The organism is Mesorhizobium sp. M0598, from assembly GCF_040320865.1.
Lineage (GTDB): Bacteria > Pseudomonadota > Alphaproteobacteria > Rhizobiales > Rhizobiaceae > Mesorhizobium.
This window is the reverse complement of the sequence record NZ_JAMYQL010000005.1, coordinates 165,738-218,618: the sequence shown is the minus strand read 5'-3', so window position 1 is coordinate 218,618 and position 52,881 is coordinate 165,738. Positions and strand designations below refer to the sequence as shown.

General features: G+C 62.7%; 66 protein-coding genes and 1 tRNA gene (1 of these 67 cut by a window edge). 33 read left to right on the top strand and 34 right to left on the bottom strand.

Going from position 1 to position 52,881, the window contains the following annotated elements; genetic code table 11:
• The 3 genes in view from NKI59_RS09805 to NKI59_RS09795 are tightly spaced (at most 26 nt apart) and all read right to left on the bottom strand, a layout consistent with a single transcriptional unit that may run on beyond the window.
• On the bottom strand, positions 1-349 hold the 5' portion of the coding sequence (locus tag NKI59_RS09805) for a cupin domain-containing protein (RefSeq protein ID WP_352452498.1). The gene continues 113 nt to the left of window position 1, outside the view; the window shows 349 of its 462 coding nt (coding positions 1-349); it begins with the start codon at positions 347-349; the stop codon falls past the left edge of the window.
• Positions 350-360: 11 nt separating this feature from the next.
• The gene (locus NKI59_RS09800) at positions 361-669 is read right to left on the bottom strand and encodes a DUF1244 domain-containing protein (protein WP_352703814.1); all 309 of its coding nucleotides are present in this window, start codon (positions 667-669) and stop codon (positions 361-363) included.
• Between the two features lie 26 nt (positions 670-695).
• Positions 696-1,493 carry an N-formylglutamate amidohydrolase gene (locus tag NKI59_RS09795; RefSeq protein WP_352703812.1) on the bottom strand — a complete coding sequence of 266 codons (798 nt, stop codon included), beginning with the start codon at positions 1,491-1,493 and terminating at the stop codon, positions 696-698.
• Between the two features lie 285 nt (positions 1,494-1,778).
• On the opposite strand from NKI59_RS09795, the gene NKI59_RS09790 reads away from it, so the two are divergent.
• The 3 genes from NKI59_RS09790 to NKI59_RS09780 all read left to right on the top strand — a co-directional run bounded on the left by NKI59_RS09790 (position 1,779) and on the right by NKI59_RS09780 (position 4,950).
• Positions 1,779-2,225: a DUF1036 domain-containing protein gene (locus tag NKI59_RS09790; RefSeq protein WP_352703963.1), complete on the top strand. Its 447-nt coding sequence runs from the start codon at positions 1,779-1,781 to the stop codon at positions 2,223-2,225.
• Positions 2,222-3,652 carry a pyruvate kinase gene (pyk, locus tag NKI59_RS09785; protein ID WP_352452495.1) on the top strand — a complete coding sequence of 477 codons (1,431 nt, stop codon included), beginning with the start codon at positions 2,222-2,224 and terminating at the stop codon, positions 3,650-3,652. The genes NKI59_RS09790 and pyk overlap by 4 nt, the downstream gene beginning before the upstream one ends.
• A 215-nt stretch (positions 3,653-3,867) precedes the next feature.
• A complete protein-coding gene (locus NKI59_RS09780; RefSeq protein ID WP_352703810.1) occupies positions 3,868-4,950 on the top strand; it encodes an NAD(P)H-dependent flavin oxidoreductase in 1,083 nt (360 codons plus the stop codon).
• Positions 4,951-5,060: 110 nt separating this feature from the next.
• Here NKI59_RS09780 and NKI59_RS09775 read toward each other — a convergent pair whose 3' ends face one another.
• A complete protein-coding gene (locus tag NKI59_RS09775; protein WP_352574772.1) occupies positions 5,061-5,660 on the bottom strand; it encodes a tetratricopeptide repeat protein in 600 nt (199 codons plus the stop codon).
• A gap of 94 nt (positions 5,661-5,754) precedes the next feature.
• Positions 5,755-5,880 (bottom strand): type B 50S ribosomal protein L36, encoded by a 126-nt coding sequence (gene ykgO / locus NKI59_RS09770; protein ID WP_006203764.1) that lies wholly within the window; start codon positions 5,878-5,880, stop codon positions 5,755-5,757.
• A 235-nt stretch (positions 5,881-6,115) separates the two neighbouring features.
• On the opposite strand from ykgO, the gene NKI59_RS09765 reads away from it, so the two are divergent.
• Positions 6,116-6,538: a lysozyme inhibitor LprI family protein gene (locus tag NKI59_RS09765; protein ID WP_352703807.1), complete on the top strand. Its 423-nt coding sequence runs from the start codon at positions 6,116-6,118 to the stop codon at positions 6,536-6,538.
• A gap of 92 nt (positions 6,539-6,630) precedes the next feature.
• Here NKI59_RS09765 and NKI59_RS09760 read toward each other — a convergent pair whose 3' ends face one another.
• The 12 genes from NKI59_RS09760 to NKI59_RS09705 all read right to left on the bottom strand — a co-directional run bounded on the left by NKI59_RS09760 (position 6,631) and on the right by NKI59_RS09705 (position 16,018).
• The gene (locus tag NKI59_RS09760) at positions 6,631-7,707 is read right to left on the bottom strand and encodes a 5-(carboxyamino)imidazole ribonucleotide synthase (protein WP_352703805.1); all 1,077 of its coding nucleotides are present in this window, start codon (positions 7,705-7,707) and stop codon (positions 6,631-6,633) included.
• The gene (gene purE / locus NKI59_RS09755; protein ID WP_023678468.1) at positions 7,704-8,201 is read right to left on the bottom strand and encodes a 5-(carboxyamino)imidazole ribonucleotide mutase; all 498 of its coding nucleotides are present in this window, start codon (positions 8,199-8,201) and stop codon (positions 7,704-7,706) included. Before purE ends, NKI59_RS09760 begins: the two co-directional genes overlap by 4 nt.
• 124 nt (positions 8,202-8,325) lie before the next feature.
• Positions 8,326-9,174: an anti-sigma factor family protein gene (locus NKI59_RS09750; protein ID WP_352703803.1), complete on the bottom strand. Its 849-nt coding sequence runs from the start codon at positions 9,172-9,174 to the stop codon at positions 8,326-8,328.
• Complete coding sequence (locus NKI59_RS09745; RefSeq protein ID WP_352817726.1) at positions 9,171-9,731, bottom strand: sigma-70 family RNA polymerase sigma factor; 561 nt, start codon at positions 9,729-9,731, stop codon at positions 9,171-9,173. Before NKI59_RS09745 ends, NKI59_RS09750 begins: the two co-directional genes overlap by 4 nt.
• A gap of 25 nt (positions 9,732-9,756) precedes the next feature.
• On the bottom strand, positions 9,757-9,999 hold the full coding sequence (locus NKI59_RS09740) for a cupredoxin domain-containing protein (protein ID WP_502901039.1): 243 nt from the start codon (positions 9,997-9,999) through the stop codon (positions 9,757-9,759).
• A 116-nt stretch (positions 10,000-10,115) separates the two neighbouring features.
• Positions 10,116-11,063: a metallophosphoesterase family protein gene (locus NKI59_RS09735; protein ID WP_352703801.1), complete on the bottom strand. Its 948-nt coding sequence runs from the start codon at positions 11,061-11,063 to the stop codon at positions 10,116-10,118.
• A gap of 165 nt (positions 11,064-11,228) precedes the next feature.
• Entirely contained in the window at positions 11,229-12,434 is a 1,206-nt protein-coding gene (locus tag NKI59_RS09730; RefSeq protein ID WP_352677892.1) for an aminotransferase class V-fold PLP-dependent enzyme, read from the bottom strand.
• Positions 12,435-12,457: 23 nt separating this feature from the next.
• Entirely contained in the window at positions 12,458-12,919 is a 462-nt protein-coding gene (locus NKI59_RS09725; RefSeq protein WP_023678474.1) for a RidA family protein, read from the bottom strand.
• A 34-nt stretch (positions 12,920-12,953) separates the two neighbouring features.
• Positions 12,954-13,748, bottom strand: coding sequence for an amino acid ABC transporter ATP-binding protein (locus NKI59_RS09720; RefSeq protein ID WP_352703798.1), 795 nt, complete (start codon positions 13,746-13,748; stop codon positions 12,954-12,956).
• A gap of 4 nt (positions 13,749-13,752) precedes the next feature.
• Entirely contained in the window at positions 13,753-14,403 is a 651-nt protein-coding gene (locus tag NKI59_RS09715) for an amino acid ABC transporter permease (RefSeq protein WP_352677890.1), read from the bottom strand.
• 1 nt (position 14,404) lies between these two features.
• Entirely contained in the window at positions 14,405-15,070 is a 666-nt protein-coding gene (locus tag NKI59_RS09710; RefSeq protein ID WP_023678477.1) for an amino acid ABC transporter permease, read from the bottom strand.
• Positions 15,071-15,136: 66 nt separating this feature from the next.
• On the bottom strand, positions 15,137-16,018 hold the full coding sequence (locus tag NKI59_RS09705; protein WP_031212143.1) for a transporter substrate-binding protein: 882 nt from the start codon (positions 16,016-16,018) through the stop codon (positions 15,137-15,139).
• 128 nt (positions 16,019-16,146) lie between these two features.
• On the opposite strand from NKI59_RS09705, the gene NKI59_RS09700 reads away from it, so the two are divergent.
• Entirely contained in the window at positions 16,147-16,950 is an 804-nt protein-coding gene (locus tag NKI59_RS09700) for an IclR family transcriptional regulator (RefSeq protein WP_352703796.1), read from the top strand.
• Positions 16,951-16,984: 34 nt separating this feature from the next.
• Here the strand turns inward: NKI59_RS09700 and NKI59_RS09695 are convergent, their stop codons facing one another.
• Positions 16,985-17,188, bottom strand: a complete 204-nt coding sequence (locus tag NKI59_RS09695; RefSeq protein ID WP_023678480.1) for a YdcH family protein — start codon at positions 17,186-17,188, stop codon at positions 16,985-16,987.
• Between the two features lie 239 nt (positions 17,189-17,427).
• Between NKI59_RS09695 and NKI59_RS09690 the strand changes: the two genes are divergently transcribed.
• From NKI59_RS09690 to NKI59_RS09660, 7 genes are all read left to right on the top strand, one after another.
• Complete coding sequence (locus tag NKI59_RS09690) at positions 17,428-17,607, top strand: YdcH family protein (RefSeq protein WP_023678481.1); 180 nt, start codon at positions 17,428-17,430, stop codon at positions 17,605-17,607.
• A gap of 200 nt (positions 17,608-17,807) precedes the next feature.
• Complete coding sequence (gene ispG / locus NKI59_RS09685; protein WP_352703794.1) at positions 17,808-19,061, top strand: flavodoxin-dependent (E)-4-hydroxy-3-methylbut-2-enyl-diphosphate synthase; 1,254 nt, start codon at positions 17,808-17,810, stop codon at positions 19,059-19,061.
• A gap of 4 nt (positions 19,062-19,065) precedes the next feature.
• Entirely contained in the window at positions 19,066-19,920 is an 855-nt protein-coding gene (locus NKI59_RS09680; protein ID WP_352703792.1) for a transglycosylase SLT domain-containing protein, read from the top strand.
• 162 nt (positions 19,921-20,082) lie between these two features.
• Positions 20,083-21,279: a phosphoglycerate kinase gene (locus NKI59_RS09675; protein ID WP_352703790.1), complete on the top strand. Its 1,197-nt coding sequence runs from the start codon at positions 20,083-20,085 to the stop codon at positions 21,277-21,279.
• A gap of 140 nt (positions 21,280-21,419) precedes the next feature.
• Positions 21,420-22,445, top strand: coding sequence for a class I fructose-bisphosphate aldolase (locus tag NKI59_RS09670; RefSeq protein WP_352703788.1), 1,026 nt, complete (start codon positions 21,420-21,422; stop codon positions 22,443-22,445).
• 151 nt (positions 22,446-22,596) lie between these two features.
• Positions 22,597-23,337: a DUF899 domain-containing protein gene (locus tag NKI59_RS09665; protein WP_352703785.1), complete on the top strand. Its 741-nt coding sequence runs from the start codon at positions 22,597-22,599 to the stop codon at positions 23,335-23,337.
• An 82-nt stretch (positions 23,338-23,419) separates the two neighbouring features.
• Positions 23,420-24,151: an SGNH/GDSL hydrolase family protein gene (locus NKI59_RS09660; RefSeq protein ID WP_023678487.1), complete on the top strand. Its 732-nt coding sequence runs from the start codon at positions 23,420-23,422 to the stop codon at positions 24,149-24,151.
• A gap of 117 nt (positions 24,152-24,268) precedes the next feature.
• On the opposite strand, the gene NKI59_RS09655 is transcribed toward NKI59_RS09660, so the two are convergent.
• Positions 24,269-24,430, bottom strand: coding sequence for a hypothetical protein (locus NKI59_RS09655; RefSeq protein ID WP_352540257.1), 162 nt, complete (start codon positions 24,428-24,430; stop codon positions 24,269-24,271).
• 202 nt (positions 24,431-24,632) lie between these two features.
• Between NKI59_RS09655 and NKI59_RS09650 the strand changes: the two genes are divergently transcribed.
• From NKI59_RS09650 to NKI59_RS09640, 3 genes are all read left to right on the top strand, one after another.
• Positions 24,633-24,800 carry a hypothetical protein gene (locus tag NKI59_RS09650; RefSeq protein ID WP_352703783.1) on the top strand — a complete coding sequence of 56 codons (168 nt, stop codon included), beginning with the start codon at positions 24,633-24,635 and terminating at the stop codon, positions 24,798-24,800.
• A gap of 139 nt (positions 24,801-24,939) precedes the next feature.
• A complete protein-coding gene (locus NKI59_RS09645) occupies positions 24,940-25,347 on the top strand; it encodes a hypothetical protein (protein WP_352703780.1) in 408 nt (135 codons plus the stop codon).
• Between the two features lie 18 nt (positions 25,348-25,365).
• A complete protein-coding gene (locus tag NKI59_RS09640; RefSeq protein WP_352703778.1) occupies positions 25,366-26,085 on the top strand; it encodes a helix-turn-helix transcriptional regulator in 720 nt (239 codons plus the stop codon).
• A gap of 58 nt (positions 26,086-26,143) precedes the next feature.
• Here NKI59_RS09640 and NKI59_RS09635 read toward each other — a convergent pair whose 3' ends face one another.
• Complete coding sequence (locus NKI59_RS09635) at positions 26,144-26,839, bottom strand: DUF1013 domain-containing protein (RefSeq protein ID WP_023678492.1); 696 nt, start codon at positions 26,837-26,839, stop codon at positions 26,144-26,146.
• Here NKI59_RS09635 and NKI59_RS09630 point away from each other — a divergent pair.
• Complete coding sequence (locus NKI59_RS09630) at positions 26,832-27,197, top strand: hypothetical protein (RefSeq protein WP_352452477.1); 366 nt, start codon at positions 26,832-26,834, stop codon at positions 27,195-27,197. The two genes, NKI59_RS09635 and NKI59_RS09630, sit on opposite strands and share 8 nt — an antisense overlap.
• Here the strand turns inward: NKI59_RS09630 and NKI59_RS09625 are convergent.
• Both NKI59_RS09625 and NKI59_RS09620 read right to left on the bottom strand, forming a co-directional pair.
• Entirely contained in the window at positions 27,194-27,334 is a 141-nt protein-coding gene (locus NKI59_RS09625) for a DUF1127 domain-containing protein (RefSeq protein WP_023678493.1), read from the bottom strand. The two genes, NKI59_RS09630 and NKI59_RS09625, sit on opposite strands and share 4 nt — an antisense overlap.
• Before the next feature lie 132 nt (positions 27,335-27,466).
• Positions 27,467-28,477, bottom strand: coding sequence for an NAD(P)H-quinone oxidoreductase (locus NKI59_RS09620; RefSeq protein WP_352452476.1), 1,011 nt, complete (start codon positions 28,475-28,477; stop codon positions 27,467-27,469).
• Between the two features lie 124 nt (positions 28,478-28,601).
• Between NKI59_RS09620 and NKI59_RS09615 the strand changes: the two genes are divergently transcribed.
• From NKI59_RS09615 to NKI59_RS09605, 3 genes are all read left to right on the top strand, one after another.
• Entirely contained in the window at positions 28,602-28,796 is a 195-nt protein-coding gene (locus NKI59_RS09615; protein WP_023678495.1) for a DUF1192 domain-containing protein, read from the top strand.
• Positions 28,797-28,892: 96 nt separating this feature from the next.
• A complete protein-coding gene (locus NKI59_RS09610) occupies positions 28,893-30,140 on the top strand; it encodes an MFS transporter (protein WP_352677879.1) in 1,248 nt (415 codons plus the stop codon).
• A gap of 31 nt (positions 30,141-30,171) precedes the next feature.
• A complete protein-coding gene (locus NKI59_RS09605; RefSeq protein WP_023678497.1) occupies positions 30,172-30,459 on the top strand; it encodes an ArsR/SmtB family transcription factor in 288 nt (95 codons plus the stop codon).
• Between the two features lie 142 nt (positions 30,460-30,601).
• Here NKI59_RS09605 and NKI59_RS09600 read toward each other — a convergent pair whose 3' ends face one another.
• Together NKI59_RS09600 and NKI59_RS09595 are read right to left on the bottom strand one after the other, a co-directional pair.
• The gene (locus NKI59_RS09600) at positions 30,602-31,258 is read right to left on the bottom strand and encodes a glutathione S-transferase family protein (protein ID WP_352677877.1); all 657 of its coding nucleotides are present in this window, start codon (positions 31,256-31,258) and stop codon (positions 30,602-30,604) included.
• Between the two features lie 61 nt (positions 31,259-31,319).
• Entirely contained in the window at positions 31,320-32,171 is an 852-nt protein-coding gene (locus NKI59_RS09595; RefSeq protein WP_352703775.1) for an alpha/beta fold hydrolase, read from the bottom strand.
• 97 nt (positions 32,172-32,268) lie between these two features.
• Between NKI59_RS09595 and NKI59_RS09590 the strand changes: the two genes are divergently transcribed.
• The 3 genes from NKI59_RS09590 to NKI59_RS09580 all read left to right on the top strand — a co-directional run bounded on the left by NKI59_RS09590 (position 32,269) and on the right by NKI59_RS09580 (position 33,627).
• Positions 32,269-32,793, top strand: coding sequence for a winged helix-turn-helix transcriptional regulator (locus NKI59_RS09590; RefSeq protein ID WP_352703773.1), 525 nt, complete (start codon positions 32,269-32,271; stop codon positions 32,791-32,793).
• A 75-nt stretch (positions 32,794-32,868) separates the two neighbouring features.
• On the top strand, positions 32,869-33,099 hold the full coding sequence (locus NKI59_RS09585; protein ID WP_023678501.1) for a hypothetical protein: 231 nt from the start codon (positions 32,869-32,871) through the stop codon (positions 33,097-33,099).
• A gap of 96 nt (positions 33,100-33,195) precedes the next feature.
• Complete coding sequence (locus NKI59_RS09580; RefSeq protein WP_352703770.1) at positions 33,196-33,627, top strand: GlcG/HbpS family heme-binding protein; 432 nt, start codon at positions 33,196-33,198, stop codon at positions 33,625-33,627.
• A 10-nt stretch (positions 33,628-33,637) separates the two neighbouring features.
• On the opposite strand, the gene NKI59_RS09575 is transcribed toward NKI59_RS09580, so the two are convergent.
• From NKI59_RS09575 to NKI59_RS09565, 3 genes are all read right to left on the bottom strand, one after another.
• Complete coding sequence (locus NKI59_RS09575) at positions 33,638-34,039, bottom strand: hypothetical protein (RefSeq protein WP_023678503.1); 402 nt, start codon at positions 34,037-34,039, stop codon at positions 33,638-33,640.
• A gap of 199 nt (positions 34,040-34,238) precedes the next feature.
• Positions 34,239-34,421 carry a 50S ribosomal protein L32 gene (gene rpmF / locus NKI59_RS09570; RefSeq protein ID WP_006203806.1) on the bottom strand — a complete coding sequence of 61 codons (183 nt, stop codon included), beginning with the start codon at positions 34,419-34,421 and terminating at the stop codon, positions 34,239-34,241.
• A 139-nt stretch (positions 34,422-34,560) separates the two neighbouring features.
• Entirely contained in the window at positions 34,561-35,319 is a 759-nt protein-coding gene (locus NKI59_RS09565; RefSeq protein ID WP_031212144.1) for a biosynthetic peptidoglycan transglycosylase, read from the bottom strand.
• A gap of 79 nt (positions 35,320-35,398) precedes the next feature.
• Between NKI59_RS09565 and NKI59_RS09560 the strand changes: the two genes are divergently transcribed.
• Complete coding sequence (locus NKI59_RS09560) at positions 35,399-36,316, top strand: polyprenyl synthetase family protein (protein WP_352457948.1); 918 nt, start codon at positions 35,399-35,401, stop codon at positions 36,314-36,316.
• 169 nt (positions 36,317-36,485) lie between these two features.
• Here the strand turns inward: NKI59_RS09560 and NKI59_RS09555 are convergent, their stop codons facing one another.
• The 3 genes from NKI59_RS09555 to tkt all read right to left on the bottom strand — a co-directional run bounded on the left by NKI59_RS09555 (position 36,486) and on the right by tkt (position 41,755).
• A complete protein-coding gene (locus tag NKI59_RS09555; protein WP_352613491.1) occupies positions 36,486-38,375 on the bottom strand; it encodes a potassium/proton antiporter in 1,890 nt (629 codons plus the stop codon).
• Between the two features lie 219 nt (positions 38,376-38,594).
• Positions 38,595-39,605: a type I glyceraldehyde-3-phosphate dehydrogenase gene (gap, locus tag NKI59_RS09550; protein WP_352703768.1), complete on the bottom strand. Its 1,011-nt coding sequence runs from the start codon at positions 39,603-39,605 to the stop codon at positions 38,595-38,597.
• 158 nt (positions 39,606-39,763) lie between these two features.
• Positions 39,764-41,755 (bottom strand): transketolase, encoded by a 1,992-nt coding sequence (gene tkt / locus NKI59_RS09545; protein WP_352703766.1) that lies wholly within the window; start codon positions 41,753-41,755, stop codon positions 39,764-39,766.
• A gap of 260 nt (positions 41,756-42,015) precedes the next feature.
• On the opposite strand from tkt, the gene NKI59_RS09540 reads away from it, so the two are divergent.
• The 4 genes from NKI59_RS09540 to NKI59_RS09525 all read left to right on the top strand — a co-directional run bounded on the left by NKI59_RS09540 (position 42,016) and on the right by NKI59_RS09525 (position 44,516).
• Positions 42,016-42,288: a DUF4164 domain-containing protein gene (locus NKI59_RS09540; protein WP_006200774.1), complete on the top strand. Its 273-nt coding sequence runs from the start codon at positions 42,016-42,018 to the stop codon at positions 42,286-42,288.
• A gap of 4 nt (positions 42,289-42,292) precedes the next feature.
• Entirely contained in the window at positions 42,293-42,658 is a 366-nt protein-coding gene (locus tag NKI59_RS09535; RefSeq protein WP_254816554.1) for a cell division protein ZapA, read from the top strand.
• A 175-nt stretch (positions 42,659-42,833) separates the two neighbouring features.
• On the top strand, positions 42,834-43,493 hold the full coding sequence (locus NKI59_RS09530; RefSeq protein ID WP_023678511.1) for a peroxiredoxin: 660 nt from the start codon (positions 42,834-42,836) through the stop codon (positions 43,491-43,493).
• A gap of 150 nt (positions 43,494-43,643) precedes the next feature.
• A complete protein-coding gene (locus NKI59_RS09525) occupies positions 43,644-44,516 on the top strand; it encodes an MBL fold metallo-hydrolase (RefSeq protein WP_352471144.1) in 873 nt (290 codons plus the stop codon).
• 182 nt (positions 44,517-44,698) lie between these two features.
• On the opposite strand, the gene NKI59_RS09520 is transcribed toward NKI59_RS09525, so the two are convergent.
• The 3 genes from NKI59_RS09520 to NKI59_RS09510 form a co-directional block, all read right to left on the bottom strand.
• Complete coding sequence (locus NKI59_RS09520) at positions 44,699-45,211, bottom strand: hypothetical protein (protein WP_352703764.1); 513 nt, start codon at positions 45,209-45,211, stop codon at positions 44,699-44,701.
• A gap of 434 nt (positions 45,212-45,645) precedes the next feature.
• Positions 45,646-46,557, bottom strand: coding sequence for an RNA polymerase sigma factor RpoH (gene rpoH, locus NKI59_RS09515; RefSeq protein WP_023678514.1), 912 nt, complete (start codon positions 46,555-46,557; stop codon positions 45,646-45,648).
• 188 nt (positions 46,558-46,745) lie between these two features.
• Positions 46,746-47,786, bottom strand: coding sequence for an RluA family pseudouridine synthase (locus tag NKI59_RS09510; protein WP_352613500.1), 1,041 nt, complete (start codon positions 47,784-47,786; stop codon positions 46,746-46,748).
• Between the two features lie 26 nt (positions 47,787-47,812).
• On the opposite strand from NKI59_RS09510, the gene NKI59_RS09505 reads away from it, so the two are divergent.
• The 3 genes from NKI59_RS09505 to NKI59_RS09495 all read left to right on the top strand — a co-directional run bounded on the left by NKI59_RS09505 (position 47,813) and on the right by NKI59_RS09495 (position 48,765).
• Entirely contained in the window at positions 47,813-48,196 is a 384-nt protein-coding gene (locus tag NKI59_RS09505; RefSeq protein ID WP_352540246.1) for a fimbrial protein, read from the top strand.
• The gene (locus NKI59_RS09500) at positions 48,193-48,600 is read left to right on the top strand and encodes a VOC family protein (protein ID WP_352703761.1); all 408 of its coding nucleotides are present in this window, start codon (positions 48,193-48,195) and stop codon (positions 48,598-48,600) included. Before NKI59_RS09505 ends, NKI59_RS09500 begins: the two co-directional genes overlap by 4 nt.
• 90 nt (positions 48,601-48,690) lie before the next feature.
• Positions 48,691-48,765 (top strand) — tRNA-Glu (locus tag NKI59_RS09495).
• A 512-nt stretch (positions 48,766-49,277) separates the two neighbouring features.
• Here the strand turns inward: NKI59_RS09495 and NKI59_RS09490 are convergent.
• The gene (locus NKI59_RS09490) at positions 49,278-50,345 is read right to left on the bottom strand and encodes an adenylate/guanylate cyclase domain-containing protein (RefSeq protein ID WP_352703759.1); all 1,068 of its coding nucleotides are present in this window, start codon (positions 50,343-50,345) and stop codon (positions 49,278-49,280) included.
• 115 nt (positions 50,346-50,460) lie between these two features.
• Here NKI59_RS09490 and NKI59_RS09485 point away from each other — a divergent pair, with 115 nt between their 5' ends.
• The 3 genes from NKI59_RS09485 to NKI59_RS09475 all read left to right on the top strand — a co-directional run bounded on the left by NKI59_RS09485 (position 50,461) and on the right by NKI59_RS09475 (position 52,783).
• The gene (locus NKI59_RS09485) at positions 50,461-50,901 is read left to right on the top strand and encodes an SRPBCC family protein (protein ID WP_008873905.1); all 441 of its coding nucleotides are present in this window, start codon (positions 50,461-50,463) and stop codon (positions 50,899-50,901) included.
• A gap of 406 nt (positions 50,902-51,307) precedes the next feature.
• Positions 51,308-51,889, top strand: coding sequence for a VOC family protein (locus NKI59_RS09480; RefSeq protein ID WP_352540244.1), 582 nt, complete (start codon positions 51,308-51,310; stop codon positions 51,887-51,889).
• Between the two features lie 27 nt (positions 51,890-51,916).
• Positions 51,917-52,783 (top strand): glutathione S-transferase family protein, encoded by an 867-nt coding sequence (locus tag NKI59_RS09475; RefSeq protein WP_352471137.1) that lies wholly within the window; start codon positions 51,917-51,919, stop codon positions 52,781-52,783.
• Positions 52,784-52,881: the final 98 nt, after the last annotated feature.

The window sequence follows — 52,881 nt, the reverse complement described above, 5'->3', positions numbered from 1 at the left end:
CTTCGAGATAGATCGCCATCGCGCCCGATTTATTGATCATGTGATGGCCGTTGCCTGATCCTTTCGGAAAGGCCGCGCAATCACCGGCGCGCAGCACCGTCTCGCCGGCATCTTCGACGAGCGTCAGCTCGCCTTCAAGCACGTAGACGAATTCGTCTTCGTGCGAATGCCAGTGGCGCTGGCTCGACCAGTTGCCCGGCGGCAGGCGCATGAGATTGATGCCGAAGTCGGTGAGCCCGCCTGCGTTGCCTAGCCGCTGCCGCACGCGTTCGGCACAGGGTGCATCGAACGGCGGTGGATAGGATGAGCCCTTGCGTCCGGGCACGTCGGCAACGTCAATCTTAGGCACGGCGTCCTCCCCTAGTGATCCCTAGGGCGTCTTGCCTCGAACTCGGCCTTCTTGGCGTCGGAGGCTTCGACCTGGTTCAGTGCCTGCCACTCGGCATAGGGCATGCCGTAGATGATCTCGCGCGACCGGTCCTTGCTGAGTTCGACACCTTCGGCTTGCGCCGCATCGCGGTACCAGTTGGACAGGCAGTTGCGGCAGAAGCCGGCGAGGTTCATCAAGTCGATGTTCTGTACGTCGGAACGCTCGCGCAGATGCGCGACCACCCGGCGGAAGGCAGCGGCTTCGAAATCGCGCTTTTGTTCTTCGCTGAGTTCGGTCATGTCATGTTGGCCTCCCTTGGGCCTCATCATACCGGCCCGGTGCGCGAGCCGAATATTTTCACCGCATGTATATCGGCACGTCGATCTACCGCGTCAACGATCGGCGCCAGCCGTTCGGCCCAGGCAAGGGCACCCTTGCGGTCGGCGATCAGGTCCTGGCGGACCTCGAGCAGCGCATGGGCAAAGCCGTTGACGATGGCGTGCCTGAACATGGTATCGCCGCGCAGTGCGCCGTCATAGGGTTCGTTGTCGCCGACGATGAGGCTCTTGTCCTCGGCGAGCATGTCGATCAGCGGCCGCGCAACGCGGTCGTCCAGGTCCCACAATATGCCGACGTGCCACGGCCGCACGAATCCCTGCATGGTCGGTGTGAAGGAATGCACCGAAAAGATGAAGGGTGCCTGCGCGGATGCTCGCGCCACAGAGGCGATCATGGCGCCGACGGCATCATGATAGGGGCGGTAAAAGCGGTCCAGCCGCCTTTCGCGCTCCTCCGGCGCGATGGGGTAATTTCCCGGGATGACGGTGCCGTCATAGAGCTGGCGAATCAGCGTTGGATCGTCCTCGCCGCGATTGGGGTCGATCAGCAGTCGCGAAAAATTGGCAAGCACCGCCGGAACGCCGAGCAGACTTGCGAGTTCGCGGGTTACAGTCTCGACGCCGATGTCGTAGGCGATGTGGCGGTCGAACTCCGCCGCCGGCAGGCCGAGACTGCCATACTCCTCCGGCAGGTCGCGGCGGGCGTGATCGGCCAGAAGCACCATGCCGCGCTTGCGATCGCCTTCGACGATATCGAAAGGCGCGAAAACTGTGGATCGGGTCATTGGCGGGAAAGGTCTGTTCGCTGGCTTTCGGGGAGGTGGTATCGTCATTCCACGAAGAGAACGCTTGCGCAATGCCGTTGTTTGGCCACGGTTTCTGCCAAAAAACTGAGCAGGGGCGACCGCAAGCGCGCCAGAGCCTTCTAAATCGATTGGAATTGGACAGATCGGCGCGTTGACATGCGTACGGACTTTTCCGAAAAGGGGCGTTGAGAGATGCAAATGTGGTTCTTGAGGGGTTTCAGGATGGGTTTCGCCGGCAGGCTGCGTGTGCGCCATGCCTTGGCCATGCCGCTCCTGATACCGGCAATGGGCCTTTTCGCGGTGATCACGGCCTCGCCGGCACGGGCCGATTTCCGGGTCTGCAACGCCACGCAGAACCTGGTCGGCGTCGGCATCGGCTATCGCGCCAAGGCCGGCTGGATCACCGAAGGCTGGTGGCACATCGAAGGATCGAGCTGCAAGACGCTGATCGAGGGACCGTTGTCATCAAGGTTTTACTATCTTTATGCAGAAGACGCCGAGCGCGGCGGTCGCTGGGATGGCCCGATCAACATGTGCGTGGCCGAAAAAGAGTTCAAGATCGCCGGCGTTACCGATTGCGTCGCCCGGGGCTTTCAGCGCGCCGGATTCCAGGAATATGACACGGGCGAGCAGGCAAGCTGGATGGTCCAGCTGACTGACGAGCCCGCAACGGATGGCGCTCCAGCCGCCCCGGGAACAAACAGTCAATGAGACGCAGCCGCAAGGTCAAGATCCTCGCCACCATCGGTCCGGCCTCCTCGTCCGAGGAGATGCTGAAGAAGCTGTTCGAAGCCGGCGCCGACGTGTTCCGCATTAATATGAGCCACACCGACCATGAATTGATGCGTACGCTTGTCGGCCGCATTCGTGCCGTCGAGGAGGCGGTCGGCCGGCCGATCGGCGTTCTCGCCGACCTGCAAGGGCCAAAGCTGCGCGTCGGCAAGTTCGCCAACGGCAAAGAGGTGCTGACCGTCGGTCAGACCTTCACGCTCGACGACAATCCCGAGCCCGGCAATTCGACGAGGGTCTACCTGCCGCATCCCGAAATCCTGCGTTCGGTCGAGGCTGGTCATCGCCTGCTGATCGACGACGGCAAGCTCGAGCTCAAGGCGGTCAGCAGCAACGGCAAGGCGATCGTCTGCACCGTCGTCGCCGGCACCACCATTTCCGACAAGAAGGGCGTCAGCCTGCCCGACACCGACCTGCCGGTCGGCGCGCTGACGGAAAAGGACCGCCGGGATCTCGACGCGGTTCTGGCGACCGGCGTCGACTGGGTGGCGCTGTCCTTCGTGCAGCGGCCCGAGGACCTGGCCGAAGCGCGCAAGATCGCACGCGGCCGGGCGCTGATCATGGCCAAGATCGAAAAGCCGCAGGCCGTCGCCCGGCTGGCCGAGATCATCGAGCTTTCGGATGCGCTGATGGTCGCCCGTGGCGATCTCGGCGTCGAGATGCCTCTCGAAGCCGTGCCTGGCATTCAGAAGCAGATCACCCGCGCCGCGCGCCGTGCCGGCAAGCCGGTGGTGGTCGCCACGCAGATGCTGGAATCGATGATCACCGCGCCGGTGCCGACGCGGGCCGAGGTGTCGGACGTGTCGATCGCCGTGTTTGAAGGCGCCGACGCGATCATGCTTTCGGCGGAGTCCGCCGCCGGCGCCTATCCGGTCGAGGCGGTGGCGATGATGAACCGGATCGCCACCAAGGTCGAAACCGACCCGACCTATGCCGGCATCATCAACGCGCAGCGCTCGGAACCGGAAGCGACCGGCGCCGACGCCATTTCGCTTGCTGCCCGCGAGATCGCAGAGACGCTGAAGCTGTCGGCCATCATCACCTACACGGCCTCGGGTACAACCGGCCTGCGCGCCGCGCGTGAGCGGCCGCAAGTGCCGATCGTCGCACTGTCGCCGATCCTCAACACGGCGCGGCGGCTGTCGCTGTTGTGGGGCACGCATTGCGTCGTTTCTCCCGATGCCATCGACCTCGACGACATGGTCGATCGCGCCTGCCGCATCGCCTTCGATGAAGGTTTCGGCAAGCCGGGCGACCGCGTCATCATCACGGCCGGCGTGCCGCTGAGGACGCCGGGCTCGACCAACATGTTGCGCATCGCCTATGTCGGATCGGAAGTCGGCCGCTAATATCGGCCGCGGCTGCCGGATAGGCCGGCTGCATGGCGCGTCGTAAACACGGCGCCAGCCGGGCGCATCGACGGCAGTCGGGTTAGGATAGACGCCGAACTCCGCCAGCTTGCATCAGCCTGTGACCGGCCGTGAAGCGGTTCGAAGGCCCTATCCGACTTGAGCTGGAAGTCAGTTAAGGTAATCTATCCAGGGAGAAAGAGGAGGGTGATCCAATGTGGATGCGCACTGATCTTCTGGAACTCCTCGGCATTGAGCACCCGATAATCCAGGCGCCGATGAGCGGCATCACCACGCCGGAACTGGCGGCAGCAGTCAGCAATGCCGGGGCGCTTGGCTCGCTCGCATGCGGCATTCTGCCTGCGGCGGCTATCCGCGAGCAGCTCACGGCGACACAGCACGCCACCAATCGTCCGATCAACGTCAACTTCTTTGCGCACCCGGCGCCGATACACGATGATGCGGCAGCCCAAAGTATGCGAGACCGCCTTTGCGGCTGCTATGAGGAGGTCGGCCTCGGACCGGTGCCCGAGCCGGGCGAGCCCTTCCCCACCTTCGATCGTGAGCGTCTCGAAATTGTGCTCGAGCTGCGCCCCAAGGTGGTCAGCTTCCACTTCGGTCTACCCGACACCGCAATTGTGCAGCAGTTGAAGGCGGCCGGCTGTACTGTCTTGTGTTCGGCCACCACCGTCTCGGAAGCGCGCCAGCTTGAGGCAGGAGGGGTGGACGCCATTATCGCCCAGGGATACGAGGCGGGTGGGCATCGCGGCACATTCACTGGCGACCCTGCTATCGGCACAGCCGGCACTATGGCACTCGTACCGCAGATTGTTGATGCCGTGCGGGTGCCTGTAATTGCCGCTGGCGGTATCTTCGACGGTCGCGGCATTGCTGCCAGCTTTGCACTTGGTGCATCTGGTGTGCAGATCGGCACGGCTTTCCTGGCCTGTCCTGAAGCCAATGTGCAGCCAGTCTATCGCGCAGCATTGCGCTCGGCCAACGACGAGAGCACGTCGGTGACTCGCTGCTTCACTGGCCGCCCAGCGCGCGTGGTGCGCAACCGGTTTGTGATGGAAATGGCTGGTGAGGAAGATGCAGCGTTGGCGTTTCCGCTGCAGGCGAGTCTGGTCATGCCGCTTTCGATGGCAAAGGATGAAAGCAAGCGGGCTGACTTCTTGCCCACTTGGGCCGGGCAGGGCGTTGCGAAGCTGCGGGAGATGCCGGCCGCCGCCCTTGTGGAGAAACTCGTCACGGAAGCAAACGGCATAGATCGGGCCTATAGGGGAGTAGGGGAGTAGGGGAGTAGGGGAGTAGGGGAGTAGGGGAGTAGGGCGCATGTGTTCCGCAGTGCAATCTGCACCTCTCACATACTACCTTACTCCCCTATTCCCCTACTCCCTTACTGGTCTCAAATGCCTTCGCCGGCAAGCTCCTCGGAAAGTGCGGCGACCTGGTCCTGGGCGCTGCGCATCATTGGGTAGATGCCGAGCACGCGCTGCCAAGCCTCAAGTGCCGACTGCTTGTGGCCGGTTTCGGCCATGATCTGAGCCAGGCCCGAAAGCGCGCCGAAATGGCGTGGTTCGAGCTGCAGGGTGCGGTCGATGTCCGCCATCGACTTCCCGTAGTTCTTCATCACGAAATGAACAGTGGCGCGCCGGTTCCAGCCTTCCGCATAGGTCGGCTGCAAAGTCACCACCTGATCGAGGAAATCGAGTGCAACATCGAATTTCTGGTTTTCGATCGCCTTCTGCGACCATTGCATCATCAGGTCGATAGAGGCGCTGCCCGACTGGGACCACTCGCTGCCGATCCGTCCGGCGATGCGCTCGGCCGCCTTTTCATTGCGTTCGCGCTTGAGATCGGCAAACAGCTGATCGAGCCGCGCCTGTTTCGTCTTGACGACCGGAGGTGCTGTCGGCGGAGTTGTGGTCGGATCTTCAGCCCACGCCGGCAGCGAGACAGCGCCGGAAACGAGGAAAGCCGTGAAAAATGCAAAAAGAATCCGCATCGCGGGAATCTAGCCCCCGACGCCGGATCGTCAAACTGAATTTAGCGTGAGAGTCTTATCATGCGAACGGAGGCGCGCAGCCTCCGTCGAAAACTCAACCCTGGCGCGCCTTGTAGCGCGGCGCGGTCTTGTTGATGATGTAGATGCGGCCCTTGCGACGAACCAGCTGGTTGTCGCGGTGACGCGCCTTCAACGCCTTGAGCGAATTCTTGATCTTCATGGTCTTGCCCGTCGGTCTGGGCCCGGTCACGGGCCGAATTATTAAGGCGCGCCCACAGACGCGCCTTTGAACTGTGCGTGGCTCATAGACGAGGAGCGTTGCCCGTGTCAACCGCAAGCGCGTTGCCTAAACGATACGGACCGTTTCGTATCATCAAATATCCGCCACTGGCGTCTTGCGGCGTTGCGCAGGCTTGAGACGGCTGGAATGATGCGGTTGCGAATTGGAGATCGTCATGCGCCGAATTCTTGTGTCCGCCTGTCTTGTCGTCCTCGCGGCAGGTTCTGTTGCCTATGCGCAGGAATGCGACCGCAACGACGACAGCCAGCAGATGATGAACATCTGCGCCGACGCGGACTACAAATCCGCCGACGCCAAGCTCAACAAGGCCTACCAGGATCTCATCGGCGGAAGTGACGCAAATGCCAGGAAGCTGTTGCAGACGGCGCAGCGCGCCTGGATCGCTTTTCGCGACGCGGAATGCAGCTATTCCGCCGCGGACAGCGAAGGCGGCTCGATCTATCCGATGCTGATATCGGAATGCCTGACGCGGCTGACCGACGATCGCACCAAGCAGCTCACCGCCGATTCGACCTGCGCGGAAGGCGATGTGAGCTGCGCCAGCCCCGACGAGGACGAGAGCGACGAAATCCAGTAAGCGTAGGTACTAACTTTGTGTTTGAGCATGATCTTTTCCGAAATCCGGATTCCACTTTTCGCTAGCGCGGACCTTCGGTTCGGGATCATGCTCTAGCTGCGGCGGCTCACGCGCGTAATATGGCCCATCTTGCGGCCGGGCCGCGCCTCGGCCTTGCCATAGAGGTGCAGCATCAGATCGGGCTCGGCGAGCAGCTCAGGAACGCGTCTGACATCGTCGCCGATCAGGTTTTCCATGACGCAGTCGAACTGCCGGGCGGGATTTCCCAGCGGCAGGCCGGCGACGGCGCGGATGTGCTGCTCGAATTGCGAGATGGTGCAGGCGGCCTCCGTCCAGTGGCCGGAATTGTGGACGCGCGGCGCTATCTCGTTGGCCAACAGCGAACCGTCGGCAAGGACAAAGAATTCGACGCCGATGACGCCGACATAGTCGAGCGCTGCAAGGATCTCTGCCGCCGCCGTTTGAGCCGCAGCCGCCGTCTCGGATTTTACTCCGGCCGGCAGCGTCGAGCTGTGAAGAATACCGTTGCGATGGACATTCCACGCTGGATCGTAGGCGGCGAGCGAGCCGTCGCTGCCGCGCGCGGCGATCACCGAAATCTCGCGCTCGAAGGTGACGAAGGATTCCAGGATCAACGGCACGTTGCCCATCGCCTCGCAAGTGCCGGCAAAGCCGCCTGTTTCCATGTTGCGGAAGACACGCTGGCCCTTGCCGTCATAGCCCATGCGGCGCGTCTTCAATATGCCGCTGCCGTTGAACTGTTTCAGCGCAGCCGTCAGTTCCTCGTCATTGTCGACGGGGCTGAAATCCGCGGTCGGTATGCCGATGCCGTTGAGGAATTTCTTTTCCGCCAGCCGGTCCTGCGCCACTTCCAGTGCGCGTGCCGGCGGATAGACCGGCACCGTAGAGGCAAGTGCCGCGGCGGCCGCGACCGGTACGTTCTCGAATTCATAAGTAACGACGGCACTGGCCGCAGCCAGCTCGCTAAGCGCGGCCGCGTCGTCATAGGCGGCGACGATCTGCCGGTTGGCGACCTGTGCCGCCGGGCAATCCGGCTGCGGCTCCAGCACGACGATGCGGTAGCCGAGGCGGGCCGCGGCCATCGCCAGCATGCGGCCAAGCTGGCCGCCGCCGATGATGCCGATGCTCGATCCCGCCGGCAGGCTCACGGCGCGTCCGTGGGCTCGGCGGCCACCTTGGCGGTCTGCGCGGCGCGCCAGCTATCCAGCCGGGCGGCGAGCTTTTCGTCGCTCAGCGCCAGCACCGCGGCGGCCAGAAGGGCAGCGTTGGCAGCGCCGGCCTTGCCGATGGCCAAAGTGCCGACCGGAATGCCGGCCGGCATCTGCACGATCGAAAGCAGCGAATCCTGGCCGGACAGCGTCTTCGATTCCACCGGCACGCCGAACACCGGTAGCGGCGTCATCGCCGCCGTCATGCCGGGCAGATGCGCCGCACCGCCGGCACCGGCGATGATCACCTTGTAGCCGGCCGCCTTGGCGCCCTTGGCGAAGTCATAGAGCCGGTCGGGCGTGCGGTGGGCCGAGACGATCAGGCGCTTGTGCGGAATTCCAAGCGCCTCAAGCGTTTCGGCGGCGTGGCGCATCGTCGCCCAGTCGGACTGGCTGCCCATGATGATGGCGACGTCGGCGCGGTGATCGTCCAAGCTTCTGCTCTCCGGCGGCAAAAGCGCGCATTAGCTGAAATCGAGGGGAGCCGCAAGGATGGCCGGAAACGGCAAAGCCGCTTGTGCCGTCTCCGTGGCTACGCAAATGGATAGGGGCGGTCTGTCACCGGGCGGCTGCCGCCCGGAAACGCGTGACGAAGTCGTCAAGTTCAGGCCGTTCGGTATCGGAAATCGCCCAGTAGGAAAAGGCGCTGTCGCTCCAGTGGACCAGCGAGAAGCCACCAGCAGAAAGATCGACCGGTCCGGCTGTCGAGCCGGTTTCCTCGGGCGCGGCGACGAGAGTGATCAGGTGCTCGCGGTGCCTGTAGACCAGTGCCGGCACTGGCTGGTCGGCGATCACCTCGACCCGGCCGCCGAGCAACGCGAAGCCGTCACTGGCAAGGTCAGGTGCCGGCGGCGACAGGCCAACCCTGCCATCCAGCCAGGGTTTTACCGTGTGCCGGTCCGACGAGACGACGTCCACCGGGCTGGCGGCCAGCAGGCTGCGGCGGTGGCCGCTGGCGACCGCCGTTGCAAAGCTGTCGGGCGCCCCGCTGAGCATCACCCATTGCGTCGCGCCGCTGGCCAGCACGGCGGTGACGAGGATCGATGCCGCCATTGCGCGCCAGTCGAACGCGCCGAAGCGGCCCGGCCGCGTTTGGGTTGGCCGCATGTGGGTTGGCACGGTTTGCGGCGGCCGCGTCGGCGCCGGCCGATCCTGTGCCTCGCCAGTCGCGCCGATCGCCGCGATGCGCGCACTGAGGGCGTCGCTGACCTGTGGCAGCGCCAGCCTGCCGACAGCGGACTGCAGCGCCACGATGCGGGCATGCTCGGCGGCGAGCGCCGGATCGGCCGCGATGCGTCGCTCGACAGCCAATGCTGCTGCTGCGTCGAGCTCGCCATCGACCAAGGCATGGATCATCAGCTCCACGCCCGCCGGGTCATCGGGCAGTCCATCGTTGTGCGCGCTCATGGCGCCCTCCCAAGTTGGGATATCAGCAGACCGCGCGCCCTCGCCAGCCGCGACATCACCGTGCCTAGCGGCACGCCAAGCAGCGTCGCGATCTCGCGATAGCTGAGGCCGTTGATGTCGCGTAGCACCACAGTCTCGCGAAATTGGTGCGGCAGCGCGGCGATCGCCGCCTCGAGTGCGGCCGTGTCGGCCTTGGCGATCAGGCTTGCCTCAGGACTATCCGTATCCGGCAGGCCGGCGCCATATGCAGCCGTCATGTCATCGAGGTCGCTCAGGTCGCCGACGGCGACGATACTGCGCGGCCGGTTGCGGGCCAGCCAGGAGTAAGAGGCGTTGCGCACGATCGCCAGCAGCCAGGCGCGCGCATTGCCGCCGGCATAGCCGGCGATGCCCGCATGCGCCTTCAAACAGGCCTCCTGCACCACATCCTCCGCGTCGGCGGCGTTGCCGGTCAGCCAGCGGGCAAGCGCAAGCGCATCCGCGAGATGGGGCAGAACCACCTCGCGAAAGCGCTCGGTCGCGGCCTCTTGGTTCAACACCGTCGCATCGCCCGGCATCCCGGGCAGAACCTTCCGAAAATCCTCACGGAGCGACGGCGATCCTGCCCTGCATGTGCGGGTGAAGCCCGCAGAAATAGGCATAGTCGCCCACTTTGGTGAAGGTGAAGGCATATGTGTCACCGGTGTCAAGCGCCTTGGAGCGAAACGAGGCATCGTTGGCGACCACCAGATGCGGGATGTCGTCGTCATTCTCGAAGGTCACGGTAGTGCCCTGCTTTACCGTCAGCACCGCCGGTGTGAAGGCAAAGTTCTCGATCTTGACCATTGGCTGGTCTGCTGCGTTCAGTGGCATGGCAACCATTATCAGGATCGCCGCCAAACCGAACGTGACAGGGGATACGACCAAGACGCGGGATGGGAAGCGGATCATCGCATTTCCCCTCAGGCCAGCGTGCTGTCGATGATGGCGAGGTCCTGCCCGCCTTGCTTGACTGTCACGCTGCTCGTGCCGAGCAGGCTGCGCAATTGGCCGGCAGGTACCGTCATCGGCCCGGGTGAGGCTGCGGTGCCCGGCGCCGGTTGCGGGAAAGCGGTCGAGCGCGCGGTATGAAAGGTAACGTTGCCTTCGACCTTCTGCATGATCTGGTGGATATGGCCGTTGAGTACGGTGACAGAGCCGAAGCGCTTGAGCAGGGCCAAGGCCTGCGCCGCGTCGTCGGTGCCCCAGCCCCATTCGGGATAAACAGCCCATAGCGGAATGTGGGCAAAGACGACGATTGGCGTCGAGGCGGTGACCGCCTTCAGATCATCGGCCAACCATGCCAACTGGTCGGCGCCGAGATTGCCCAGCCCGCCAGCCTTCAGGTTGACGACGTTGACCAGCCCGATGAAATGGACGCCGTTCTGGTCGAACGAATACCAGCCAGCGCCCTTGGTGCCCTTGCCGTAGCGGTCGAGATAGGCCTGGCCATTGCCGTCATCGATCAGGTCGTGCTCACCGGGCACATAATGCACGTCGAAGCCTGCGCCGCCGATGATCTGGGCAGCGTTGTCGAACTGCGCGGCTTTCGACAAATGGGTGATGTCGCCGGTGTGGATCATGAAAGCGGGCTTTTGCGGCAACGCCTGGATCTTGCCGATGGCCTCCTTCAGCGTGTCGATGGCGTGCGGGTTGGCAACCTTGTCGAAGCCGATGTGGCTGTCGGAGATCTGGAGGAAAGTGAAGCCGGTGGCCAAGGCCTCGGCGGCTTGCGACGCACCGAGCAGGCTGAGCGAAACCGGCACGCCGGCCGAAATTGTCCACAGCACTCCCGTGCCGGCCCAGATCATGCATTCCAGTGCATGACGGCGGCTGATGCCGTCAGCTTCATTGTCGTGGTGGTGGGTCATACCGGTCTCCTGCACGCCGGAAATGGCGTCTGTTTGGGAGACCAATGGGCGGAGTGGTTTATTCCGCCCGAAGACTAAAAGTTCATTCACACTGCCGTGATGGCGCACTGGCCCGATGCGAAGCCGGCGCTGGAAGGCACTGGCTCGACCACGCTCTGGCGATGTCTAGTCCGGCCAGCGCAGCGCTCCGGCGGACTGCTTGCGAGCGGGTTTCATCGCATCCGCGGGCCGATCGGCAGCACTCAACACCGCCCGCAGGCGTTCGGCAACGATCTCCGCCTCGCCGGGATGGAGATTGCACGGATCAAGGAAGAAGTGACCGCGCTCGACCTCGTGGTTGCGCACGATCACGGGCGGCGAACCCGCCGCAAGCGCCGAGGCGAGGCCGGCGGCGGTGAAGCGGCTTTCCGGCGCAACAAACACCTGCAGGCGGTCGAGAGGATTTCCGGTCGGATCTGGAATGATACGTGCCTCGATGCCAGGCAGGCCTTGCAATGCGTCTTTCCACAGATGCAGTGCGGTTTCTTCCCGCTGGCGAATGCCGGCATGGTCGCGCCGCTCCCAGGCTTCCAGGGCCGCCATAGCGCCGGCAATGCTCTCCTTGCCGACCTTCATGGCGCGCGCAACGCCGCGGTTCTGGAGATAGGCGGCCCGTACCAGATCCTTGCGGCCGGCAACGATGCCGCTTGTCGGCCCTGAGAGAAATTTGTGCCCGCTGTAGACAACAATGTCGGCGCCGCGCGCCAGAAAGCCACGCAAATCGTATTCCGAGGCGGCGTCGACGATCACCGGCACGCCCTTGGCGTGGCAAATCTCGCAGAACTCCTCAAGCGAGAGCATGCCGTATTGCACGGTGTGGTGCGCAACGACGTAGAGGGCTGCCGCCGTCCGGTCCCGGATCGCCTCGGCAACATGATAATCCTGGGTGACGCTGACCGTGCCGGCAGGCACTGCCTTGGCTCCGGCAAGCCGGATCGACTGGTCGATCGGCGCGCCATAATTGACGATGTGACCAAGCTGAACGATGACCTCCGATTTGAGGTCCTCGGTGTCGTCCGGCAGCCGCTCGATCGCAAGAAGGCTGGTCCCGGTCATCGCGCCGGCAATCGCCATTGTTATGCCGCTGGCGCAGCATGCGGTGATGAAGCCGGCCTCGCCGCCGGTAAGGCGTGCAATCACCCTACTTGCGGCGCGCTGCAGATCGTCCATCTCGACCCATTGCGAGGCCATTTCCGACATTGCGGCAATCGCTTCTGGCACGATGATCGAAGCACCGAGTGCCGTCATCGTGCCGGAGACATTGATGATTGGGCGAAGGCCAAGCCGTTCGCGGATTGTCGTGTTGGAACGGTCAGCGGCATAGGTCGTCATCTCTGTAGATCCTGTTTAAGATTTCAGGCGGCGATCTCGACGACCGCCTCGATTTCAACTGTGATGTTGCCCGGCAGCGAGCCGACACCGATCGCGGAACGGGCATGTCCGCCAAGCGTATCAAAGACGGCCGCGAAAAGATCGGAACAGCCGTTCACCACCTTGGGGTGCTCGCTGAATGTCGGCGTCGCATTGACAAAGCCAAGCAGCTTGACGACGCGCACGATGCGGCCGAGGTCGCCGGCCGCCGCATGCATGACGGCGAGCAGGTTCAGGCCGGTCAGACGCGCATGCCCGTAGGCCTCTTCAACGCTGACATCCTCTCCGACCTTGCCGGTGCAGAGCGCGCCATCGGCGCGCAACGGCCCCTGGCCGGAGAGGAAGATCAGCCGTCCGCTCTCGGCATAGGTGACGAAGTTGGCGATGGGCTTCGGCGGCTCGGGCAGTGTCAGGCCCAATTCCGCGAGCCGGATGTAAGGCGTCATAAAAGCTCCTTGCGACAGCTTTCGCCGTCCGATGTCAAAAATGCGAGGCGCGAAACCGCGCCAGGAAACTGCGAAGGCGTTCATTGTCGAACCCCGCCGCCAGAATCTCGGCGGGTGGTCCGACGGCACTGACGCCGCCATCCGCCATGAAAACGATGCGGCTCGATGCGTCGCGCGCAAAAGCCATTTCATGCGTGACCATCAGCATCGTCATGCCGTCTTCGGCGAGGCTGCGCACGACCTCGAGCACCTCGCCAACCAGTTCGGGGTCGAGCGCCGAGGTTATCTCGTCGAGAAGCAATATCTTCGGCTCCATCGCCACGGCGCGGGCGATGCCGACGCGCTGCTGCTGGCCGCCGGAAAGCTCGGCCGGCAGACTGTCGGCTTTGTGGGCGAGGCCCACGCGGCCGAGCCAGTGCTCGGCAATGGTGCGGGCCTCGGCATTGCTCTTGCCGCGCACCTTGCGCAGGCCAAGCATGATGTTGCCGGCCGCAGTCAAATGCGGAAACAGATTGAAGCTCTGGAACACCATTCCGGTCTCGGCTCGCATCGCCGCCAGGTCGCGCTCGCTGCGTCGCTGGCGTGTTCCCGTCTCGCGATAGCCGACTTCTTTGCCGTCGATACGGATCGAGCCGCTGTCGTAGCTGTCCAGGAAGTTGACGCAGCGCAGTAGCGTGGTCTTGCCGCTGCCGGAGGGGCCGATGATAGTCACGACCTCGCCGCGTGTCACTTGCAGGCTGACGGAGCGCAGGACCTCGACGGATCCAAAGGCTTTGGAAACCTCGGTGACATCGAGAAGTGCCGGATTCTGGTGCGACGCGTTGGACATCGTGCTATTCCCGGATGAAGGAGAAACGCCGCTCCAGGCGCCGGCTGGCCAAGGAGAGGGCGTAGTTGACGGCGAAGTAGACGAGCGCACCGAGAATGTAGAGTGGCATCGCCTCATAGGTGCGGCCGATGACCTGGTTGATTGCCTGCATGAGGTCGGTGATGCCGAGCAGCGAGACCAGCGCGCTGCCCTTCACCGCGTCGGTGACGCCATTGATCCAGGGTGGCAGGAAGCGCCTGAACGCCTGCGGAAAAATGACGTAGGCCAGCCGCTGGCGAAAGGTCAGTCCGATCGCCATCGCCGCCTCGGACTGACCCTTGGGAATCGAGCCGACGGCGCCCCTGAGATACTCGACGACTTGTGCGGTCTTGAAGAGGGTGAGGGCGAACACGGCCGCCCAAAAGGATTCCAGATGCAGCCCCACCGCGGGCAGGCCGTAATAGACGAAGAAGATCAGCACCAGGATCGGAATGCCGCGTATGGTGTCGCTGAAGATGCGCACCGCCCAGCGCAGCGGAAAAGGACCATAGACAAGGCCGACGCCCATCAGCACGCCGGCGATGAGCGATAACACCACGACCAGCAGCGACACCCACAAGGTTAAGGCAAAGCCTTCGGCGAGGAACGGCAAGGCGTAGATGATCTGGCTCAGCATGTCAGCGCGCCGCCTTGAACCGGCGCTCGACGAGCCGCAGCGCGAAAAGCAGCGTGTAGCCGGTCAACAGGTACATTGCCGTCACCACCAGATAGACTTCGACAATGCGGAACGTGTTGAAGTTGATCCACTGGGCGCCATAGGTGAGTTCGGGTACCGAGATGACCGACGCCACGGACGTATCCTTGAAGAGCGATATGAATGTGTTGGAAAGCGCCGGCAGGGTTATGCGCAGCATCGTCGGCAGGCGCACATCGAGCAGCCTTTGCCATGGCGTCAGGCCGATTGCCTTGCCGGCGTCGAGCTGACCGCGCGGCACCGCCTCGAGCCCCGAGCGAAACACCTCGACCAGGTAGGCGCCGCTGTAGAGCGACAGCGTGGCAATGAATGAGGTTTGCGCGCTGTAGGCAATGTCGACCACCGTCGGCAAGCCGTAGAAGACCAGATAGACGAGCAGGATCAGCGGCACGTTGCGGATGAACTCGACATACCCCGCGATGATGGTCCGCACCGCACGTCCGGCCGACACGTACCAGACCGCCAGAACGAGCCCGATGACGATGCCGATCGCGATCGAGATGACGGCCAGTTCGAGGCTTAGCAGCAGTCCGCCCCAGAGCTTGTCGAAATGCCGCCAGATAAGGTTGAAGTTGAGAGTATAACCCATGCGTCCTCGTCATGGAGGGCTGTGATGAGAGAAGGCGGAAGGACGTTGTCCTTCCGCCTGCTTGCATCAAATGACCGGGAAACCGGGATGGCGCGCCGGCGGCTCCTGTCCGAAATAATCCTTGAACGCAGCGTCGTAGAGTGCCGTTTCATGGCCGAACATGGCGATGGTGAAGGTCTGGTTGACGAAGGTCAGCCAGTCGAGGTCGCCCTGCCGCAGCGCGGCACCATAAAGCATCGAGAACCAGCTCTTGCCGGCATCGAAGTACTTATCCGGATTGCGCGAGGCGAGCCAGCGTACCGTTGACAGATCGACCGCGGCGGCGTCGACGCGCTTCGATTCCAAGGCCTGCAGCACGTTGGCCTGCGTGTCTATCTGCATCACCTGCGACTCCGGCAGGACGATATGCACGTTAGCCTCGGCATCGACATTTTGCAGGATGGAAATCCGCGTCGCCGAACCGCCGGCAAGCAGCTTGTCGAAGGTCTTGTTTTCGGCGTTCGGAAGGGTCAGCAAGGCGATGCCTTCGACGTAGTAGGGTCGGGAGAAGTGGATCAGCTGCGAGCGCTGGGCGGTCATGGTCATGAACTGGATGGTGATGTCGACCTTGTTGGTGGTCACGTTCGGAATGCGCTGAGCCGGATCCTGCATGACGAATTCCACTTTGGTCGGATCGTCGAAAAGCCCCTTGGCGAGAATGCGACCCATGGTGATGTCCATGCCTACCAGTTCGCCGGCGTCGTTCTCGAAATGCCAGGGCGCATTGGTACTGCCGGTGCCGACGATCACCTTGCCGCGCTCGAGGACGGTGCGCAGCAGGCTGTCCGGCGCTGCTTGGGCCGCCGCTTTCTGAACGTCGACCGCGGTAGCGGCGCTCATCACTCCGGCCGTTGCAAGCCCGGCCATTCCCAGTTTCAGAAATTCACGCCTTTTGGATGTGTCGTTCACGGCGACCTCCTTTCGTGTTGAGTTCCCCTTTGGACCAGCAGTACAGGCATCGGTTGCAACTGACGTCATTGTCCCTTACAAGAGACGCCTGTACTCTGTACAAGACAGATTAACATCAGGGATCGATAATGCAAGATGGCAATGCCTTGGCCGCTCGACCGGACATCGGTCTGGACGAAGACAAGAACTCGGGCTCTCGGGAGAAGGGTCTCAACCGGGTTCTCCAGATTTTGGAGTTTCTCCACACGACCCAGCGTGCGATCGGCATCGGCGACCTTGCCAAGGGGGTAAACGCGCCGCGTTCGACGACTTATACGCTTGTGCGCTCGCTGGTCGACGCAGGCCTGCTGGAGATGGCCGGAGACGGCAATCGGGTCTATTTCGGAAAGAAGCTTTATCTCTACGGAATGGACTATGTGCGGGGCAACGACCTGCTCAGGCGAGGGCGTCAGGAAGTCGACCATCTGTCACGCGAGACCGGCGAGACCTCGGAGTTGTGCATGCTGCAAAGCGGCCGCTACACCATCGTCCATTCAAGCCCGGGAACGAGGCCATTCCGGATCAGCTCGGCGACGGGTCTGCAAATACCGCTCCCCTGGACAGCTTCCGGGCGACTGCTCCTCGCCGGCTTCGACAGGGCGGCGATTGAGGATATGGTCTCCGAGGACGATCTCGTGCTGCCGGACGGCCGCAGATTGCAGCTCGACGATTTCATAGACGACATCGCCGTCGCCAAGTCGGCCGGCTACTGCGTCACCTCCGGCCTTGTCGATGCCTACACGAAATGCCTGGCCGCGCCGGTCTTTTCAGCGCCGGGCAGGGTCGAGGCGACGATGTGCCTGGTGGTTCCCATCGATACCTCGACCGAAAAGACCGATGACCTGATAGAGCTGTTGCTCAAGCGCGCCGCGCGGCTTTCGATCGCGGCATAGGCCGCCTTTCCAGCAGGCCAGCGCCGGCGTCCGTTCAAGCGATAATGTCTGGAATGATCTTGTCTTCCAGCGCCATCAGCCTGTCCTTAAGGAAGAGCTTCTTTTTCTTCATGCGCTGGATCTGCAGCGGGTCGCAATTCATCGCGATCATCGCATTGATGGCGGCGTCGAAATCGGCGTGTTCCTGCTTCAGCCGGGAATATTCGAGGCGGATATCTGCCTGTTCCTGATCGGACATTTTTACCGTCTGCACGTCTGCGGCGCCCAAACTATGGGCCTGATTGGGCGGGACCGGGTCTTCTTGCACCGGCGCGCAGCCCATATCACATTTCATATTGGCGTGGAATGCTACCACGCAGCATTCGACATCGGTGCGCGATGGTGGCACACTGTCATTATGCCGTCACAGAAGCGAGCCTGCGGTGGACGTGCCATGACGGCTGCAATCCGAGGAAACCATGAAAGGGAGAACCAATCATGTCTCTTGCATCCCATCTTGATGAGCTGCAGCGGAAACACGGCGACATCGAACGGGAAATCGACGATGCGATGACCCATCCATCGGTAGACGACCTCGAAATCGTGAATCTCAAGCGGCGCAAGCTGGCGCTCAAGGACGAGATTGAAAAACTGAAGGCGAAACCGACGACCCACTGAAGCCCTTCCAGGACTAGAAGCGCCGCCCGGCGCGCGATCTTTCCGGTGGCATCGCTATGCTGCCGGAAACGCTCGTGGATTTGCGGCAAGCTGCCGTCTTGTCATTTCCGATTTGCTGGGTCTGCGCGCCAGTCGCCATTGACAAGCCATCTTTGCTCCTCCACCTCATGCCCGGACCTTCAAGATTAAAGGCAGCCGGCATGACCGGATATTTTTCCTCACCCTTCCCACGCCGCAGGTCGGTCGGTGTCGACGTCGGCGGCGTGATGGTCGGCGGCGGCGCGCCGGTTGTCGTCCAGTCGATGACCAACACCGACACGGCCGATATCGACCAGACGGTCGCGCAAGTGGCGGCGCTGCATCGCGCCGGCTCCGAGATCGTGCGCATAACCGTCGATCGCGACGAAAGCGCTGCCGCCGTACCGGCCATCCGCGAGCGGCTGGAGCGGCTCGGCATCGACGTGCCGCTGGTCGGCGATTTCCATTATATCGGCCACAAGCTCCTGGCCGATCATCCGGCCTGCGCCGCGGCCTTGGCCAAGTACCGCATCAACCCCGGCAATGTCGGTTTCAAGGACAAGAAGGACCGGCAGTTCGCGGCAATCGTTGAGATGGCGATCCGATACGACAAGCCGGTGCGCATCGGCGTCAACTGGGGTTCGCTCGACCAGGAGCTGCTGACCCGGCTGATGGATGACAACCAGGCCCAAGGCTTTCCGCTGACCGCGCAGGAAGTGACGCGCGAGGCAATCGTGCAATCGGCGATCCTGTCGGCCGAAATGGCCGAAGAGATCGGCCTTGCGCGCGAGAAAATCATCCTGTCGGCCAAGGTCAGCGGCGTGCAGGATCTGATCGCCGTCTACACCGAGCTTGCCACCCGATCCGACCATGCGCTGCACCTCGGCCTGACAGAGGCCGGCATGGGCTCGAAAGGCATCGTCGCCTCGTCCGCTGCCATGGGCATCCTGCTCCAGCAAGGCATCGGCGACACCATCCGCATCTCGCTGACGCCGGAGCCGAACGGCGACCGCACGCGCGAGGTGCAGGTGTCGCAAGAACTGCTGCAAACCATGGGCTTCCGGCAGTTCGTGCCGATCGTCGCCGCCTGCCCGGGCTGCGGCCGCACGACCTCGACCGTGTTCCAGGAGCTTGCCCAGAATATCCAGGCCGACCTGCGCAAGAACATGCCGGTGTGGCGTGAACAATATCCCGGCGTCGAGAACCTCAAAGTCGCGGTGATGGGTTGCATCGTCAACGGTCCGGGCGAATCCAAACATGCCGATATCGGCATTTCGCTGCCCGGCACCGGCGAGATGCCGACCGCCCCGGTATTCGTCGACGGCAAGAAGGCGGCGACCCTGCGCGGCCCATCGATTGCCGCGGATTTCGAGAAGATGGTCGCCGACTATATCGAACGGCGGTTCGGGCAGCACGGCAAAGCCGCGGCGGAGTAGTTCGATGCGGCGTTTGCTGGGCGCGGCGCTGGTTGTCATTTGCGGGCTGATCTGGGCGACAGCCGTTCAGGCCGATCCACCACGGCTCGCCAAAAAGAAGCTGATCGACCAGGTTTGCAACCTGATCGAGACGCATGCCGACCAGAACGGCCTGCCCCGGGATTTCTTTGCCCGGCTGATCTGGAAGGAAAGCCGTTTCGATCCCAATGCGGTCAGCCCCGTCGGCGCTGAGGGTATCGCCCAATTCATGCCGGGCACCGCCAGGATGCGCGGGCTCGCCAATTCCTTCGACATCGAACAGGCGATCCCGGCCTCGGCAAAATACCTCGCCGAAATGAAATCCGGTTTCGGCAATCTCGGCCTCGCCGCCGCAGCCTACAATGCCGGCGAGAGCCGGGTGACGCGCTGGCTGAATTCCGGCGGCTTCTTGCCGATGGAGACCGAAAGCTACGTTCTGGACGTCATGGGCGAGCCGGCCGACAACTTCACCAATACCGCCTACGCCGGCGTCATCCGGCCGCTCGACAAGAAGGCGAGTTTCGCTGCCGCTTGCCGCGAGCTGCCGGTGATCATGTCCAGAACCGTGCCGATGTCGTCGATCAACATCAAGCCGTGGGGGGTGCAGGTGGCCGGGAATTTCCGTCGCGCCGCGGCGCTCAACCAGTGGCTGAGAGTGAAAAGCCGGTTCCCGGCACTGCTTGCCGGCCACGATCCGGTGGTCAGCCGGGTCCGTACCCCGATCGGCAGGCGCGGCATCTATGCCGTGCGGATCGGCGCTGATAGCAGAGCCAAGGCCGACACGATCTGCGACAAACTGCAAAGCGTCGGCGGCGCCTGCATCGTGGTACGCAACCGGTAAAGCCATATGTCGGTGCGTTTTGCGCCATTGCTGCCCATCTCGCTCCCCGTGGGCACTTCGTCCTCGATACGTGAATCATATTTTCGGTGAACCGTTAGGCAGGTCTTGCATCGTCGTCGATGCGGGGTAAGGTCCCCGCGATTTTTCGCGAAAGGGATCAGCATGGCCGGCTTCAAGACACTGGACGACATCGGCAATATCAGCGGCAAGCGTGTGCTGGTGCGTGTCGACCTCAACGTTCCCGTCACCGAGGGCAAGGTCACCGACGCCACCCGCATCGAGCGCATTGCGCCGACCATTGCCGAGCTCTCCGGCAAGGGAGCCAAGGTCATCCTGCTTGCCCATTTCGGCCGGCCCAAGGATGGACCGGCGCCGGAATTCTCACTCGAACCGATCGCCAAGGCGACGGCGGACGTGCTCGGCCGCCCCGTCCGCTTTGCCGCCGACTGCATCGGCGACAAGGCCGCAAATGCCGTCGCCGCCATGGACAGCGGCGACGTGCTGCTGCTCGAGAACACCCGCTTCCACAAGGGCGAGGAGAAGAACGACCCGGCCTTCACCGAAAAGCTCGCCGCTAACGGCGATATCTTCGTCAACGACGCCTTCTCTGCTGCGCACCGTGCCCATTCGTCGACAGAAGGGCTGGCGCATGTGCTGCCGGCCTTCGCCGGCCGCACCATGGAGGCCGAGCTCGATGCGCTGGAAAAGGGGCTTGGCAATCCCGTCCGCCCGGTTGTCGCCATCGTCGGCGGCGCCAAAGTCTCGACCAAGATCGACCTGTTGATGAACCTAGTGAAGAAGGTCGACGCGCTGGTCATCGGCGGCGGCATGGCCAATACGTTTCTAGCGGCGCGCGGCACCGACGTCGGGAAATCCTTGTGCGAGCGTGATCTCGCGACCACCGCCAAGCAGATCATGATCGAGGCGGCCGAGGCCGGCTGCGCCATCATCCTGCCCGCCGACGGCGTTGTCGCCAGGGAGTTCAAGGCCGGCGCCGCCAGCGAGACCGTCGCCATAGCAGACGTGCCGGCCGACGGCATGATCCTCGACGTCGGCGCAAAGACCGTGAAAACCATTGCCGAATGGATCGACCGCGCCGCGACGCTGGTCTGGAACGGGCCGCTCGGCGCCTTCGAGATCGAGCCATTCGACCACGCAACGGTGGCGACGGCCAGGCACGCGGCAGCGCGCACCAGGGCCGGCGGACTGGTCTCGGTCGCCGGCGGCGGCGATACGGTGGCGGCGCTCAACCATGCAGGCGTAGCCGACGACTTCACCTATGTCTCGACGGCCGGCGGCGCTTTCCTGGAGTGGATGGAAGGCAAGCCCTTGCCCGGCGTCGACATCTTGAAGCGCTGAGCGCGGCAGCAATAACAGCGCGAAAGAGGGCGCCCGCGACTTTCAATCGATTCGCGCTTACCCGGCGAAATTGTTCGACTTGAACCTGCGTTGCTCTGGTGGTCTGCTGGGCACGGATCAATTCTTTCAGGAGAAGCACGATGAGCGAACGTCTCGAGGACATTGCTGCCGCGATGGTGGCCAATGGCAAGGGCCTGCTGGCTGCCGACGAGAGCTCCGGCACCATCAAGAAGCGCTTCGACGTCATCGGTGTCGAGTCGACCGCCGACAGTCGCCGCGACTATCGCGAGATGATGTTCCGCGCCAGCGATGCAATGACCAAGTACATTTCCGGCGTCATCCTCTACGACGAGACCATTCACCAGAAGGCCGCCGACGGCACACCGCTGGTCGACATCATCAAGGCATCAGGCGCTATCCCCGGTATCAAGGTCGATGCCGGCGCCAAGCCGCTGGCCGGCTTTCCCGGCGACACCATCACCGAAGGCCTGGACGGCCTGCGCGAACGCCTTGCCGACTATTACAAGCTCGGCGCCCGCTTCGCCAAATGGCGCGCGGTGATCGACATCGATGTTGCCAAGGGCGTGCCTTCCGCCACGTCGATCGGCTCGAACGCCCATGCGCTCGCCCGTTACGCCGCGCTTTGCCAGGAGGCCGGCATCGTGCCGATCGTCGAGCCGGAGGTGCTGATGGACGGCGCCCACGACATCGACACCTGCTACGAGATCAGCACGGCGACACTGACAAAGTTGTACACCGAGCTCTATGCGGCCCGCGTCGTGCTCGAAGGCACCATCCTGAAACCGAACATGGTCCTCGCCGGCAAGAAATCGGGCAAGGTCAGCAGCCCCGAGGAAGTTGCCGAAAAGACGATAAAACTGTTCCGCGAGACGGTGCCGGCCGCTATTGGAGGCATTGCCTTCCTTTCGGGCGGACAATCTGACGAGGAGGCGACCGCCAACCTCAACGCCATCAATGCCATTGGCCCGCATCCGTGGAAGCTGACCTTTTCCTACGGCCGCGCCTTGCAGGCCGCTCCGCAGAAGGCGTGGGGCGGCAAGGCGGCGAACGTCGCCGCCGCCCAGGCCGCCTTCGCCCACCGCGCCCACATGAACCATCTGGCGGCACTTGGAAAATGGCAGCCGGCGCTGGAAAAGGCCGCCTGACCGGAACTCCGTCCTGCGTTTCCCCGAACCCGAGCCACGTGCCCGGGTTGTTCCAAGGAGCAAGGGCTGCAATTTCTTGCGTCTAAAAGATGCGGCCCCGTGTCGGCATGCGTCGCTGCCGAACGTCCTCTGTGAAAAGAGGAGCAGGCTGATGCCAAACAACAAGACCGTATCGCAGGAAGACTGGTTTCAGGCGCACAGGGCGCATCTGGCGCGCGAAAAGGAATTGACGCGTTTTCGCGACCGCATCGCTGCCGAACGACGCGAATTGCCCTGGCTCAAGATCCGCAAGGACTACGTTTTCGAGACCGAGCAGGGGCCGAAGAAACTGCCCGGCCTGTTTGGCGGCAACAGCCAGCTGATCGTCTACCATTTCATGTTCGGGCCGGGCGCCGATTATCGCTGCGAAGGCTGCTCGTTTCTTGCCGACCACATCGACGGCGCCAACCAGCATCTCAGGCATCACGATGTCTCACTTGTCGTGGTAGCGCGGGCGCCGCTGGCGGAGCTTCTGCCCTACAAGCAGCGCATGGGCTGGAAATTCGACTGGGTGTCGTCCTACGCCTCGGACTTCAACTTCGACATGCAGGTGTCCTTCACCGACAAGCAGATCGCGGCCGGCGACACGACCTACAATTTCGAGCGGCGCGCGCGGCAATCGAAGGATCTTCCCGGCACCAGCGTGTTCTATCGCGACGAGAAAGGCGACATCTTCCTGACCTTCGTCTCGCGCTCCCGAGGCGGCGATCCGCTGATCGGCGCCTATCACTATCTCGACCTGACGCCGAAGGGTCGCAACGAAACCGGTCCCCACCATAGCCTGGTGGACTGGGTGCGGCTGCACGACGAATATGCGGATACGCCCGAGATGCAGGACAGCTGCTGCCATTGACGACGGGCGGTCACCCAAGGTCTTTCGCCTTCGGCCCGACATGCGCTAAGTGCTGTTCGCTTTGCCCTAAAAGGGACTTGTCATGCGGCGCTTTCCGACCCTTCTCACCTGGCTCGCCTTTCCGGTCTATGTCTGGCAAGGACTTGGCGTGCGTCGCCGCACCGCCCGCATGCTGCCGGCACAAGGTCCGGTCATGCACGAGATATCTGGCCTGGCGCCAGCAATCTCGGTTCTGGTGCTTGGCGATTCCTCCGCCGCCTCGGTAGGGATCGGCAATTCCGAAAACGGATTGGCCGCGCAACTGGCAGTTCTGATTGCGCAACGCACCGGCCGCACCGTGCGCTGGCGGGCGGCCGGCTTCAACTCGGCAACCTCTGGCCAGATCCGCGATCATGTGCTGCCCAATCTATCGGCCGATCCGTGGACGCATATCGTGCTGGCCATCGGTACCAACGACACCAAGAATTTTCATTCGGTACCGCGCTTCAAGCGCGAGTTTGGCGGCCTGCTCTACGCGCTGCGCGCCAAATGGCCTGAGGCTCGCGTGGTGTGGTCGCCGGTGCTGGAGTTCACCCGGGCTCCGGCAATGCCGCCGTTGCTCGGCAAGATCCTCGAAATCCGCGCCGTCGAAATGAACCGGATGGGCGAGCGCCTTTGCCTCGAACGCGGCGCCATACCGGCGCCCCGGCTGCCGATCACGGATGCCGATGCCGGCTTCGCATCGGATGGATTTCACGCTTCGGAAGCCGGCTACCGAGCCTGGGCGGAACATCTGGTCAGCCTGGTGCTCGCCAACGAACCGGGCGTCGCGTAGCGGGCCGCCCGCACTAAAGCGCGTCGCGTTCGATTGGCCTCATCCGACGCGCTTCAGGTTCTTGTTTTTATGCATGTCGTTGTCGCAAAACCGCTGCACACTTTTGCGCGACATGCATTACGTCCAGTGCCCGAGCACCGCCGTAATCGAAATCGCCGCCATCGCCAGCAGCGCCAGCTTCCAGAAATCGCTGCGCCGCTTCAGCCCGGGCCAGCCGAGCGGCTTGATGAGCTGGATGACCATCATGAAGATGATGACGAGCGCGAGAAGTTTCGACATGCAGCCTTTGATCAGCATCGCGGCTGGCTGTCAAAGCGGCTCCGGGATCGCCGGCTTCCACTGCGGCAGGCCTCTTTTCAGCACTGCCTTGTCACTTCGATGGATAAATCGGAACGCCGGTCATGAGAGCCGCACCCTCCTGACAGACTGCTGTCAGCAGGGGTGTGCGATAGTGCCTGCATCGAAAGAGAGGAGACCAGCCATGAACGGTATTACCATTCTGCGTAGCGTGCAGCACTATGTCGGCAAGATCCGGACGATCCGCAATGAGATCCGCACCCAGCGATTCATGAACGCCCTGCCGGCGGACATCCGCAAGGATATTGGTTGGCCGGACATGTATGGCGACCGCCGCAATGGCGGCAATTGAGGCAAGCTTTCTGCGTGGCGTTTGGATGCGACCTGGCGACGAGCTGAAATGGGCATGCTGAAGCCTCCTGACAGTATGGTGTCAGGAGGCTCGTGCCATAGTGCGATGGCCGCCGGAGCCGGATGGCCGAGGACGATCGATGAAAAGCTGGAACGACAGGCTGAGCACGCCTAGCATCAACGGCATAAGACCGTCGCCACGCACCATCGGCGACGTCGTCGAAGGCCAGCCGATGCGGGTCCCTACAGCTCGCCAGGTTCATGCATTCATCCGCTCCATCCCCGAAGGCATGGACATGAATATCCGCGCTTTGCGCACCGCTCTCGCCATCGAGCACGGTGCCGAGATGACATGTCCGGTCACCATCGGCTATCATCTGCGCACCGTCGCCGAGGCGGCCAACGAGGATCTTGAGTGTGGTATGGCGCTGGGCGACGTTGCGCCGTTCTGGCGGGTGGTCGACGCAAGCACGCCGACAACGAGGAAACTGTCCTTCGGCGCGGCCTTCGTCGCCGTGCAGAGCAAGCGCGAAGGGCTGGAACGATAGACGCCGAGGGACCATACGATGCGCCGCGCCGACAGGCTCTTCCAGATCGTGCAGCATCTGCGTGGTGGTCGTCTGGTCACCGCCCAGAAGCTGGGCACGTGGCTCGAGGTTTCCGAGCGGACGATCTATCGCGACATCGCCGATCTGCAGTCGACCGGCGTGCCGATCGACGGCGAGGCCGGTGTCGGCTACATGATGAGGGAGGGTTTCGACCTTCCGCCGCTGATGTTCACGCGTGACGAGATCGTCGCGCTGGTCGCCGGCGCCCGCATGGTGCGCGCCTTTGGTGGCGCGGCCATGGCGCGAGCCGCCGACGAGGCGCTGGTCAAGATAGGCGCCGTGTTGCCCGACGCCGAAAAGGACCGTATCGCGCGTACCGAGATCCACACGCCGATGTGGGTGATAAGCGATGCCGCCCGCGAAGCCATCGACCTGATCGAGCGGTCCATCGAGAAACGTCAGGTGCTGACCATCGACTATTCGGATGAAGCCGGCCGCAGCACCGCGCGCGACATCCGCCCGCTCGGCCTGTGGTTCTGGGGCAAGGTGTGGACCTTGGTCGCCTGGTGTGAGATGCGCGGCGATTTCCGCGCCTTCCGCATCGACCGCATCGCCTCGGTGGTCATCGCCGGCCGCACCTTCAAGCCGGAGCGCGGCAAGCAGCTCGCCGATTTCTATCGCGCGGTGGAGCGCAGCGAGGATTACGGCATGGCGCCGGACCGGGCGGCGCGAAGCTGACACGGAAGATCACAAAAAAGCCCGCTTGAAAGCGGGCTTTTTGTTTTGGATGCCAGACCTATTCCTCTTCGTCGGCGTCCTTGTCCTTCGACTTCAGCGCTGAAAGCTTGGCGAAGACGGCGTTGGCGTCAAGTTCGCGGTCCTCGTCCTTCGGCTTTTCGGGCGCCGGCACCAGCCGTTCGGTCAAGGCGGCCGGCAGCAGCGTATCGCCGACCGGCTGCGCCTGCTCGCGGCCGCGCGAGGCGCGGTTGATTTCCATATCGAGGTCGATCTGCGACGTCAGGCCGAGCGTCACCGGATCCATCGGCTGGAGATTGGCGGAGTTCCAGTGCTTTCTGTCGCGGATCTGGTCGATCGTCGACTTCGTTGTGCCGACAAGGCGGGCAATCTGCGCATCCTTGAGCTCGGGATGGTTGCGCACCAGCCAGAGGATGGCGTTGGGCCGGTCCTGGCGCTTCGACAGCGGCGTGTAGCGCGGACCCTTGCGTTTGGATTCCGGCACCCGCACCTTGGGATCCGAGAGCTTCAGCCGGTGGTTCGCGTCCTTCTCGGCGCGCGCGATCTCGTCGCGAGTGAGCTGGCCGGTCATGATCGGGTCCATGCCCTTGATGCCTTGCGCCGACTCGCCGTCGGCGATCGCCTTGACCTCAAGCGGATGCAGTCCGCAGAACTGCGCGATCTGCTCGAAGGAAAGCGCTGTGTTGTCAACCAGCCAGACGGCGGTCGCCTTTGGCATCAGCAGCGTATTGGCCATTACAAAAATCCTTCTCGTTCGCCCGCGTTCCCGCGCGGGCGGTGGTTTAGAGCCACCAAAATGGGAAAATCGCGGTCTATATAACCGCTCGCTCGCCGTTTCGCAATGTTTTTGGCAGGCGCGCGTCAAGGACGGCACGGCAGCGCGACCAGCAGACCGCGAAGGGTCGGCAGATGACGCCATGCAGTCGAAAGCTTCAAAAAGACAAAGCCCGCCAGACCAAGGTCGGGCGGGCTCGGAACCGGCGACGGAAATCCGTCTGCTGCGGCTCTGGCTTCTAAAGCTTGATCCCGAACCGCGGCTCGGCGTTGCCGAAAAGCAGCGCCCGGTCTTCGAGCGGGATCGTGCTCGAGATTAAAGCCCTTTGCGGGCGATTCTCTCGATGTCGCCGCGGTTGATGCCGAGGTCGTTGAGCTGACGAGCATTCAGCCGGTTCAGTTCGCGCACGGTTTCGTTGTACATGCGCCAGTTACGGAAAGCGCGGATCGGGTTCATGATAGTCCTCCATCGTTTTGATGCCGCGTAAATAGGCATCGGCGATGAAAAATTGAACAGACGCTTTTGCATGGCCGCAATGCGTTTGTTGCATTGCACCATTAAGCTTTCGTTCAGCCTGTTTGCGGGCCGTCAGGCGACATCGAGCACAATCTTGCCGATGTGCTCACCCTCCTCCATCCGCTCATGCGCCCGCCACGCTTCCTTGAGCGGGAAGATCGTATCCATCACCGGCGCAACCTTGCGCGTGCCGAGCAGCGGCCAAACCTGCGCCTCCAGCGCAGCCGCAACTGCCGCCTTGAACTCCACGGTGCGTGGCCTGAGCAGCGATCCTGTGTGCACGAGCCGCTTGGCCATGATCTTGAAGAAATCGGCGCTCGCCACCGCCCCGCCCTGCGTCGCGATCTGGACGATGCGGCCTTCCATGGCTGCAGCCTCATAGTTTCGCGCCACATAGTCGCCGCCGACCATGTCGAGGATGACATTGGCACCCTTGCCGCCGGTTGCCTCCTTGACTGCGGCGACGAAGTCCTCCTCGCGGTAGTTGATCGCCCGGTCGGCGCCGAGCTTGAGGCAGGCGTCGCATTTCTCCTTGCTGCCGGCGGTGGTGACGACATAGGCGCCGAAAGCGGCAGCAAGCTGGATCGCCGTGGTGCCGATACCCGACGAGCCGCCATGCACGAGCAGGGTCTCGCCGCTCTTCAGGCCGCCGCGCTCGAAGACATTGTGCCAAACAGTGAAGTAGTTTTCCGGCAGCGCCGCCGCTTCGGTGTAGGTAAAGCCGGCGGGCAGCGGCAGCACGCTGCCGGCGTGCACTCTGACATATTCGGCATAGCCGCCGCCCGCCGTCAGCGCACAGACCCGGTCGCCGACGCGCCAGCGCGATATCTCGTCACCAAGGGCAGCGACTTCGCCTGCTGCTTCCAGGCCCGGCAGATCCGACGCTCCCGGCGGTGGCGGATAGGCGCCCTTGCGCTGTTGCACGTCCGGCCGGTTGACGCCGGCGGCCCGCACCCGGATCAGGATCTCGCCGGGACCGGGAACCGGTACGTCGCGGGTTTCCGCTTTCAGCACCCGCGGCCCGCCCGGTTCCGATATGGCGATCGCCATCATCTTCGCCGGAATTTTCTGTGCGTTCGCCATGAATTTTCCCGTCGTGCTCCGCCGGTTTCTCGTGCCAGCTCTTGCCCGCCATTTGCATCCATACCCTTGCCCTATGTATGCTCATTGGCAAATCAGGCAAATGGGCAATCACGGAGGAGCGACGATGGCGATCTTCGACGACGAACCCAAGAAGAAAGCGCGCCCGCACGAGATCGGGCAGGATCTGTCGCTGCTTTCCGTCGATGAATTGTCCGAACGGATCGGCATCCTGCGCGACGAGATCGCCCGGCTGGAAGCCGAGCTCAAGACCAAGGGCTCGACCAAGTCGGCGGCAGAGGCGCTGTTTCGCCGCGGGTAGTTACTGCGGGTAATTCCAAAAGCTCGGGCACGCCGCCGAAAAGCCCGAATGCCGCTGTCTCCAGACTTGTGCCCTAAACCCCAGCCGGATTGAAAAATGTTCGCAAGCTACAGACCGATCCTCTCGCTGCTGCGCGGCACCGCGTTCCTGTTGGCGGCATCCGGACTGCACGGTCTGCTGTTGCCGCTGCGCGGCCAGGTGGAGGGCTTCTCGACGGCATCGCTCGGCCTGATGGGCACGGCTTGGGCCGGCGGCTTCGTCACCGGCTGCTTCTTTGCGCCACGCATCGTGCGCCGCGCCGGTCATGTCAGGGCTTTCGGCGCCTTTGCCGCATCGGGAGCGATCGTCGCACTGCTCACCGGCCTGATCATCGACGAATATACCTGGATCCTGCTGCGCGCCTTCACCGGCTTCACCATGGCCGGCGCCTTCATGGTCATCGAAAGCTGGCTCAACGAGAAGGCCACCAACGAAAACCGCGGCACCGTCTTCGGCCTCTACATGATGGTCACCTATGCCTCGATCATGGGCGGTCAGATGATCGTTGCCGGCGGCGATGTGAGATCGGCGTCGCTGTTCATGATCACCGGCATTCTGTTCTGCCTGTCGCTGATCCCGACGGCGGTCTCGACGGCGTCTCACCCCAAGCCGCTGCAGGACGTGTCGCTTGACGTCAAGGGACTCTACGGCAATTCGCCGGTGTCGGCGATCGCTTGCGTGCTGATCGGCATCGCCAACGGCGCCTGGGGTACACTTGGTGCCGTCTATGGAGCGCGCATCGGCATCTCGACAGCCGAGATCGCGCTGATGATGAGCCTCGTGGTCATCGCCGGCGCCGCCATGCAGCTTCCGGCCGGGCGGCTCTCCGACATGACGGACCGTCGTTTCGTGCTGGCGGGCGCGGCCTTCGGCGCTGCGCTGTTTGCCATCGCCATCTTCCTGTTCGAACCGCGCTCCGGCGTCTTCGTCATCGTCTGCACCGCCGCCTACGGCGCCTTCGCCTACACGCTCTATTCGATCGCGGTGGCGCATGCCAATGACCATGCGCGATCGGAGGACTTCGTCAAAGTGTCGGGCGGCCTGCTGCTGCTTTATGGCTTCGGCACGATGATCGGTCCGCTGGTGGCCGCCGGCCTGATGGGCTGGATGCGCCCTGAGGGGCTGTTCCTGGCCACTGCGCTCGCGCATCTCAGCCTGGCTGGCTATACGCTGCTGCGCATCAGCCGTCGCGCGCCGGTGCCGATCGAAGGCCGCGATGCCTTCAAGACCCAGCCCGCCGATCGCTCGGTGACGCCGGAAGCGTTGCGGCTCGACCCGCGCAGAAAAGCTGAAGCCGACAGTTGAGATTCGAGGCGCTTTGCCCCACAAATAAGGCATGATGCTTTCCGACGCCTTCATGGCGATTGCCGATCCCAACCGGCGCCATCTCTTGGAAGAGCTCCGGCGCGGACCGAAGACCGTCAACGAATTGGCATCCGGCTTGCCGGTGTCCCGCCCGGCCGTTTCGCAGCACCTGAAGGTGCTGCTTGATGCGGGGTTGGTCAACGCCAAGCCGGAAGGCACCAGGCGCGTCTATACGGTCAGCAATGCCGGCTTCCTGAAGCTCAACATCTGGCTTGACCAGTTCTGGGATGCGGAGCAGCTCGGTTCACCCGGAAGCTGAGAGGCATCGTCAGCGCGTCGAGCAACTATGCAGCATCGGGCCTAGAGCAATTCCAGGAAAAGTGTGAAACGGTTTTCCGTACGGAATTGCGCAAAAACAAAGAGATAGAGCGGTTCGGCGTTTCCGTGAACGATGAACCACTCTAGCCATTGTTGTAGGGGAAGAGCTTGAAATACGGCTGCGCTTCCTCGATCACACGGGCAACCGAGGGGCGTTGCAGCAACCGGTCGTGATAGCGCCTGACCGCAGGATATTCGTCTCCGAACGGCTCGACCTTGTTGGCGTAGAACAGCGCGGGGGCGGCAGCGCAGTCGGCCATGGTGAAGCTCGCACCCACCGCCCATGTCGTCGACTGCATGTCCTGTTCAATGATGGCGTAGGAGCTGCGCAGCTGGGCGCGGGCCTGCTCGACGCCGAACGGATCGGTCTTGCCCTCCGGCCGCAGCCGGTCACCAACGATCTTCTGCATCGGTTCCTGGACATAGAAGTCATAGAAGCGGTCGGCGAGCCGGGTCTGGCGAGCGAGATCGAGATCGGCGGGGATCAGTTCGACCGGCCCAGGATAATTCGCGTTGAGATATTCGATGACGATCGTCGATTCCGGCACGGTCCGGTCCAGCGTTTCATCGCGCAGCACCGGCATCTTGCCGAGCGGCCACAATTTCAGAAACGCCGCGCGCGACTGTTCATTGCCGAGATCGACAACGACGGATGTGAATGGCGTGCCGTTCTCATAGAGCGCGATCAGCGGTTTCCAGCAGAAGGAGGCCAGCGGATGAAGATGCATCGTCAGGGACATTTTTGCTCCTATCTTTGGTGCTTCGTCTCGCGGGCATCCGGTGTCAAGGTTCGGCCCGCTGCTACGTGGCCCGGCTGTGGGCGACGATCGCATCGATGATCGCGGCCCAATCGTCGGGATGCAGCTCGTGGCCGCCGCCCTCGATCCGGACCAGTCTTGCACCGGCGACCGCGTCGGCAAGAGCGGCGCCATGCTCGGCTGGAAAGATCGGATCGTCGGTGCCGTGGATAACGAGGAGCGGAATCTTCATCTCGTGCAGCCGCCCCGTCCAGTCCTCGCCGCTCCGATCTTCGCCGCCCTTGAGCATGAAGTGATTGGTCGCGCTGAGAAAGCCGCCGGACCGGTCGTAGTCCTGTTCCACGAACGCTCTCGTCCGCGCCTCGTCGAACGGATGCGCGGTGCCGGCGAGCGCACGCGCGTTTTTGACCATGAAATCGACCCCTTGGCCCCGGTCAGACCAGTCGACCTCCGCGCCTTCGGCCGAATGTTTCCTATAGGCCTCGGTGGTTCCGGGCAAATGCGACGTATCGATGCCCAAGGGCGAGCTGCTGATCACCGTCAGCGAAGTGACACGCGACGGGTATCTCAACGCAACAAGCTGCGCGATCATGCCGCCCATCGACATGCCGACCACATGCGCCTTTCGGATTCCATGGTCGTCAAGGACGCGGATAGCATCGTCCGCCATGTCGTCGAATGTATAAGGCGGCTCGCCCGGCGCGTATTTGGTCGAACGGCCGGTATCGCGATTGTCATAGCGGATCACGAAGCGACCTTCGCCGGCCAGCTTCCGGCAAAACGCTTCGGGCCACCAAAGCATGGAAGCCATCGCGCCCATGATCAACAACACCGCCGGATGGGCTGGATCGCCGAACGTCTGGGATGCGATTTCGGGGTGTTCGGCGTTTTTCATGGCTTTCCTCCTTGGGCTTCCAATCCGATTGCATTTTGCAATCAGTTGCACGATATTAAAACCGATACGATAATGCAACCGGTTTTTGGAGATTCGCATGAACATCGATCGTCGGTCCGGATGCCCCATCAACCTGTCGCTCGAAGTGTTCGGTGACCGGTGGAGCCTGATCATCCTTCGCGACATCATCTTCGGCGGCAGACGCCACTTTCGCGAACTGCTCAACGGCTCGATGGAGGGCATCGCCTCCAACATCCTCGCCGACCGGCTGAAGCGGCTGATGGAGCTCGGCATGCTGACCAAGGCGGATGATCCCTCCCACAAGCAAAAGGCGATCTACAGCCTGACCGAAATGGCGATTACGCTGGTGCCGATCCTGGCGCATCTCGGCGCCTGGAGCCGCGTCTGGCTGCCGGTCAGCGAAGAGCTCTCTATCCGTGCCGAGCTTCTGGAAAAAGGCGGCCCGCCGATGTGGGATAAGTTCATGAACGAGTTGCGCCACGAGCATCTGGGTGCGTCTCCCGCCCCATCTGGACCCACCGTCCGCGCGACTTTGCAGGCCGGATACGATGCGGTAGTCGCCCGCAAGGCGGAGCGAGTCGGCTGCGATCCGGCGCCATGACCAACTTATTTTCCCAATTGCGGGCTGGCTCTGCTATCAAGGGACTGAAGATAATTTACGGATTGGATAACGCTCTTGGTCGAGAACTCTAAGGACACTGCCCGTGCGCGGGCCGATTTGCGTTTCAAGAAACAGGAAGAGGCAGCCACGGTTCGCCAGAAGGCGATGGCGGAATATGTCGCCGAGAGCGACGCTCGCCAAGCCAAGACCAACAAGCTGCGGGCGCTGCGCCTCGCCAAGGAAGCGGAAGACCTGGCCAATGCGCCTCCGGCCCCGGTGAAGAAGCCTCGCGCCAAGAAGAAATAGGCCGGCGCTCCCAGAATGCATGCTTCCTTTCGCACGCGAAACAGTTCACTCGGAGCTGTTCTGCCGGTTGATAACTGGCGCGTTTAGGAGACGGCCATGACCGCACTGACGCTCGACAAAGCCCTTGAAATCATCGCCGCCGCCTTTGCCAAGGGTGCCGAGCTCAAGCTCAGGCCGCTTGGCGTCTCGGTGCTCGACGCCGGCGCCCATCTGGTCGCGTTCCAGCGTCAGGACGGCGCCTCGTTCCTGCGTCAGCAAATGTCGGCCGGCAAGGCCTATGGCGCGCTCGCTATCGGCATGGGCTCGCGCCGGGTGGAAGCTTTCGCCAAGGAGCGCCCGCATCTGATCGCCGGCGTCTCCGACGTGTCGGGCGGGCGCGTCCTGCCGGTCGTCGGCGGCGTGCTGATCCGCGACAACGCCGGCACGATCATCGGCGCCATCGGTATTTCCGGCGACACGTCCGACAATGATGAAACGGCAGCCATCGCCGGCGTCGAGGCGGCTGGCTTCACCGCTGACCCGGGCTGAGTCGGGATCCTTAACTCATATTGATGTCGCGGGTGGCCGACCGCATCGACACCGAAAAGCCGGCCAGCACGTCGATCAGCGCTATGACCATCAGTGTGAAGAAAACGGAATGGGCGGCGCCCTTCACCAGCAGGAACTCGACCAGATAGGCCACAAAGACGAAGGTCGACAAAAGATGGTCCATGATCGAGGCATTTGTCGTGCGCGTCGACTTCACCACTTCGACGAACAAGAAGATCAGTGCGATCAGCACGATGAGGTCGCCGAGGGTCATCGAGAACACGCCACCCGACATCATCCGGACCGAAAACATTTCGGTGGCCCACGGATCGTCGCCGCTGCCGAATATTCCCAGAAGCCCGAGATTGTAGAGGATGAAAGGCACGATCAGCAGCGGGATGGCACCGAACATGTGGCGGCTCCGGTTGGACTGATCTTTGTAGAGTGCGCCCGGCGTTCGCCGTCAAGAATTTTCGTGCGGCCGATAAACACGGACAAAGACGGCGTGAAACAACAATGTCAGGCCCGGCTGATACGATCAGTTGTCGCAAACGCAAAAAGACCGGCCAATGGCCGGTCGTTTCGCAACCCATAAACCGTCGAAAGCTCTCTCAGCTTTCCTTCGGCTCCAGAACCTGGCGACCGCGATACATGCCGGTCTTCAGGTCGATATGGTGCGGACGGCGCATCTCGCCGGAGTTCTTGTCCTCGACATAGGTCGGGGCCTTCAGTGCGTCGGCAGAACGGCGCATGCCGCGCTTCGACGGAGAGGTTTTTCGTTTCGGAACGGCCATGGATATGCTCCACTACATGGTCAAAACGCCCCGGCGGCCCTCGTGAAAGGGCCACATCAGGGGCCGGAATCTGAGAAAGTCGGGTGCCTATACACGCCCGACGGCGTTTTGGCCAGCGTCGCCGTGTTTTTTTTTGACACTATCGCAGGCAACCGACATAGGCGCCGGCGCGGCCGGCGCGCCGTTCGATCAACGCGGCAAGCCGCCTCAGTCCCGGCCCGGGCTTCGCCGGATTGCGCACGATCGGATTCGGCAAGGTGACGGCAAGCAGCGCTGCCTGCCGGCGCGACAGCTGTTTTGCCGAGACGCCGAAATGATGCTGGGCGGCGGCCTCGATACCGTAGATGCCCGGTCCCCATTCGGCGATGTTGAGGTAGATCTCCATGATCCGCCGTTTCGACAGCACCGCATCGAAATAGACGGCCAGCGGCAGTTCCACGACCTTACGGACCGAGCCCAACGGCCGCGACCATAGATAAAGATTCTTTACCGTCTGCATGGTGATGGTCGAGGCGCCACGTGTCATCTCGCCGGCGAGCGCATCGTCGACGACGCCGCGCAACTCGCCCAGATCGACGCCGCGATGGAAACAGAACTGCCCGTCCTCCGACATGATGACCGAATATGCCAGCACCGGCGCCACATCGTCGATGGAAACCCAGCGCCGATCGTAGCCAGAAAACGTCGCCAGGTCCTTCAGCATCAATGTCGACACCGGATGCACGAATGTCGGCAGGTACAGGAAGGTCAGCACCACCGGCACCAGCGCCAGCACGACGGCGACGGCGATGCCGCGCCGGACCCAGCGTTGAAGACCGATGCGGCTGCCGCGTCTCGGTCTCGCCATGTCCAACCCTTCGGTTTCGTGATCGACGATCGGTTCCGCCAAGCCACCCAGTCCGCGCTACTCCCTGCCCCCGGCATAATGGCGCTTGGCTTCTTGCGCAACGTCTGAGTGTCGGCTACCGCTCCCGACCATGACGAAAGACGACCAAATGGCGTTCGAAGCTGCACTTATTGCCCGGGCAGTTCCGCTCGAGGCGCTGCTGAGGCGGTTGCTCGACGGACGGACGCTTTCGGGCGAGGTCGCGCGGCCCGAACGCCTGATGGCGGCAATGCGACATGGCGTGCTGAACGGCGGCAAACGACTGCGTCCCTTCCTGGTCATGGAAAGTGCTGCACTGTTTTCAGCCGACGGCGAGGCGGCGCTGCGCGTCGCGGCGGCGCTCGAATGCGTGCACTGCTATTCGCTCATCCATGACGATCTGCCGGCCATGGACGACGATGATTTGCGCCGCGGCCAGCCGACCGTGCACAGGGCTTTCGATGAGGCGACCGCCATTCTTGCGGGCGACGCCTTGCTGACACTTGCCTTCGACATCCTTGCCGACGAGGCGACAATGCTGCCGGCCGAGCGCAGGGCAACGCTGGTGCTGGCACTGGCCCGCGCCGCCGGGGCGGGAAGCATGGTCGGCGGCCAGATGCTCGATCTCGAAGCCGAACAAAGCCGGCCGGACGAGGCCGGCATCATCCGGCTTCAGGCGATGAAAACCGGTGCGCTGATCCGCTTTGCCTGCGAAGCGGGCGCTATCCTTGCCGGCGCGCCGTCGGGCGACCGCGAACGGCTGGCCGAGTTCGGCTCGGCGATCGGGCTTGCCTTTCAGCTTGCCGACGATCTGCTCGACCTGACCGCCGACGCGCATCAGATGGGCAAGGCGACCGGCAAGGATGCCGCGGCCGGCAAGGCGACGCTGGTCGCGCTGCACGGACCGGACTGGGCGCGGGGCCAGCTCCATGGCCTCGTTGACCAGGCTCATGCGTTGCTCGAACCTTTTGGCGAGCAAGCTGCGCTTCTGAAACAAGCGGCGCAGTTCGTAGCGGCCCGCAACAATTAAGCGCGCCCCTATGGCGCGCCGGAGAATTGGCGACTGATCGGCCGGACGCCCTCGCAACCGGCCGATCGGGATCATTTCCGGCGATGTCGGACCACATGGACCCGCCACACCAGTTGCCGAGCCATTCTTCAGCCTCGCGGCAGGGTTCCGCGGCTCGGGTGGACAGCGGTCAGCCTTCGCCAGTTGTCTTTTCCACCACGGGCTGCGGAACCGGTTCCATCTCGGCCGCCGCCTCGACCGCCTGCGCCTCGGCCGGCTTGCGCCGGTTGCGGATGAAGGCGGCGATGCGGTCGCGGATTTCGCCGGCGCTGAGGAACACCGGAACGCGCGCCACCGGCGCGGTCGGCTCAAAGGACAGGCCAAGGCCGGTGATCCTGCCCTTGTCGTCGACGTCGCGGACGATCAGCTCGATCGGACCGAGCAGCACGCGGTCGGCGTATTCGGCGTGGCCGCCGAGCCGGGTAGTGACCAGGTCGCCAATGCTGAGCTTGCGTTCCGCTTCGGTCAGGCCCGGCGCGTAGGCGGTCTCCAGTTCCTCGGCGGGGCGTGACGGATCGACGGCGAAGGCCCCGAAGAAATCCGCGTCCTCGGGATCGACCACGGCACGGCTGGCGAACAGCTTGTCGAGCAGGCGCGGATAGCGGTCCGGCACGAAGATGTAGACATGGTCGCCGGTCGCGAGCCGGCCCATATCCTGGAAGCGCATCGAGCGTCCGTCGCGCAGCACCAGCGACGGCCGCGCCCAGCGCGGAATGCGTTCGCCGCGCGCCACCGGGCTGCCAGGTGCCACGCGGTAGGCGAGAAGCTCATGATGGGCGGAGCCCGGCAGTTCCAATTCGACCTTGTCGAGCGGTCCCAGGCGGGCCGGCACGATAAGGCCGAGACGGCGCGCCAGCGGCCCGACGGTCCATCCCTGGATGATCAGCGAGACCAGCACGATGATGAAAGCAGTGTTGAAGATGAGGCGGCCGTTCTCAAGACCGCCGAGCAGCGGCGTGATGGCAAGCAGGATCGACACGGCACCACGCAGGCCAACCCACGAGACGAAGGCGACTTCCGGGCGTGGCAGACGGAACGGCACCAGGCAGAGCCAGACGGCGATTGGCCGTGCCACAAATACCAGGAACAGGCCGAGCAGCACTGCCGGCACCAGGATCGCCGGAAATTGCGAAGGCGTCGCGAACAGGCCGAGGATCAGGAACATGATGATCTGCGCCAGCCACGACATGCCGTCCTGGAAGCGCTTGAGGATGGTGACGGCCCGGATATCGGAATTGCCGGCAATCAGGCCTGCGAGATAGACCGCCAGGAAGCCGGAGCCGCCGACGGCACCGGCGGCAGCGAACACCATAAGCGACAGCGTCAGCACGAAGATCGGCAGCAGGCCGTGATCGAGATTGAGGCGATCGACAAGGCGCACGATGGCCATGCCGCCGAGAATGCCGATGACCGCGCCGAGCCCCATATTGACGAGGAAGCCGACGGCAAGATCGGTGACCAGCACCTTGGCCTCGGGGTGGGTATTGGCGGCGATGACCTCGACCAGCGTGATGGTCAGGAAGATGGCGATCGGGTCATTTGTGCCGGATTCCACCTCGAGCGTGGACCGCACGCGCTCGCGCAAATTGATCTCGCCGGCGCGCAGCAGGAAGAACACCGCCGCGGCGTCGGTCGAGGCGACGGCGGCACCGAGCAGGAAGGATTCCAGCCAGGTCAGGTCGAGCAGATAATAGGCGGCGGCGCCGAAGAGCCCGGTGGTCAAAAGGACGCCGAATGTGGCCAGCGACAGCGCCGGCCCGGCCGCCTGCCGCAAGGCGTTGAGCGGCGTGCCGAAGCCGGAATCGAAAAGGATGACCGCCAGCGCCAATGAGCCGGCAAAATAAGCAACTCGGGCATTGTCGAAATGGATGCCGAGACCGTCGGTTCCGGTGGCGAGGCCGATGCAGAGAAACAGCAGCAGGAGAGGGGCGCCAAAACGGAAGGCGATCAGGCTTGAAAACGCGGCGGCAACGACAAGTGCTGCGCCAACGAGCGTCACAAGATAGATACCATGCTCCATTCGTTGGTCGCCCCTAGTCGATATGCTCCGGCATCACGGGAGAGTGGGGCGAAGACATGGCCGCTGCAAGGCAGCAGCGTGGCTTTTTGCCCCACACGCTGCCGATCGTCGAAAGTTTTGGCACCCCCGAGCAGCGGAGCGTGCCTCGGCGGTTCGTGCTGCAATGAAAAACGCCCGGACTGAGCCGGGCGTCTCCAGGTCAAGAAGCTGGCTCTGCGATCAGGCGATGGTCTTGCCGAAGGCGACGGCGGTATCGCCCATGCGGTTGGAAAAGCCCCACTCATTGTCGTACCACGACAGCACCGAAACGAAGTTGCCGTCCATGACCTTGGTCTGGTCGAGCGCCACGATCGAGGAATGCGGATCATGGTTGAAGTCGATCGAAACATTGGGGTGACGAGTAACGGCGAGGATGCCCGTCAGCTTGCCGTTCGAGGCGGCGATCACCGCGTCATTGATCTCCTGGACGGTGGTCGGCCGCTTGGCGATAAACTTGAAATCGACGAGCGAGACGTTCGGGGTCGGCACGCGGATGGAGATGCCGTCGAGCTTGCCCTTGAGTTCGGGCAGTACCAGGCCGATGGCCTTGGCAGCACCGGTCGAGGTCGGAATCTGCGACAGCGCGGCGGCGCGGGCGCGGTAGAGGTCCTTGTGCATGGTGTCCAGCGTCGGCTGGTCGCCGGTGTAGGAATGGATCGTCGTCATCATGCCCTTCTCGATGCCGACCGCCTCATTCAGCACGGCCGCCAGCGGCGCCAGGCAGTTGGTGGTGCAGGAGGCGTTTGAGATGACGATGTGGTCCTTGGTCAGCTTGTCGTGATTGATGCCATAGACGACGGTGAGATCGGCGCCCTCCGCCGGAGCGGAGACGAGAACGCGCTTGGCACCGGCGGTCAGATGGGCGACGGCCTTGTCGCGGGCGGTGAAGATACCGGTGCATTCGAGCGCGATGTCGATGCCAAGCTCCTTCCAGGGCAGTTGCGTCGGATCCTTGATCGCGGTGACCTTGAATTTCTCCTTGCCGACGATGATCTGGTCGCCGTCAACCGTCACCTCATGCGGAAAGCGGCCATGCACGCTGTCGAAGCGCAGCAGATGCGCGTTGGTCTCGACCGGGCCGAGATCGTTGACCGCGACGACGTCGATATCCTTGCGGCCGGATTCATGGATGGCGCGCAGGATGTTGCGGCCGATGCGGCCGAATCCGTTGATGGCAACTCTAACGGTCATTGTTCTCTCCCTGGGAGTTGGAGGCCGAAGATCAAGTCCGCAGCTTCATAACGGCGGACGGGCAAAGAATCCAGCCGCCGAGGCGTGGATTTAAATCGATTAGTGCTCCACCGCCCGGCAAAACCGCTATGCCAGCCTTTGCCGGGCGGGGCTCACTTTCATTTGCCATGCAGACGGGCTTCCGCCGCCTTCACCGTTGCCTCGGCTGTGATGCCGAAATGCGGGTAGAGCTGTTCGATGGTGCCGGAGGCGCCGAAGCCGGTCATGCCGACAAAGATGCCGTCGGTGCCGATGAAGTGATCCCAGCCCTGACGGATGCCGGCTTCGATGGCAATCTTGAGCGGCGCATTGCCGATCGTCCTGCTGCGATAGTCGGCGCTCTGCTTGTCGAACAATTCGAAACACGGCACCGAGACGACGCGGGTCGCGTGGCCGTGCTTTTCCAGGGCCTCGCGGGCGGCCAGCGCGATCTCGACCTCGGAGCCCGACGCGAAGATCGTCACCGCCGCCTCGCCACTGGCGGCGGCAAGTTCATAGGCGCCGCGGCTGGAGAGGTTTTCCGCAACGAAGTCGTTGCGTACCGTCGGCAGGTTCTGCCGGGTCAGCGCCAATGTCGAAGGCGTCTTTTCCGACTCAATGGCCAACTGCCAGCATTCCGCGGTTTCCACCGCATCGGCGGGGCGGAAGACATTGTGGTTCGGAATGGCGCGAAGTGCTGCCAGATGCTCGACCGGCTGATGGGTCGGGCCGTCTTCGCCAAGGCCGATGGAATCATGGGTCATGACGAAGATCGAGCGGATGCCCATCAGCGAAGCAAGCCGCATCGCCGGACGGGCATAATCGGAAAAGCACATGAAAGTGCCGCCATAGGCGATAATGCCGCCATGCAATGTCAGCCCGTTGAGCGCGGCCGCCATGCCGTGCTCGCGAACGCCGTAATGAACGTAGCGCTGGCCGTAATCGTCGGCGGTGATGTTCTTGGTCTGGCTGGTCTTGGTGTTGTTGGAGCCGGTCAAATCGGCCGAGCCGCCGATGGTTTCGGGCAGGGCGCCGTTGATGACCTCCAGCGCCATTTCCGATGACTTACGGGTGGCGACCTTCGGCTTGTCGGCGACGAGCTTCTTCTTGTAATCGCCAATGACGGCGTCGAAGTTGGCCGGCAGCGTGCCACTGATGCGGCGTTCGAACTCTGCGCGCAATTTGGCATCAGCCTTGGCAAGGCGGCTTTCCCAGTCGGTGCGCGCCTTGACGCCGGTCCGCCCGGCGGTACGCCATGCGTCGAGGATATCGGCCGGAACCTCGAAGGGCGGATAATCCCAGCCGAAGAATTTTCTGGCGCCAGCGATTTCCTCGGCGCCGAGCGGCGAGCCATGCGCCTTGTTGGTGCCGGCCTTGGTCGGCGCGCCGAAGCCGATCGTCGTCTTGCAGGCGATCATCGTCGGCTTGTCGGAGTGGCGGGCCGCTTCGATGGCATAGGCGATCGCTTCCGGGTCCTGGCCGTCGATATGGCTGGCATTCCAGCCGGACGCCTGGAAGCGAGCGACCTGATCGGTGTTATCGGCGAGCGACACCGGGCCATCGATCGAGATGTTGTTGTTGTCCCAGAAGACGATCAGCTTGTTCAGCTTCAGATGCCCGGCAAGCGCGATGGCTTCCTGGGATACGCCTTCCATCAGGCAGCCGTCGCCGGCCAGCACATAGGTGTAGTGGTCGACGAGATCTTTGCCGAAAGCGGCATTCATGATGCGCTCGCCGAGCGCGAAGCCGACCGAATTGGCAAGGCCCTGGCCGAGTGGGCCGGTCGTCGTCTCAATGCCCGCGGCATGGCCGTATTCCGGGTGGCCCGCCGTCCTCGACCCCAATTGGCGGAACTGCTTGATCTGGTCGATGGTGATGTCTTCGTAGCCGGTCAGATAGAGCAGCGAGTAAAGCAGCATCGATCCGTGGCCGGCCGACAGGATAAAGCGGTCGCGGTCCGGCCAATGCGGGCTTTTCGGATCGTATTTGAGAAAGCGGGTGAACAGCACCGTGGCGATGTCGGCGCAGCCCATGGGCAGTCCGGGGTGGCCGGAATTTGCCTTCTCGACGGCGTCCATGGCGAGAAAACGGATCGCATTGGCCATCCGGTCATGTTGTTCGCGCGAGGTCATGCTTCCTCCAAAATGGGGGTTTGGGCCTTGGGAAAGCCCTTGAAAAGGGTGCGCGACACATAGCAGGCGCGGCCTTTTAGTCAACAAATCGGTGTGCTTTTGCCGGTCTTGTGATGGCCGTGCGCGACTTACATTAGCGTTAGCAGGGGACAGTCGCGACAGCTTTATTGACGTGCGGTTCACACGACGCGTAATGTTTCAGGGATAACGCGTTCTGAACGTGGATGATTCGGTGATGGGCAGGGCGCAGGACGAAAGCCATGACCGGGGAAACGACCCTCAAGGAAGTCATTGCCAGGCTGGGTAAGGCCATCGAAGGGCTGGAAAACGCCGTCGCGGCCAAGCTTGAGCATGAGCGGGACTATTCGGAAGCCGAGGCCGAAGTGCAGCGGATGAACGCCGACCGCTCGCGGCTGGCGCAGGAGCTCGACAATTCCGAGGCCCGCGCCGAACGGCTGGAAGATGCCAACAAGGAAGTGTCGCGAAGGCTGGTGACAGCTATGGAAACCATCCGCGCGGTACTGGACAGGTAGGCCAATGGCACAAGTCACGGTTTCCATCGACGGCAAGCAGTATCGGATGGCCTGCGACGAGGGCCAGGAAGAGCATCTGATCGATCTTGCCGAGCGCTTCGACCGCTATGTCTCGCATCTGAAGGATTCTTTTGGCGAGATCGGCGACCAGCGGCTGACCGTGATGGCCGGCATCATGGTCATGGACGAGCTTTCGGAACTGCAGAAGCGGGTCAAGGGCATGGAAAGCGAAGTGCTGACGCTGCGCAAGACGCGCGACGACGCACTGACCAAGGCCGACAAGAACGATTCCGTGCTGACCGGGGCGCTCGGCGCACTGGCCCAGCGCATGGAAGACCTGGCGACGACGCTGGCAGTGAACAAGGCCTGAACCAGCGCAGCGAAAATTCCTGCTGCATTTGCCGAGAAGCAATGAAAATATTTCGCCGCCGGCCTTGATGCCGGCGCAACAGGCGTTTGAAGGATGACGCCGGAGTGATAGAAAGGCAAAAGCAGCGCCGGGCAACGCCGGCTGCGATCTGCACGCACAGGGTAAGGGACACGTCATGAGCCTTCGCATCAACGATATCGCACCGGACTTCACCGCTGAGACCACGCAAGGACCGATCAGCTTCCATGAATGGATCGGCGACGGCTGGGCGGTATTGTTCAGCCATCCGAAGAACTTTACGCCGGTTTGCACGACCGAACTCGGCACAATGGCCGGGCTCGAAGGCGAGTTCAGGAAGCGCAACGTCAAGATCATCGGCATCTCGGTCGATCCCGTCCAAAGCCATGAAAAGTGGCAGAACGACATCAAGACCGCGACCGGTCATTCGGTGAACTACCCGCTGATCGGCGACAAGGATCTCAAGGTCGCCAAGCTTTACGAGATGCTGCCGGCGGGTGCCGGCGAGAGCTCGGAAGGCCGCACGCCCGCCGACAATGCCACGGTGCGTTCGGTTTACGTCATCGGGCCCGACAAGAAGATCAAGCTGGTTCTCACCTACCCGATGACGACGGGCCGCAACTTCGACGAAATCCTGCGCGCCATCGATTCCATGCAGCTGACCGCCAAGCACCAGGTGGCGACGCCGGCGAACTGGAAGCAGGGCGAGGACGTCATCATCACCGCTGCCGTCTCGAATGAGGATGCCATCAAGCGCTTCGGCGCCTATGAGACGATCCTGCCATATCTCAGGAAAACCAAGCAGCCTTCCGCCTGAGCAGGCAGAGGCGGCACAGAGAGTTTTCGGTTTTCCTGGCCGTGTGAGCATGGGGTGCTTGACGATGCCTGGTTGACGGACAACCATGCCTTTAATTTGCCTTGGCAGAGAAAATCCTTCCTGCCGTGGTGAGGGGCGAAGGAGGCTGGATTGGACGCATTATCGGCCAGGTCGCAGGTCACCGGCTTCTATGACAAGCCGAGCGGGTCCGTCCAGTATGTGGTCGCCGACATGGCGACCCGCAAATGCGCCATCATCGATCCGGTGCTCGACTTCGACGAAAGGTCCGGTGCAACGGCAACGAAAAACGCCGACGCCCTGCTCGACTTCGTCAGGGAAAGCGGGCTGGAGGTCGAGTGGATCCTCGACACGCATCCGCATGCGGATCATTTCTCCGCCGCCCATTATCTGAGGGGGAGAACCGGAGCGCCGACGGCAATCGGCGAGAAGGTCATCGACGTCCAGAAATTGTGGAAGGTGATCTACAACTGGCCGGAATTCCCCGCCGACGGTTCGCAATGGGACAGGCTGTTCGCCAACGGCGCAACTTTTTCGGTCGGCGGCATTGCGGCAAGAGTGCTGTTCTCGCCGGGCCACACACTGGCCTCGATCACTTACGTCATTGGCGACGCCGCCTTCATCCACGACACGCTGTTCATGCCGGACAGCGGCACCGCAAGGACAGACTTTCCGGGCGGCAGTGCCGAGCGGCTCTGGCGTTCGATCGAGGACATCCTGGCGCTGCCGGACGAGACACGTCTGTTCGTCGGTCACGACTACCAGCCGGGCGGTCGCGAAGCGCGGTGGGAAAGCACGGTCGCGGAGCAGAAAGCCGGCAACATCCATGTTGCCGGCTGCAAGACGGAAGCCGACTTCGTCGCGCTCCGCCAAGCCCGCGACAGGACGTTGCCGATGCCGCGGCTGATCCTGCACGCGCTGCAGGTCAATATGAATGGCGGACGCCTGCCGGAACCGGAATCCAACGGGCAGCGCTATCTGAAGTTTCCGCTCGATTGCCTGTGAGAGGATGGGTCGCTGGCACTACAATGCCATTCAGATTCGGCGCCGCCCTCATCGTTCTGCGATGGTCATCCAAGCTATTGATCCTGATTCGATTTTTGCGATGTTTGAATCCGATAGGTCTATGCGGGACGACGGTGGCGGCAGCCGGATGAGGAGCAGCGCAGACGCCAGCCAGTCCAGCGTCAGGGTTTTGTTCGGCGGGCTAAATGTTTATACGTGATTTGCCAAGGATCGCTCTCGGAAGATCTTTCCTCGCCGATCCAATGGAAGCTGGTGGCAGTGATCTCAGTGAAACGCCATCGAGTTTGCAGACCGCGCGAGTCATTGCCGAGCTGGACAATGTCCTTACCCTCGGCCCGCCCGATCTGGCGCGAGTGATCCCGGTTGAGCGGGTCGTTCCATATGATATGCCAGCCATCGATCCCAGGGTCGAAGATGCGCAAGGTCGTACCATACATCGTCGACGGCGCAGGGCGCTTGGGCCTGATCCAAACGTCCTGAATCGCGCGGCCTTCGAGCACCCAGCCAAAATGGCATTCGCCATCCCATTTCTGGATTGTGCCGTCGTCGAGGTAGTGGACCGAGTCCATTTCCCAGCTTCCAATTAGCCATCCATACAGGGCCATGTCTTTCGCTCGATCGGCTGGCGGACCGTCGGATCCGAGGGCGGCCAGAAACGGAGAAATCGTCATCATCACACTTCCTTTCGTTTCCAATAGACGAACTCAACTGCCCGACGGACCGTTGTCGCGCCCGCCTGCCGCAAGCGCCGGGTTGTGGAATGCCGCGGTCGGCGCCGCAACATTGCCGCCACAGCTTGCAGCCTTGCGGTTTTCAGGGCTTGGGGAAAATTGCGACAATGCCGCTATCAATGAGATCGTCTGGGGACGCCTGGCAAGGCTACTGAGCAGTTAGGGCGACGGATCGGACATCCGCGAAGGCGCCGCGGAACCGGCAACCCGCTAATGCATGTCGCGCAAAAGTGTGCAGCGGTTTTGCGATAACGACATGCATAAAAACAAGAATCTAAAGCGCGCCGCACAAGGCCGGCCCGAACGCGACGCGCTTTAGAAAAAAACGGCGGCGCCAGTTACCTGACGCCGCCGTTATTTGTTTCTACCGGAAGGCCTTACGCCGCCGGCTGCGCCTCGATGGTGCGCAGCGCCTGCGTCTGGCGCTTGGCTGCGGCCTTGACCGCGTCCTGCACCTTCTCGAAGGCGCGCACCTCGATCTGGCGCACGCGCTCGCGGCTGATATCGAACTCGGCCGACAGCTCTTCAAGCGTCAACGGCTCATCGGCGAGGCGGCGCGCCTCGAAGATGCGGCGTTCGCGGTCGTTGAGCACGGCAAGAGCGCCCGACAGCATGCCGCGCCGGTTTTCCAGCTCGTCCTGCTCGATCAGCATCTCTTCCTGGCTTTCGTGGTCGTCGACCAGCCAGTCCTGCCATTCGCCGGACTCGCCTTCACTGGCCCGGATGGGCGCATTGAGCGAGGCGTCGCCCGACAGGCGGCGGTTCATCGACACGACTTCCGCTTCCGAGACGTTCAGCCGGGTGGCAATCTCGGTGATCTGATCGGGCTTCAAATCGCCTTCGTCGAGCGCCTGGATCTTGCCCTTCACCTTGCGCAGGTTGAAGAACAGGCGCTTCTGGTTGGCGGTGGTGCCCATCTTGACTAGGCTCCACGAGCGCAGGATGTATTCCTGGATCGAGGCCTTGATCCACCACATCGCATAGGTGGCGAGACGGAAGCCGCGCTCCGGTTCGAATTTCTTGACGGCCTGCATCAGGCCGACATTGCCTTCCGAGATCACCTCGCCGATCGGCAGGCCATAGCCGCGATAGCCCATGGCGATCTTGGCGACGAGCCGAAGGTGGCTGGTGACGAGCTTGTGCGCAGCTGTGGTGTCCTCATGCTCGGCATAGCGCTTGGCGAGCATGTACTCTTCCTGCGGCTGAAGCATCGGAAAGCGGCGGATTTCTTCCAGGTAGCGGCTGAGACCGCCTTCGCCGGAAACGATACTGGGTAATGACTGGGCCATGATAGCGCCCCCTCTCTATTGGAGTGATGCCCCCGAAACGCGGCGGGCATGTGGCGCGAATGCCAAAGGCACATTCGCGCCAACCGACATATATAGGAACAAAACCAGAAAGACAGGCATTTGTTCAACACGAAACAGTGTGTCACGTTGAAGTGAACAACGCCGGTCAGGTTTTCAGGTGGTTGGGTTCAGAGCTTGCGGAAGCCGTCGACGAGTTCCTCCATGTCCCACGGTATCGGTGCTTCGAACCTCATCGTTAGATGGGTATCGGGATGCCGAAATGCAAGGAGGCGGGCGTGCAAAGCTTGTCGCGGAAACGCCTTTACCTTGCTTCTTAGCGGCTCGGGCAACCGATTGGCCTTGGTGCGGAAAGCCTGGCCGTATTCGGGGTCGCCAATCACCGGATGGCCGATATGGGCCATGTGGACGCGTATCTGGTGAGTGCGACCGGTTTCCAGCCGGCATTCGACCAGGCTCGCCGTGGCGAATTCCTGCTGCTGCTCGCCAAAGCGCTCAACGACGATGAAATGCGTGACGGCGTGGCGGGCATCGTCGCGGCCTTGCGGCACCACGGCGCGGCGTACCCGGTCGGCGGCGCGGCCGAGCGGCGCGTCGACCGTCCCGGTCGGCCTTGCCGGTATGCCCCAGACCAACGCCAGATAGGCCCGCTCGAGATCGCCGGTCAGGCCGTGGTCGGCAAAGGCCTCCGACAACGCCTTGTGGGCGCGATCGGTCTTGGCGACGACCATGACGCCGCTGGTCTCCTTGTCGAGGCGATGGACGATGCCCGGCCGTCTCACCCCGCCGATGCCAGACAGGCTGTCGCCGCAATGATGGATCAGCGCGTTGACCAGCGTGCCGGTCCAGTTGCCGGCGCCGGGATGCACGACCAGCCCGGCCGGCTTGTTGATGACGATCAGCTCGCTGTCCTCGTAGAGGACGTCCAGCGCAATATCTTCGCCTTGCGGCGCCGCTGGTTCCGGCTCCGGCATATCAACCGACACGCTGTCACCTTGCGCCATCTTGCGCTTCGTTTCGCTGGCTGGCTTGCCGCCGATCCTGACGGCGCCCTGCTTTATCAGCATCTGTACCCGGCTGCGCGACATGTCGGGGCCGAGCCTGGCCGCCAGCCATTGGTCGAGCCGCTGGCCGGCCGCATCAGCGCCCGCCTCCAGGACGATCGGTCCGGCCCCTATTAATTGTCTGACCACTTCGTTATGAGCGCTCATCGAAAACAGTTCCGGAATCTGCTGCCATGGCCCGGCCGCTTGCCGACGAAGACGAGGAAAAGCCGCTCGACCCCGAGGTCGAAAAGGTGCGGAGGAAGCTCGTCCGCTTCGTCGCCATCAATCTCGGCCTGCTGTTCCTCGCCCTTATGGTGGTGATCGCGGCACTTGTCTACAAAGCGCGCAACGCGCCGCCTGCCGCCCCTCCGCTAAGCAGCGACATCCAGGTGCCGATCGGCGAGACGGTCAACGGCGACATCGTGCTGCCGGTCGGCGCCAGGGTGATCAGCCAATCGCTGTCCGGCAATCACCTGTCGATCGACGCAGAGCTGCCCGACGGCAGCCGCGCCATCTTCGTCTATGACATCACCGAGCGCCGCATCGTTGGCCATTTTTCGATCAGGAACAAATGACCGGTTTTGCCGAACACCGCAGCATTGCCACGGTCGCGCTTGTCGTCGCAAATTATGACGAGGCGATCTCGTGGTATGTCGACCAGCTGGGTTTTGTCCTCACCGAAGATGTCGATCTCGGCGGCGGCAAACGCTGGGTCACGATCACGCCGCGCAAAGGGCAGGGTGCGCGCCTGCTTCTCGCCGAGGCATCCGGCGATGCGCAAAGGCACGCCATCGGCAGCCAGACCGGCGGCCGGGTCTTTTTGTTCCTCGAAACCGACGATTTTGCCCGCGACTATGCGCTGATGCTCGAAAAGGGCGTTGAGTTCCGTGAGGCGCCCCGGCACGAGACCTATGGCACTGTGGCGGTTTTCGCAGATCTCTATGGAAATCTCTGGGACCTGATCGAGCCAAAACGCTAGGCTTGCAGCGGATACTTCACCGGCGCGATCGGCAGCCTTAAGCCTAGTTGCTTTTTGCCAGCCGTCAGCCTATATCGCCGGTTCTTGAACGCGCCCATCGTCTAGCGGTCAGGACACCGCCCTCTCACGGCGGGAACAGGGGTTCGATTCCCCTTGGGCGTACCAAGTCTCTCCCAGCTCTCGGCAAACCATCAATCCGATCCATCGCCTTGGGTCGCGGCGGGTTTGGCTCATTGCCGCTTCTGGCGCAGCGGAGCCGATTGCATTAGCATTGCATCGTGGGTCTTGAGGCACAGCGTTAGCGGCGCGCAGAACGTCGCGCTGAACAGGGCAGTCGATGCCACGCGGGGAGGAGCCAGATACAGAAACTACAATCGCAAGGCGTCCATCACGCTGGTCGGCACTGCCTGGAGCCGACCTGAGCTACAGCTGCCGGCGGCGGATCGTTTTGGCGAGCTCGGCGAAGGCGCCTCTCCCTCGAAGGGTGGATGCCGGGAAGGCCCTTAGCACCGGCCAGCGAAAGCTGCGCGCGACGCGCATGGCTGGGCTCTAAACGCGCCATACTCCAGTTGCAGTATCGTAGCTTCTTTGCCGTTCGAATTTCTCTCAGTCATGGCTTCGCACGATACCAAGATATGCTGCGAACGACACATCCACGGCGGGCTCAACCATTCGATCTATTCCGGCAAGCCGAAAAGTGTTTGCGCGCCTGCTATTCCTCCGAGCGGATGACTGCCCATGGCGATCATCCGCTCGGTAGTTTCTGCCTCGAACACTGTCGACGCGAGCACCGTCCGTCCCAACGGCTTGCACAGCCCCTCGATGCGGCTGACAAGATTTACAGCCTTGCCGATCGCGGTGAAGTCCAACCTGCCGGCAGTGCCGATATTCCCCCAGAGTATCTCGCCGACATGCAGGCCAATGCCATATCCGAGCTCAGGGCCGCCATTGCGGCGCCGAGTTTGGTTGAGATGATCTATCCCGGCGCGCGTGGCCTTCACGGCGCGTACCGCCGCGTCACATGCGGCATTTGCATCGCGCTCGCCAATCGGGAAAATCGCGAGGACGCCATCACCTATAAACTTGAGAACCTCACCACCAAATGCGTGCACCGCGCCGGCGACGCAATCGAACCAGGCATCAAGTACCAATACGATCTCGTCTGCATCATGAACCTCGGATAGATCGGTGAAACCTCGAAGGTCCGCGCACAGAAGCGCAGCCCGTATCGTCTCTCCCTTTACTCGACGAGAATGACCGTTGAGCACATGTGCTGCACTGCGCTTTCCCAAATATGCCTCGAGCAATGCGCGTTTCGCGGACCGTTCTGCGAGTGCGGTCATCGGAGCCGCAGCAAACCGGGAGATTTGCCGCAGCAGCTCTGACTGCGCCTCATCCGGAGTATGATCGAACGCCCACACCAAAGTCGGTGCGACACCGCCCGCTCGCTCGTCGAACACGATCGCCCGCGTCGTGCCAAGCCACTCCCGCAGCACGAGCCGGGGATCGGCATTCTGGCGGTCGGCGCCTATCCCCAAAGCCTCGACCACTTCACCCCCAGGCGCTCGCCAGAGCCAGATGCGGCGTGAGATAATCGGGTCGGGAGCATCCTGCGCCAGCGCGCCGGCGATGATCGGCAAGCCGTCTTCAATCAAATGCGTTGAGAGCTGCAATAGAAGTCGCCCACCGTCGCCAATATGCGCGGCGTCGTCCAGAAGGAATGAAAGCGACTTTGCGAGAAGCATGGGTAGAAGGTCACTCGGCACCGGCTTATGCTTACGCCTCGAACATCTTCTTGCAACTCCCCACATTCGCTTCAATCATGCAGGTATTCGCTGCGGATGTGACCTGGAGTGAGCGATGGCGGAATCGGTTTACACAGAGATTGAGGTCGCGGCGCCACAAGCGACCGTGTTCGCGCTTTTGACGGATCCGGACCAGATTGTGCGATGGATCGGGACCGAAGCGAATTTGGATGCAACGCCGGGCGGTCTGTTCCTCGTCAATGTCGGTGGTCGCCATATGGCGCGCGGTGAGTTCACCGAGGTGATCCCGGTCCACCGTCTTGCCTACAGTTTTGGCTGGGAAGACAACGAGACCGTGCCGCCCGGCTCCAGTCATGTCGAGATCGACCTGATCGCGAGGGATGCGGGGACACTGATCCGCTTCACGCACAGCGGACTGCCGAACGCAAAGGAGCGTGACAGCCACCGAAGGGGATGGGAGCACTACCTCTCAAGGCTGAAGATCACTGCCGATGGGGGACATGTCGATCCCGACGTGCCGATGAAGAATATGTGATTTTCGTCTAAGGGCCGCGGATGCCCGTAATCCGAACCAGGCGCGGCATGCGTCAACGAGGGCCCCTTTGACCTGCCGTCGCCAAACCGGCGCTCGGGAAACCCAGCGACCTGCGGGCCGCCGCACCACTACAGCTGCCGGCGACGGGTCGTTTCAGCGAGCTCGGCGAAGGCGTCCGCGATCCCGGTGCCGCTCTTGGCGCCTGCGTGGAGTTCTTGAAACTCAGCGCTTCTGGCGCAACGCCGCGGATTGAATTAGCATCCGTTCATCAAAGCTCCGGCCGCACTCCTGCAGGATGCGGAATGCGGAGCGCAGGCGAGCGAGGCCGGGCGCGGTCACATGCCAAGCGCGACTGGGCATCCGAACTTCCGTTCGGCGGCAAGACGGCGTGGCCGGGAGGAGTCAGATGCAAAAGCTGCAATCGCAAGGCGTTCATCACATCACGCTGGTCGGGGCCGGGCGCCAGACTTCCATCGATTTCTGGGAGGGCGTGCTTGGCATGCCTTTCATCTTCGAGCAGCCCAATCTCGATAAGGCAAGCGAAAGCCATCTCTATTTCGATCCGGGCGACGGCCGGCTGATCACCGTCTTCACCGACGAAAGCCGCACGCCGGTCAAGCGGCGCACGCCGACCGACACGGGCTGCGTCCATCATATCGCTTTCGCGGTGTCGCGCGTCACCTTCCTGCAGGCGGTTGCCCGGCTCGACGAGCGCGCCATCAAGCACAGCGGCGTCAAGGATCGCGGCTTCATGGACTCGATCTATTTCGAGGATCCGCTCGGCCTGCTGATCGAACTCGCCTCCTACCGTTTCGAACCGCCGGCGGGCTTCACCCATGCCGACGTGCTGATGCAGGCGCACAAGATCCGCGTCGCGCGCGGCGACTACAACATCGCCGAAGTGCACCTTGCCGATGCGATCCAGGCGCTTGTCGAGCGCTCGCGCACGACGTTGTCGGAGGATCGCGCACCGAAAAATCCATACTGACGACACGCCGAACAAAGGGAGGATACAATGGCGAAGACAGCAACCAAGAGTGCCACGAAGCCCGCGGCCAAGGCAGCCAGGCCAGGAGCGAAGCCGGCGGCCAAAGCCGCCGGCAAGTCAGCGGCGAAAGTGGCAAAGCCGGCGGCCAAGGTCTCCGCCAAGAAGCTGGCGCCGAAGGCCAAGGCGAAACCGGCGAAAAAGCCCGCGCTCTCGCTCAGCATGCTGAAGCCCAGCGTCAACAATATGAGCGTTCGAGTGTTTGCACGCGCCGCCGGGCTCGATCATTCCGAGACCGACGTATGGGGTCTCACGCGCTCGCCCGAATACATGGCGCGAAACCCGGCCCATCTTACGCCGATGATCGAGGACAAGGGCCTGCCGAGAGGTGTCTTGTGGGAAAGCTGCGCCATTATGCAGTACCTCGCCAACAAGCACGGGCTGGAGAAACTATATCCCAAGGCGCCGGCCAAGCGGGCAATGATCGACAGTGCCATGTTCTACCTGATCGGGACGCTCTACCCCTATGTGGCGCGCGCCACATATCCTGTGCTGAATTTCCCGCAATATGCCGGCGAGGTCGGCCACAGCGACGCCCACCCCGACAAGAAGTCGGAAGCCCAGAAGGCCGCTATAGAAGCGATAGCCGAGCCGCTGGAGGTGTTTCACAGCTTCTTCAGGAACGGCAAGCCGTTCATCGGCGGCAAGAACCCGTCGATCGCCGACATCCGCCTGGCGGCGACACTCGAATTCCTCGCCGTCATCGACTATGCGCTGCCCCAATGGGCAAAAGACTATATGGCGGCGATCGAGAAGAAGCTCGGCAAGGCCTATGCCGAGCCGGCCGGCGACGTGCGCGGCTATATCGCCTATGTGAGGTCGCAGGCCAACGCCTGAGTCACATGCCAATAGCGGTCGTCCGCACGTCTGCAGGAGCCGGTAATGAACTGGGGATTTTTTTAATCTCCCCTGTTTGCACGATGTCGGGAGCTTAA

Bases quoted from the DNA above. Each gene is read 5' to 3' on its own strand.
- NKI59_RS09595 (WP_352703775.1), bottom strand. From the start codon at position 32,171: ATGAAAAACGCCGAACACCCCGAAATCGCATCCCAGACGTTCGGCGAT.
- NKI59_RS09800 (WP_352703814.1), bottom strand. From the start codon at position 669: ATGACCGAACTCAGCGAAGAACAAAAGCGCGATTTCGAAGCCGCTGCC.
- NKI59_RS09510 (WP_352613500.1), bottom strand. From the start codon at position 47,786: ATGAGCGCTCATAACGAAGTGGTCAGACAATTAATAGGGGCCGGACCG.
- NKI59_RS09670 (WP_352703788.1), top strand. From the start codon at position 21,420: ATGAGCGAACGTCTCGAGGACATTGCTGCCGCGATGGTGGCCAATGGC.
- NKI59_RS09615 (WP_023678495.1), top strand. From the start codon at position 28,602: ATGGCGATCTTCGACGACGAACCCAAGAAGAAAGCGCGCCCGCACGAG.
- NKI59_RS09650 (WP_352703783.1), top strand. From the start codon at position 24,633: ATGAACGGTATTACCATTCTGCGTAGCGTGCAGCACTATGTCGGCAAG.
- NKI59_RS09775 (WP_352574772.1), bottom strand. From the start codon at position 5,660: ATGCGGATTCTTTTTGCATTTTTCACGGCTTTCCTCGTTTCCGGCGCT.
- NKI59_RS09635 (WP_023678492.1), bottom strand. From the start codon at position 26,839: ATGGCCAATACGCTGCTGATGCCAAAGGCGACCGCCGTCTGGCTGGTT.
- NKI59_RS09740 (WP_502901039.1), bottom strand. From the start codon at position 9,999: ATGGTCAAGATCGAGAACTTTGCCTTCACACCGGCGGTGCTGACGGTA.
- NKI59_RS09665 (WP_352703785.1), top strand. From the start codon at position 22,597: ATGCCAAACAACAAGACCGTATCGCAGGAAGACTGGTTTCAGGCGCAC.
- NKI59_RS09700 (WP_352703796.1), top strand. From the start codon at position 16,147: ATGCAAGATGGCAATGCCTTGGCCGCTCGACCGGACATCGGTCTGGAC.
- ispG (WP_352703794.1), top strand. From the start codon at position 17,808: ATGACCGGATATTTTTCCTCACCCTTCCCACGCCGCAGGTCGGTCGGT.
- NKI59_RS09745 (WP_352817726.1), bottom strand. From the start codon at position 9,731: ATGCCGGGCGATGCGACGGTGTTGAACCAAGAGGCCGCGACCGAGCGC.
- NKI59_RS09655 (WP_352540257.1), bottom strand. From the start codon at position 24,430: ATGTCGAAACTTCTCGCGCTCGTCATCATCTTCATGATGGTCATCCAG.
- NKI59_RS09485 (WP_008873905.1), top strand. From the start codon at position 50,461: ATGGCGGAATCGGTTTACACAGAGATTGAGGTCGCGGCGCCACAAGCG.
- NKI59_RS09790 (WP_352703963.1), top strand. From the start codon at position 1,779: ATGCCGCTCCTGATACCGGCAATGGGCCTTTTCGCGGTGATCACGGCC.
- NKI59_RS09540 (WP_006200774.1), top strand. From the start codon at position 42,016: ATGACCGGGGAAACGACCCTCAAGGAAGTCATTGCCAGGCTGGGTAAG.
- NKI59_RS09765 (WP_352703807.1), top strand. From the start codon at position 6,116: ATGCGCCGAATTCTTGTGTCCGCCTGTCTTGTCGTCCTCGCGGCAGGT.
- NKI59_RS09780 (WP_352703810.1), top strand. From the start codon at position 3,868: ATGTGGATGCGCACTGATCTTCTGGAACTCCTCGGCATTGAGCACCCG.
- NKI59_RS09600 (WP_352677877.1), bottom strand. From the start codon at position 31,258: ATGTCCCTGACGATGCATCTTCATCCGCTGGCCTCCTTCTGCTGGAAA.
- NKI59_RS09710 (WP_023678477.1), bottom strand. From the start codon at position 15,070: ATGGGTTATACTCTCAACTTCAACCTTATCTGGCGGCATTTCGACAAG.
- NKI59_RS09725 (WP_023678474.1), bottom strand. From the start codon at position 12,919: ATGACGCCTTACATCCGGCTCGCGGAATTGGGCCTGACACTGCCCGAG.
- rpoH (WP_023678514.1), bottom strand. From the start codon at position 46,557: ATGGCCCAGTCATTACCCAGTATCGTTTCCGGCGAAGGCGGTCTCAGC.
- NKI59_RS09500 (WP_352703761.1), top strand. From the start codon at position 48,193: ATGACCGGTTTTGCCGAACACCGCAGCATTGCCACGGTCGCGCTTGTC.
- gap (WP_352703768.1), bottom strand. From the start codon at position 39,605: ATGACCGTTAGAGTTGCCATCAACGGATTCGGCCGCATCGGCCGCAAC.
- NKI59_RS09475 (WP_352471137.1), top strand. From the start codon at position 51,917: ATGGCGAAGACAGCAACCAAGAGTGCCACGAAGCCCGCGGCCAAGGCA.
- NKI59_RS09490 (WP_352703759.1), bottom strand. From the start codon at position 50,345: ATGCTTCTCGCAAAGTCGCTTTCATTCCTTCTGGACGACGCCGCGCAT.
- NKI59_RS09640 (WP_352703778.1), top strand. From the start codon at position 25,366: ATGCGCCGCGCCGACAGGCTCTTCCAGATCGTGCAGCATCTGCGTGGT.
- NKI59_RS09730 (WP_352677892.1), bottom strand. From the start codon at position 12,434: ATGACGACCTATGCCGCTGACCGTTCCAACACGACAATCCGCGAACGG.
- NKI59_RS09795 (WP_352703812.1), bottom strand. From the start codon at position 1,493: ATGACCCGATCCACAGTTTTCGCGCCTTTCGATATCGTCGAAGGCGAT.
- NKI59_RS09535 (WP_254816554.1), top strand. From the start codon at position 42,293: ATGGCACAAGTCACGGTTTCCATCGACGGCAAGCAGTATCGGATGGCC.
- tkt (WP_352703766.1), bottom strand. From the start codon at position 41,755: ATGACCTCGCGCGAACAACATGACCGGATGGCCAATGCGATCCGTTTT.
- NKI59_RS09625 (WP_023678493.1), bottom strand. From the start codon at position 27,334: ATGAACCCGATCCGCGCTTTCCGTAACTGGCGCATGTACAACGAAACC.
- rpmF (WP_006203806.1), bottom strand. From the start codon at position 34,421: ATGGCCGTTCCGAAACGAAAAACCTCTCCGTCGAAGCGCGGCATGCGC.
- NKI59_RS09720 (WP_352703798.1), bottom strand. From the start codon at position 13,748: ATGTCCAACGCGTCGCACCAGAATCCGGCACTTCTCGATGTCACCGAG.
- NKI59_RS09695 (WP_023678480.1), bottom strand. From the start codon at position 17,188: ATGTCCGATCAGGAACAGGCAGATATCCGCCTCGAATATTCCCGGCTG.
- pyk (WP_352452495.1), top strand. From the start codon at position 2,222: ATGAGACGCAGCCGCAAGGTCAAGATCCTCGCCACCATCGGTCCGGCC.
- NKI59_RS09735 (WP_352703801.1), bottom strand. From the start codon at position 11,063: ATGACCCACCACCACGACAATGAAGCTGACGGCATCAGCCGCCGTCAT.
- NKI59_RS09575 (WP_023678503.1), bottom strand. From the start codon at position 34,039: ATGTTCGGTGCCATCCCGCTGCTGATCGTGCCTTTCATCCTCTACAAT.
- NKI59_RS09715 (WP_352677890.1), bottom strand. From the start codon at position 14,403: ATGCTGAGCCAGATCATCTACGCCTTGCCGTTCCTCGCCGAAGGCTTT.
- ykgO (WP_006203764.1), bottom strand. From the start codon at position 5,880: ATGAAGATCAAGAATTCGCTCAAGGCGTTGAAGGCGCGTCACCGCGAC.
- NKI59_RS09620 (WP_352452476.1), bottom strand. From the start codon at position 28,477: ATGGCGAACGCACAGAAAATTCCGGCGAAGATGATGGCGATCGCCATA.
- NKI59_RS09605 (WP_023678497.1), top strand. From the start codon at position 30,172: ATGATGCTTTCCGACGCCTTCATGGCGATTGCCGATCCCAACCGGCGC.
- NKI59_RS09580 (WP_352703770.1), top strand. From the start codon at position 33,196: ATGACCGCACTGACGCTCGACAAAGCCCTTGAAATCATCGCCGCCGCC.
- NKI59_RS09660 (WP_023678487.1), top strand. From the start codon at position 23,420: ATGCGGCGCTTTCCGACCCTTCTCACCTGGCTCGCCTTTCCGGTCTAT.
- NKI59_RS09530 (WP_023678511.1), top strand. From the start codon at position 42,834: ATGAGCCTTCGCATCAACGATATCGCACCGGACTTCACCGCTGAGACC.
- NKI59_RS09680 (WP_352703792.1), top strand. From the start codon at position 19,066: ATGCGGCGTTTGCTGGGCGCGGCGCTGGTTGTCATTTGCGGGCTGATC.
- NKI59_RS09645 (WP_352703780.1), top strand. From the start codon at position 24,940: ATGAAAAGCTGGAACGACAGGCTGAGCACGCCTAGCATCAACGGCATA.
- NKI59_RS09750 (WP_352703803.1), bottom strand. From the start codon at position 9,174: ATGAGCGCGCACAACGATGGACTGCCCGATGACCCGGCGGGCGTGGAG.
- NKI59_RS09505 (WP_352540246.1), top strand. From the start codon at position 47,813: ATGGCCCGGCCGCTTGCCGACGAAGACGAGGAAAAGCCGCTCGACCCC.
- NKI59_RS09590 (WP_352703773.1), top strand. From the start codon at position 32,269: ATGAACATCGATCGTCGGTCCGGATGCCCCATCAACCTGTCGCTCGAA.
- NKI59_RS09480 (WP_352540244.1), top strand. From the start codon at position 51,308: ATGCAAAAGCTGCAATCGCAAGGCGTTCATCACATCACGCTGGTCGGG.
- NKI59_RS09675 (WP_352703790.1), top strand. From the start codon at position 20,083: ATGGCCGGCTTCAAGACACTGGACGACATCGGCAATATCAGCGGCAAG.
- NKI59_RS09555 (WP_352613491.1), bottom strand. From the start codon at position 38,375: ATGGAGCATGGTATCTATCTTGTGACGCTCGTTGGCGCAGCACTTGTC.
- NKI59_RS09690 (WP_023678481.1), top strand. From the start codon at position 17,428: ATGTCTCTTGCATCCCATCTTGATGAGCTGCAGCGGAAACACGGCGAC.
- NKI59_RS09520 (WP_352703764.1), bottom strand. From the start codon at position 45,211: ATGATGACGATTTCTCCGTTTCTGGCCGCCCTCGGATCCGACGGTCCG.
- NKI59_RS09610 (WP_352677879.1), top strand. From the start codon at position 28,893: ATGTTCGCAAGCTACAGACCGATCCTCTCGCTGCTGCGCGGCACCGCG.
- NKI59_RS09560 (WP_352457948.1), top strand. From the start codon at position 35,399: ATGACGAAAGACGACCAAATGGCGTTCGAAGCTGCACTTATTGCCCGG.